Genomic DNA, 57,671 nt, shown 5'->3' with positions numbered 1-57,671 from the left:
TTTCATATGTCAACCGGTTTCACATTTTATATTAAAAAAAGATTGTATTAGGCGGAAAAGTGGGCTTTGTGGTATGTTTAAATTGTTTAATAAACCGTTTACAATCCTTATATAGATTTTTATCGCTCAAAAGAAAACGAACAATTAGAAAACTATTTGCTTGATTGCAATTTATTTTAAGCCTTTTACATGTCTGATATATACTATAAAAGCAATGTTTTGGAGAAATTAGGAGGAAACTAGATGAAAGCCAAGATTAGTGATGTAGCAAAAATTGCAGGTGTTTCACCGACTACCGTTTCTCGTGTATTAAATAACCGTGGTTACATAAGCAAAGAAACACGAGAAAATGTTTATAAAGCAATGAAAGAAATTAATTATTTCCCAAACGATATTGCACGTTCATTATTTAATAAGCGAACAAATTTAATCGGTATGATCGTCCCGCAAACGAGCAACCCTTTTTTCGGAGAGTTAGCCTTTCACATTGAAAGTATATGTGCTTCCCTTAACTACAAAGTACTTCTTTGTAACAGTCTTAATCGAATTGATAAAGAAAAAAAATATGTAGAGATGCTCATCAGAAATCAGGTAGATGGTGTTATTGCCGTTACTTATAACAGAGGTATTTTTGATTCAGAAAGTCAAAGTCTTCCTGTGGTAGCAGTGGATCATTATTTATCAACAGATATTCCTACCGTATCTTCTGATAACTATGCTGGAGGAAAACAAGCCACGGAATTGCTCATTTCAAAAGGTTGTAAGCATATTGTTCATATTAACGGCCCCCTTAAACTTGAAACTCCAGCTAACTTAAGGAGGAAAGCTTATGAAAACGTGATGAAAAAGGACGGAAAACAGCCTATCACGTATGAAATTTCAAATACCTTTGACCGCAACATTCAGCGAGAAACTATTTCTAAGGTTTTTGAAGAACATCCGGAAGTAGATGGTATTTTTGCAAGTGATGACTTACTTGCAGCTTTAGTAGTTGCGGAAGCACAAAAAAGAGGAAAAAATATCCCAAGAGATTTAAAAATCGTGGGCTATGACGGAACGGAGACCAGTCAGACTTTGTTACCTGGTCTAACTACAGTTCAACAACCCATCGAATCGATTGCTCAAACAGCCATTGATATTTTACTAAAAGAAATTGAAGGAGAATTCAGCAATATACCTCGTGAAATCTGCCTTCCCGTTAAGCTTCTAGAAGGACAAACAACGTAAAGATACGTTTTTTATAAAATAAATATCAGTTTGTTGTATATTCTTCTTCTTTTATTCACACCTTAACGTTACAGAAAGGAGTTGAATACAATGGCAAACAACAAAAGCAGCAATAATAATGAATTATTAGTATACGGAGCTGAACAAGCAATCGATCAAATGAAATATGAAATCGCTAGCGAGTTCGGAGTAAATTTAGGAGCTGACACTACTGCACGTGCAAACGGATCAGTAGGCGGCGAAATCACAAAACGTCTTGTACAATTAGCTGAGCAACAACTTGGCGGCGGACGTTTCTAAGACAATTTCATACACACCATGACTTAAGGAAGAATGGAGATCCATTCTTCCTTTTCATATATTTACTTTCCATCTTTATATAAAAATTATTATTCTTCCTCCTCTTTACTGACTGATTTTGTTTTTCCTTTCTTTAGTACAGCGCTGATTCCTAAACAACAGACAGCTGCTATCCATCCGGAGATGAGAAAATAAACGGAAGTATTTGCAAAGAGTGTGCCTATTAAAATAAACAGCCCTCCGAGAATAATAAAAAAGACGTGACCCTCACTATTTCTTTTCACCTTCATCACCTCTCCCTACCTATATAAACGAATGTTCAGATACAAAAGAAACTTCTTGATAACCAAGAAGTTTTCTTTGTGTGTTCTTTTTTAATAAAAAGTAAAGGTGTTTTCTTTTTATTTATTCAACGAAACCCCTCAATATTCTTCTCAACTACATGCTATTCAATAATTTCTGCGGTTTTATACTCTTTCATAAATACATCAATAACATCTCCTGCTTCTTCGTTCTCCTCCTCCATTTGAACGAGTATTTCGTTTTGTGCATTTACCGAAAGGATTCTGACATCCGACATTCGGTTTATATCCAGCTGCAGTTCCAAATCTCGGGCAACTTCATCAGCTTTTAGTGAATCTTTAATAATATATCTGTGGCTTCTCATAACAATCGCTCCCTTTACGTTATATGAACGACTATAGTTTATCCAAACTATCAGCGTACAATGACATTTTTCTTGTATCTTTCATTTAAACAAAACAAAAAAACGGCTTTTCTCAGCCGTTTTTTTGTTTTGCTTTTTACTTATGAAAATGCATAGTTATTTCTTTATTTGACCGTTCTCTGTATCAGGTATCATACGCTTATTTATTCCGAATGCGTAGAAACTAAAGACAACAAGAGCAAGGAAAATAATTCCTACGATAAGTGAAATACGCGTTTCATCATTAAACCACATGCCTACAAGCACCATTAGTAGAAAGGCAATAGTTACATAATTCGTTACAGGTGCAAAAGGCATTTTGAAAGGATGACTATCCATTTCAGCACCTTTAGCTTTACGGAAACGAATTTGACTGATAAGAATGATGAACCAAGGAATCATTCCCGGAAGCACGCTCGCACTGTATACATAAACAAATACATTCGGTGGAGCGATGTAGTTTAAAACAACACCAATTACCAATCCAATCATAACAGCAAGTGTGCTATAAATTGGAACGCCGTTACGAGAAATTTTTGTGAAGAATTTAGGTGCTTGGCCGTTTACGCCAAGTGTATAAAGCATGCGTCCTGCACTAAAAATTCCACTGTTACAGCCTGACATCGCTGCTGTAATAACAACAAAGTTAATGATACCTGCAGCTGCCGTAACACCAACTTTAGCAAATGTAGATACAAATGGACTTCCTAAAGAATCTAATTCATTCCACGGATATACCGTCACGATAACGAAAATAGCTCCAATATAAAAAATTAAAATGCGCCAGATGATGCTTTGAATTGCGTTTCTTAACGTTTTTTTAGGGTCCTTTGCTTCACCAGCTGTAATACCAATTAGCTCGACTCCTTGATAAGCTGCAATAACAAGAGATAGTGCAAAGAAAAAACCTGACCATCCGCCTGCAAAGAAGCCGCCATGTGCCCAAAGGTTTGATAATCCAATGGCGTCTCCCCCGTTTCCAAATCCGAAGAAAATCAACCCAAGCCCTGCAATAATCATCAAAATAATCGTTACAATCTTAATCATCGCAAACCAAAATTCAAACTCTCCAAATGATTTTACTGAAACTAAGTTTGCTGTGCCTAAAATCAACATGGCGATAATACCTGGTACCCAAGCAGGTAGATGTGGGAACCAGTAATGCATATATGCTCCTACCGCTATAATTTCAGACATCCCTACGATTACAAATTGAAACCAGTTGCTCCACGCAGCCATATAACCTGCTAATGGATGAATATATTTGTGGCCAAATGTAGCGAATGAACCTGTGCTTGGTTCCATGTACAGCATCTCGCCCATAGCACGCATAATAAAGAAAATAAACATTCCGCAGATTGCGTAAGCAAGCAATACCGATGGACCTGTCCATTGGATGGTGCTTGCTGATCCCATAAATAATCCAACGCCAATTGTTCCGCCTAGCGCGATCATTTGAATGTGACGGGATTCTAAGCCTCTTTTTAGCTCTTTGTCTGCCATTCCATTTCCTCCTCCTAAACTTGTTATAGCTCTGTTAGGAAAGATACTTTTTGTGTCTGATGGAACAGCTATCGCTTTTAAAACCTTCCATTTTTATCTAGTACCTTTACACCTAAACTATTTTTTCTATTTTTAGCTATTCGACTGTATAATTACTTATTTTATAATAATAAATTTCCCTCAGAAATACAATTGTTTTTTTCAGAAAAACACTTAACAAAACCTTTCACCTTTATTAAATCAATCATCTCAGTGAAATATTTTTTTATTTAAGTATAATTTAAATTTTATGAATATTAAAAATAAATATAGGCGTAGGATGCTGGAACACTCTATTTCTTAAGGATAACGAAATGAAACCGCTACTTGATCGAACAAATTCCTTTCTTCTCCCTTTACGTTTTCACTTTCTCTACTTAGGGAAAGTATCAATAGAAAATAGAGATGAGGAGGGATTTTTCATGTGGCAAGCTGCGATGTGGGGCGGAATTTCAGGATCAGCTGTCCTTCTTGGTGCTTTGGCAGCAGTTTTTTTGCCTATCGGCAAAAAGATAATTGGTTATATTATGGCTTTTGGGACAGGTGTATTAATTGGAGCATCTACCTATGAGCTGCTTGGAGACTCGGTTCATAACGGCGGGTTAAAAGCTACTTCTCTTGGGTTCCTTGCAGGTGCTATTGTTTTTACTTTTTTAGACTATCTAATTTCACGTCAAGGAGCGAATAAAAGAAAGAGGTCTACCAAACAAATGGCTGCGAGTAGTTCTGGAATTGCTATATTTATAGGAACCGTAATGGATGCAATCCCGGAGTCTATTATGATTGGGGCTAGCTTAATCGAAAATGCAACCGTTAGCTGGCTTCTTGTTATCGCTATTTTTATAAGTAATATTCCTGAAGGATTGTCCAGTACGACCGGTCTAGTAAAAAGCGGATTCTCTAAAAAGAAAATTTTTTTACTATGGGCAGCGGTTTTGTTCATTTCAGCTTTTAGTTCATGGACAGGCTTTGTTTTTTTAGACCATGCATCTGAGACACTTATGGCTGCTATTGCTGCTTTTGCCGGCGGCGGTATTATTGCTATGGTAGGTTCTACAATGATGCCAGAGGCCTATGAAGAAGGAGGTTCTATTACAGGATTGATTGCTGCACTTGGATTACTTGCTTCACTGATACTGGATCATTTTTCTTAATCGTCTTCATACTACTTATATTGTTTCCAAGTAGAAAACAGAAAGCCTTCTACTTGGAGACATTTATTTCAATCACATTATTATGAATATGGCTTCTTAATAAGTAAAATCGTAGTTTTCTTTTATTTCCCGAGTAAAAGCTTTCCAATCCGTAGCTTCAAATTCTGCATTGCGTGCTTTTAACTCTTTTTCCATTCCTTGAATCTCTTGAACAGCTTCTATAGTTCTTTCACTTCCTGGCCCTACTCTCCAAATTAAGTTTTTGTATTCTTTAATCTTATCCATTAGATAACCCGTCTCTAATTCTTTATATTTAGACATATTAGCTGACTCCTTTTACTTCATTCTTTCTTCTAAGATATCATATTTCTCCTTTATGGATAAGTCTCTCGTCTGACGCTTCTTTAACGCTCAAAGATAGAGAATATAACAATAAAAAAGCAAGCACAAGTGCTTGCTTTCGCTTTTATTAAGGCAATGGTTCAACCGCTACGTTCCCTACCGTTACAGCTTCTGTATATGCATTCGTACCGCTTTGGCGTAAGCGAAGATTGGCACTCCCCGCTGCATTTGGATTTAATTGGACATTCAAAACCTTTTCTCCATTTCCAAGTGCGTCCGTTGTAATTGAAAAATTGCTGCTGTATCCATACGATGACGGCCAGCTTCCATCTGCGTTTTGAACTTTAGCAATTTGAGTTCCTGATCCGTTATATGCACCTAGATTAAACGTGCTGTACGTAGTGTTAGCCGAAAGCCCGCTTACCTTTACGCGTATTTGGAATACGCCGCTCGTTGGTAAAATGGCTTGATGTTCCAATACGTAAGCACTAGCAGCTGGGGGCTGTGTGGTTCCACCTTTATAACCATATGAACCAGAGGCAAAAGTTGACGTATCGTACCATTTATAGCCTGCTGTAGGTGCTGACCATGGCTCTGGCTGAGGCTCAGTGGACTGACTTGGCGTTTCCGACGAAAGTAATGCTGTAGCCTGATCTAATTGAAGTCCTGATACTTGATTCAAAGAGGTATAGCTTTCTTGCTTCGCTAACCAATTGACCATATTTACAAGCAGTATAGAATCGTCTTGTTCCTTAAATCCGTCATATGTGGTTTTAGAAGATCCTGTATCTTCTCGTTTATATTTTGGTGTAGCATCTTCAACCGGTGAAGAATCTCCGATAAAAGCAGCTTTACCTGTCCCTACTTTTGAAACAGCAGCAAAAGGTCCCTCGGCTCTTCCTCCTCCATTATACACTCCTTGATCTACAGCATTTGACCATTTTGTCGTTGTCTTAGGAAGATACACAATTCCTTTTGCTTTGTTTGGGTCCGTAATAGCAACCGTAGAACCTGCATGCATAGCAACGGTGGAAACACCTAGCGTAATACCGAATGCCTGAGAAGGAGCTACAATATCATTGGCTGTCACATCACCAATGGCATTATAGCGAAAGCGAACACCAAAGTTACTCGCTAACCAGTCAGAGCTTGCTACGTTTTGCATTGCATCGGAGGTTGCTTCTTCCGTTGTCATGCCTTTTGCGGGGTTTGTCCATGCTCCGCGACGGTATCCGTTAAAAACTTCTGAAGAGTCCCACCGGTTTTTGTTTCGGTCTGCATTGTAATGATCAGCAATAAAAAAGACGCTTCCCCCGTTCTGAACATATTGTAAAAGGGCGGCTTGTTCAGAAGATTTATACGGAATATTCGCTTCTGGCACAACAAACACGCTATAGCCACTGAGGTCATTGTATGTAATCGGCGTAGATTTTCGCAGCTCTTTTACATCAAACCCGCTACCAGCCAATCCTTTTCCAAAATCAGAAAAACCTCCGTCAATAACCCAATCTGCTGTACCCGCAGTTTGACCATGGGTATTATCAAACAAGATTTTTTTACCGTTATTTTCATTTACGACAGAGGCTTTAATTTCTGGTGTAGGGTCAGCAGCGCTTTCTGCTGATGCTGAATGAGTAGTAAAAGGCAGTGAGATAGAGAAAGCTGTACACATTGTTAAAACGGCATAACCTACACGATTATATTTTTTTCGCATATAAAATGCTCCTCTCAAATTTTTGCAAAGCTTGTCTTTTCAAGAGGATTATAGCAGGTTCATTTATGATTTTTTTAAATTTATTGTAAATAATATATATTTTTTCAAAAAAGGTTCTTTATACCTTATATTTGTCGAAACGAACCCTTTTAAATATGCCCATGATTATATGTAAAATTTGTTAACGATAACGACTTGAATATTCGAGAATATTGCGCAGCATTTGACGTGTACTCTGTGATTCATTTGTACGTTCTTTATATTCAAGAGGACGACTATGAGTTGACTTATTTTGTTCTTTACGTTGAGAATTTTTGTTTTCTGACACGTTTTTTTCACTTCCCTATCTCTATTTTCTTCAGAGCAGCTCAATGCTGCTCTTTTGTCATTCTTTTATTTGTTATGACGGCTTACTTTTGCTTTTTGAAGCTCATCTGTATGAATATCGTTTGATAAAATACTTTTATTCACATTATCGACAGCAGCTTCACTGCTGCTGAATCCTCGGTTTTTGCTTTTATTTTGTTTACTCATTCCATCCACCTCCATGTGTAACGTCTATATTTTATGGAGTTATAAAAAGAAAATAAGAGGTAGTATTAGGAAAATGACCTTCTTTTCTTTTTGCTTGTATTCCTCCTATTTAAGTAAAAATAAAATCTCCATATTTAACAGAATGCACCAGAAATAACTGCTCATACTAAGAGTAGAAACTGTATGTGTCTATTTTGAAAATATAGGAGGAAATAAGCGTGAGTACAAATAGCAATACATTATCCATTTTTGCTTTAGGCGGCATTAATGAAATAGGAAAAAATATGTATGCCGTTCAATATGACGATGACATCATTGTGATTGACTGCGGGTCTAAATTTCCTGATGAAAGTTTATTAGGAATTGATTTGATCATACCTGATATTACATACTTACAAGAGAATCGAGAAAAAGTTCGCGCACTGGTTGTGACTCATGGTCATGAAGACCATATTGGAGGTATTCCTTATCTTTTAAAACAGTTAAATCTCCCTATTTATGCAACAAGCCTTACCCTTGGATTAATTGATATTAAACTTCAAGAGCATCAATTATCTGCTGAGACGGAGCTTATTGAAATCAACGAAGAGTCCGAAATTATATTAGGCAATATTCCGCTTTCGTTTTTTAAAACGAATCACAGCATTCCAGATTGTCTCGGCATTGTCTTTCATACCCCTGAAGGAGCTGTTGTGCATACGGGAGATTTTAAGTTTGATTTAACTCCTGTTAACGACCAATATCCAGACCTTCATAAAATGGCGAAAATCGGCAGTGAAGGTGTACTGGCTTTAATATCCGAAAGCACAAATGCTGAACGCCCTGGATTTACGCCTTCAGAAAAGCTAGTTGGCAAACATGTAGAAGAAGCTTTTCGTAAAGCAAAGCGAAAAGTGATTATTTCTACTTTCGCCTCCAACGTTAACCGCGTACAGCAAATTGTAGATGCAGCGATTAAAACGAATAGAAAGCTTGCGCTTCTTGGAAGAAGCATGGTTAACGTTGTATCAGTTGCGTTAGAGAAAGGGTATTTAACTATTCCTGAAGGGATGCTAATTGAACCTTATGAAGTACATTCACTTGCGCCTGAACAAGTCGCTATTCTCTGCACTGGAAGCCAAGGCGAGCCGATGGCCGCTCTATCTAGATTAGCCAGTGGAAATCACCGACAAGTAGAAATTCTTCCTGAAGACACGGTTATTTTATCAGCAGGGCCTATTCCTGGCAATGAACGTAATATCTCTCGTATTGTCGACAGTCTTTTCACACTCGGGGCTCATGTGATTTACGGTTCAGGAAGCGCAACAGGTATGCACGTATCAGGACATGGCTATCAAGAAGAGCTAAAATTAATGGCTACATTGATGAAGCCAAAGTATTTTATCCCCATTCACGGCGAGTTTCGAATGCTTCATCACCACAGCTTATTAGCAGAATCCGTCGGGGTGGAAAAAGAGAACATTTTTATTATAAATAACGGTGATATTGTTGACATCAAGGACGGAACAGCTTTTCAAACAAGAAAAATCCCTGCAGGCAATGTATATGTAGACGGTTTCGGCATTGGCGATGTTGGAAACGCGGTTTTACGTGACCGTAAACAGCTTTCAGAAGATGGCATGCTGGTTATTGTGATTACTTTAAATAAAACGGAAGGAAAAATTGTGTCTGGTCCAGATACAATTTCGCGAGGTTTTGTTTATACAAGAGACTCAGAGCAGCTATTAAAAGATGTTAATCGACAAGTGACTAAAATCGTAAACCAATTACAAAAAGCGCATGTTCATCAATGGAACATTATGAAAAAAGAAATTAAGACCACCCTTGGACAGTTCTTATATAACCAAACGAAGAGAAGACCTATGATTCTTCCCATCATTATTGAAGTTTAATCCCTCAAGCAAAAACTGCCTTAGTCCCCACTAAGGCAGTTTTTGCTTATAAATCCGAAGCTTAACCTAAAGTTAGAAGTTGCCTTCTGTAGTTTATGAATAGGCACTCCTTTTATATGTATGGTTAAAAGTGTTAGGTGTATTTCTTCTTTTTTACCCCATTCTATAAGAGAGATATTTCACCGCAAATATCTTGTGAAAGTATCCTATCCTTGAGGTGATTATGATGAATGATAAAAATCATGTAGATCAGCATTCAGAACTATTCCGCCACAACTGGACGAGACCAAAGCGTTCAAAGTCCCAAGTAAATGGACATACAGAGATGTCTCAAACGAACATCATCCTGCGAAGTAATGCAAAAGCTCATCGTTGGTAAGGATACACTTCAACAAAAAAAGACGCGAACGCGTCTTTTTTTGTTATTGGCCGTCTGCCCCGCTTTGAGTTATCTTGCGAATATGACCATCTTCATAATTATTTTCTCGTAGCGCTTTTGCTTTGTCATCTACTACTTGTTTTTGATCTACTTGTGAAGAAGGAGTCTGCTTGTTTTTTGGCATGATCATAACCACCTTTTATTTTTGTAATTGTACAACGTGCATAGTGTCCCTCATAAAGATTAAATATATGTTAGCTAGCGGCTTCTTCTTCTTTCCACTTATGGCGCAATTTCAAAATAACAAGACTAATAACAATTAAAAAGCCTAAGCTTGCAAAAAAGCCCGGTCTGCTTGCTGATTCCAACAGCGTGCCGCTTACTGCTAGTAAGATTAACAAGATACCAATAGCTTGTTTTATTTTATCCCACACGGTTTGTTCCATTAAACGATGAAAAGAAATTAAAATAAAGAACCAGTTATAAATCAGCATCAGTCCCGCTGCTGTTGTAATGTACTCATAAATTTTCCCGGGCAATAGCAAGGACAAAACAATAGAAATAACTAATCCCAACGTTGTTAAAAGCAAAGCCGGGAAAGGAAATTGCCGCTTTTTCTTTTTTTGTTTTGAAAATAATGCCGGAGCATCCCCATCTTCTGAAAGAGTGACAATCATTGTCGTTACGGAAAAAAAAGACGCTGACATCGTTGAAAAACCAGCGATAATCATTGCTCCATTAAAAACATGAGGAAAAAATGGAAGATGGTATGTTTCTAAAGCCGTTATAAATGGACTTTGATTTCCATGAAAATCATGAAATGGCACAATTAAAATAGCTAAACTTAGTGAAGCGATATAAATAATTCCAAGCAAAATAAGCATGCTTCTCCCTGCTTTGGGGGCATCTTCTTTGTTTTCTAAACGAACCGTCATAATTCCCATAACTTCGATGCCTCCAAAAGCATAAAAAGCATAAAGCAAAGCACCCCATAAACCCCAAAAACCGCGGGGAAATAATTCATTTATCGTTCGAGGTACTCCTTGTTGGGCACCTTCATCTAGAAATCCAAATAAAGCGAGACTAGCCAATACAATGAACATTAAAATAGCAGCCACTTTTGTGACAGCAAATACATTTTCCATTCGTTCAAAACCTTTTGTTCCGATTAATACAACAGCAATGCCTAAAACAGCATAAATAGAGGCAAAGACCCACAGTGGAATACCGTCAAACCAAAAACGTGTAAAAAGAGATAAAGCCGTGAGCTGACTCCCCATGATCAGCATCTCTGAACTCCAGTATACCCATCCGCTGCTAAAGCCTGCCCATCTTCCATAAGCTTTCTTTGCATAGGAACGAAACGAACCTTTTTGAGGATCTTGAGCACTCATTTTAGCAAGCGCATCAAACACAATAAATGTACACACTGCCGCTAATAAAAAGGCGATTAATACAGCGGGGCCGGCTGCTTTTATTGCAATACTTGATCCTAAAAAATAGCCTGTACCGATGATGCATCCTACTCCGATTAAAGACAGCTGCCACCATTTTAATTTTCCTTCAACTTGACTTCCGCAGCCTATTTTCTTTTTCAAACTATCACTCCTCACACTTCGATGTAGTGTGTGATAGTTTGAAAAATTTATGCGTAAAAAGAAGCACCTTTTCTATTATTTTTCAACGTACTGAACACACTTTAGATTCAGCACTTCTTTTAGCCTAATTGCTGTGCCGCTTGCCAACCGAAATATAGGCCAAATCCTATTAAAGATAACCCCGATACAACGGACACGGCAGTTAAAAACGTCGCTGCTAAGTATCGTCGAAACGTGCTTGCTAAAGCTGCCATCGCAATATCCCAGGCCAGAATTCCCGTAAAAATAGCGCAGCTATATAAGATAAGCTGTTCGGTTTCATATGTATTAGCTGTTTTTGCTAAAACAGAGCCATAAATGCCAAGCCAAAAAAGAATTGTAAGCGGATTCGTTAATGACAGCAAAAAACCTGAGAAAAAACACTTTAACACAGAATCACCGTTTGTTTTTCTATGTTGTGTAATCCTTCCTGCACCCATTAGCCCCTCAATACCGGTATAAATTAATACGAAGCATCCAAACGAAAAAAGAAACGTTTTCATAAAATCGCTGCTTAAAAAATGAACGGACCCAAAATAAACTACAAGCATATAAAGAGCGTCAACCGATGTTGCCCCTATCCCTAAGAACCAAGCATGTAAAAAACCATTTTTAATTCCTTTATCAAGCTGAGCGGCGTTAATTGGACCGATTGGTGCGGCTAACGATAGCCCTAATAACATATAGCTAAAAAAAACCCCCACGTACATCCCTCCCTGCTTCTGAGGTTTTATAAATTGAACTATGATAAATGTATGCAGCCTGCTTAGCTTGTACTACGTAATTTTTATTTTTTTCTAAATCCTTTTGTATAGCTGTATAGCTGCGAAAAACCAGCGCATGTTAACTGTAAATACTATACAGAAGGATGAGAAGCATGAATTCATACACTCATATTAAAGAAGCATTACAATTAGCTGAACAGGCAGTTTATCAAGGACAGATGAATTTGAATGGAGCTAATTTTCAAAATGCTCAAATGCATTTGACTATCGTTCAGCAACAAATTAATGAACAAAAAGAAGCGGCGTCTAGTGATAAAGAATTAAAACGAATGGAAGAGCACTTAAGACATTTACGAGAAGCGCAGCAGGCTATTCAACAAAATTTTTAATAAGGGTAATAACAACCTTTTTTCACTTTTATACGAAAAATTAAAAAAGCTCTACGAACTCACTGAGTTCGTAGAGCTTTTGATCTTCACCTGCAGCTTTTAGGAGCTGCGTAAAGAGTAACATTTTTTCTTTAGCCCTATACATACTTTCCGTAATCAGGACGAGCAATTTCATTGAAATTCTTCGTAAGCTTCAATAAATTAGTTGAAAGCCATTCGCCGGAAACCGGTTTTCCATGTCCGGTCACCGCCACAGACGGATGAAGTGACTGAAGCACTTCAACTGATTTTTGGGCAGATGCCCAGTCCGTAGTTAAATAACGAGGAGGACCGCTAATCTCCAATTCTTGCTCTAGTACATCCAGTAAATATTCTTGCTTAGTTGTAACAAAAGCATCTCCAGCGATAAGTGCAAGATCCTGCTTTCTAAAAAGAGAAATATGTCCTGGAGAATGACCAGGGGTGTGAATCCATTCCCATTCCGGCATATGAGGTACAGAGCCGTCGACTGGTAAAGCTTGCACATGAGAGCCTAAATCAATGGCTTCCGTTGGAAATAGTGGAGAAAGCTTTGCCACGAGCCCGCCTTCCACTGTACCATCCGGTGCAGGATAATTTTTTTCACCCGTCACATATGGAAGTTCAAGTGGATGTGCATATACCGGTATGTTCCACTTCTCCACTAGGTCAATAATAGATCCAATATGATCAAAATGTGCATGTGTAAGAATAATTGCTTTTGGTTTTTTTCCTTTTCCAAACCTTTCCTCTGCCTCTTCGATAATCATAGAAGCCGAATTAGGCATTCCCGCATCCACAAGTACAAAACTATTATCTTTATCTGGATTTCCTATAAAACATATGTTAACAATCTGTGTAGTGTAGCTGTAGATATCCGGTGCCACTTCGACTCCTTTTCCACTGGCTATAGAGCTCATGGGAATAAAGCTTTCCGTTGATGAACTTCCGTGCATCTCTCTATCCAATTATAATTCCCTCCTTTAACGTGTCACTTCATATGCGCCATACACGTTTATGCTATCCACCTTTGCTTTCGTTATTCTTTTTTTAACTAGCTCTCTTTTATGTATCCATAAAAAAAGAAAGGAGAAAAACTCCTTTCTTTTTTTTACACCAATTATACTTTTGCTGGAACTTTAACGCCCATGATCGCTTTTGGCTCTAGATATTCTTCGATACCAAATGCTCCCCATTCGCGTCCAATACCAGATTGCTTAAATCCACCGAATGGTGCAGCTCTGTCTTGCTCGGCATCGTTAACAATGATTTGACCAGCTCTAATATTTTTAGCAACATAGTCAAGTGTTTCTTGGTCTTTTCCGACCGCATAGCCTGCAAGTCCATAAATTGTATCATTTGCAATTTCAAGAGCTTGCTCTAGATCATCATACGTAATAATAGTTGTTACAGGTCCAAAGATTTCTTCTTGTGCAATAACCATATCATTTGAAACATCAGTAAAGACTGTCGGTTTAACAAAGTATCCTGTCTCTAAGCCGTCTGGTTTGCCCGTTCCGCCAGTAAGAAGTGTTGCACCTTCGTCCATTCCTTTTTTAATATAATCCTGTACGCGATCCCACTGTTTTTCCGCTACGAGCGGTCCAGTTACGTTGTCTTTATTTAATGGATCACCAACTGGGAATGATGGTAAAACCTTCTTCACTGCTTCTTCAAATTTTTCTTTCATAGAGGCAGGAATGATAATGCGCGTTGCTGCCGTACATACTTGCCCTGTATTCATTGCAATGTGTGAAACTGCTATTTTAGCCGCTTCTTCTACATCCGCATCCTCTAATACAACTAGCGGTGATTTCCCGCCTAGCTCAAGCGCTACTTTTTTGATTGTTTTAGCCGCGTTTTGCATAATTTTCTCGCCTACAGCACCTGATCCTGTAAATGATACAAAATCAATGTCCGGGTGAGAACTAATACCGTCACCGATTGTGCTTCCCGTTCCGTTTACAAGGTTAAAGGCACCTTTTGGTACACCAGCTTCATCAATGATCTCTGCTAATATCATCGCTGCATACGGTGTAAGTTCTGATGGTTTTAATACCATTGGACTTCCTGCTGCGATAGCTCCTGCAATTTTAGTAGACGTCTGATTCGTTGGGAAGTTCCATGGTGTAATAAGTCCGCTTACTCCAATAGACTCTTTCACGACCTTGTAGCTTCCATGATCTTTTTCAAATGTGTAATCTTCAAGTGCATTAGCTGCTTCTTTAAAGTGGCTAAGTCCCATTTCATAGTGAACTTCTTCTGAAATCTTTAAAGGAGCGCCAAGCTCTTCAGTCATAACTTCAATAAGCTCCTGTTTGCGCTTTTCATATCCTTTTGCAATATTGCGAAGCATTTTAATCCGCTCTTCTTTTGTTGTTCTTGAAAATGTGGGAAGAGCTGCTTTAGCTGCTGCCACGGCTTTATCTAGATCTTCTTTTGTGCCTAAGCTAATTTTACCAATTGATTTTTCAGTAGCAGGATTGATCACATCTGACGTTTCGTTTCCTGTTGATTCAATCCATTCTCCGTTAATAAAGTGTTTTAAATTTGTACGCATTGATTTGATCTCTCCTTTTAGTTTGTTAATTGTTGAACTATGTCATCTAGTTTTTATCTACCCGCCTGTCTGCTTCTCAAACACCACTTCTATTATTTTTTGTTTCTTTCACTGTCTTACCCCTTTTCCAATCGGCTTTTCGCAGCTGAAATTATTTTTCCTCATCGCTTACCCTTCTGCGTGATCTCACTAAATGAAATCTGCATTCACCATAACCACAAAAAAATCCGAACGAGTTTGATTCTCCATCAAGAATCTCGGTTCCTCGTTCGGATCTTCCTTCAACTAAAACACTTTTGTTCCCCTTCTTTTTGTATTAACGTACTTCTTGTAAACGATGTACCGCTCTGCTTTCAATTAACGGTTCTGTTTGCTGTCTGTATTGTTGATAGTGAGGTGTTTCAATGTGAGCTTCAACATCTTCTTGGCTTTTCCATTTCTCATAAAAAACAAATGTGCCTGCTTTGTCTGTATCCTGGTGGAGAGTGTATTGAATACATCCTTTTTCTTCTCTTGATGGTTTAATAACTTTTACTAACTCTGATCGAAGCTCTTCTTCTTTTCCTGGCTTGGCTTGCAAAATGGCGTTAATAATAATTTCTGACATCGTTTTTCCTCATTTCTTTAAAAATATTCTCCATAAAAAGCTTCCCTCTTTTTGAATTTATTACACTGACCATCATATTTTTTGTATGATGATTGATTTCTCTAGTTCAAGCCGGCAAAACATACATTTTATCCACAGCGATCTTTCTTGATGCTGTTCATAAAAAAGCCTGTAGGCTATAAGCCTACAGGCTTTTTACATCTTATTTCAATAAGTGTTTCACGACTGCTTTAGCTACACTGATTGTTGACTGAGGATTTTGACCTGTTATTAGGTTGCCATCTGCTTGTACATTATCTGTCCAGTTTGGAGCAGTTACTACATTTGCCCCAAGTTCACGCAGACGTGTTTCCAAAAGAAACGGCATGAAGCGGTCCAATGTTGTTTCACGTTCTTCATCATCTGTAAACGCAGCGACATCTTTTCCTTCGACCAACGGCTTTTCATCTGATAATGTAACACCTACTAAGCCTGCGGGTCCGTGGCATACAGCGGCTACTACTTTGTCTCCTTCGTATAGTTCACGAATTAAAGCGTGGAGCGTTTGATTATCTGGCAGATCAAACATTGTGCCGTGACCGCCTGGTAAGAAAACAGCATCGAATTTAGCACTGTCTGTAATGGTATCAAGTTTTAGGGTATTCTCTAGATGCTTAGCTGTATTTAAGATTTCTTGAGAAGTCTCCCCTTCAAGGCTGCGAGCATCCACCGGCGCTTTTCCTCCTAGAGGACTTGCTACAGTAATCGTAAATCCAGCTTTTTCGAACTCTACGTACGCTTCACCAAATTCTGAAAGCCAAAGGCCTGTTGGATGATTTTCTTTCATTTTGTCAGCCGTTGTTACGATCATTAATATATGTTTAGACATAGTAACGTCCTCCTGTAAATAAAGATAGTATTTTCTGTTTCCGCCTTACACACCCTATTGTAAGAGAGGAATTACTATAATACAAATTAGAAAATATCTGCTTATTCATAAATATTTTTATAGATAATGTGTCTTTGTTAATAAAGCATCTGCGAAAAAACAACCGTATATCTGAATTTATTTTTTATACACTCAAAAAAACCGCCCTTTTGAATAAGCGCGGTTTTTTCCAGAAAAGCATAGAATCTATCTTTTATTTTAAAGAGCAGATTGAGCGTTCATTTGTTTCACTTTCTTTTCTCCCGTTCTTTTAAGACTTACCATAAAAATAAACGAAATACAGTACAGCCCCGCCAAGTACGTCATCGCTACTGTCATATCATAGCTTTGCAAAAGATAGCCGACAAGAATGGGTGATAACCCTCCGAGCGCTCGCCCAAAGTTAAAAATGGTGTTCGTTGCAGTGCTGCGCACTTCTACTGAATAGTGGCTGCTGATCCATGCTCCGTATCCCGCGAACATTCCGTTTGAGAAAAATCCGACCACAGCTCCTCCTATAAGCAGCCCTGCACCTCCTTCGGCATACGAGTATAAAAATACCGCACAAGCTGAAGCAAGAAGAAAGATTCCAAAAGTACGTTTCGATCCAAAACGGTCCATAAATTGACCAAATGTTAGCATGCCTATAATCATTCCCACGGCTGTACTGATTGTCCAAAGAGCTGAACTTGAAACAGAGAGGCCTTGTGATTGCTGAAGCATAGATGGAAGCCATATCATCAGTCCGTTATAGCCTGCAATTTGGACTGTAGCCATCACTGCCAGCGAAATAGTCGTCATCGCCGTCCTAGGCGTAGCGAATAATTGACGAAGCTTACCATTATTTTTAACAACCGCTGTTTTCTCTTTTTGAGCTTGTAGCCACTCAGGAGATTCGTTTAAATTTTTTCGTACGATAAAAGCAAAAATGACGGGGATGATTCCCACAAAAAACAGCGCTCTCCATCCGAAAATCGGCAGGATTAGAGAACTTAAAAGCGCCGCAAGGATCACTCCAAATTGTGCGCCAATACTAACATAGGATGAAGCTCGTCCTTGCTTATGTTTCGGCCACGCTTCTGCTACAAGAGCCATACCGATCCCGTACTCTCCTCCAGCCCCAATTCCGGCAATAAATCGCGAAGCATACACTTGTTCAACATTTGCTGCAAAACCTGTTAATGCCGTTCCGACTGCAAATAGAAGAACCGTGTAGGTAAAAACCCGCACTCTTCCAAATTTATCTGCTAAAATTCCGAAGATGACTCCACCTATCAGCATTCCTATATTCGTAATAGAAGAAATAAGTCCACCTGTTGCTAAATCAATGTGAAATTCAGCAATAATCATTGACATAGCAAACGAGATAAACATAATGTCCATCCCTTCTAACGTCAAACCTGCTACTGATGCTACAACTGTCTTGTTACGATAATTCATGTTGTTCCACCCTCCAGTGTATTCTTTCCGTATCAACGCTCTTTCTTTTTTGAAGGAATGGATAAATAACATATCTCCATTCTCTTTTGAAGCCTCTCTGGACTTCGTTTAAAAGAGGTAAGTAACACATAAAAGCCCTTTTGTCGCAGAGGGCAAAAGGGCACAGATAGGCATAGAAGCAGTAAATGAGTGATCCGTCCTTTTCGGCCTCTCTGGACCGTCTTAAAGGCAGTTATTATATTAATTATTATGTTAACACGCCGCACAGAACCTTTCAATAAGAAAAATATCTTCTTTAAAGCAGCTATGTACATCTCTCACTTTTTACATTCGTACTATTTCGTTCATTATTTTTTAAATGTGGTTAAAACCAAAGCCTAATGTATCATGTTCAAAGCCTTTTTTAGGCGCACCTATCGTTCCATACACACAAACGCTAATCCATTCGTCGCTTGATCCTGAAAACTCAATTTTTCCGCGCACGATTGAAAATGTGAGTCCTACCGTCCGTAAAATATCACCCAGCTGCAGCGTTCCTCGACTAACTCCTTGAATAGCTTCAAGTATAGCATGATAAAGAGCGTGAACTTCCCGGTATGACTGGGCATTAATAATTTTGTTTGTCTTGGCGCTCGTTTCAATTGCCGCCACGACTTTAGACAGCTCCATCGCTCCGACTTTTCCTACTGTGTAGCTGTATCCTCTCTCATTAATTTCCTTTTCAATACCTTCAGCTAGTTCCGTATTATGTAAAAGAACGAGTAAAGATGTTAATCTTCCCATTGAAAAATCATTAACTTGTTGAAATTTATTGCTCAACTGTCATTCCCTCCCTTCTATCCCCTTATTATTTTAACAGACGGTACTTACAAAGGTGCTGATTATTCAACGAACGAGCGCTCACTTAAAGGATTAGGAGATCTATGTGTACTGTCCACCACTGTTACGAAGTAGAACTTGCATAAACAAGTAACCTACCTTTCAGTAAGCGCTTACTTTAATTTTAAGGAAGAAATCATTTTTCTCTACTTACGTTAAGACAAGCTGTAATTCAACTTTTAACTTTCCCAGCATCTCTCTCGTCATTTTTTCTAGGTTATATTCTGTTTTAAACCCCCACTCTTCTATTGCACAGCTGGAATCTATATGGTTAGGCCAGCTTTCCGCAATTGCTTGTCGAACAGGATCTACTTGATAATTCAGCACAAATTCCGGAATCGTTTTTCTGATTTCAGTCGCCATTTGTTCTGGATCAAAGCTCATGGCAGAAACGTTAAATGAATTTCGGTGCTTCAGCTTAGAACCGTCAGCTTCCATTAGTTGGATAACAGCATTTAATGCATCAGGCATATACATCATATCCATATATGTTCCTTTGTCAATGTAAGAGGTATATCGCTTATGCTTAACGGCTTCATAATAAATTTCAACAGCGTAGTCCGTTGTTCCTCCACCTGGAGGCGTTACGTATGAAATTAAGCCTGGAAAACGCAGCCCTCGTGTATCTACTCCGAATTTATGGTGGTAGTAATCGCAAAGTAATTCACCCGCTACTTTATTAACACCATACATCGTGGTAGGACGTTGAATTGTATCCTGCGGCGTCCAGTCTTTTGGAGTCGTTGGACCAAATGCACCAATTGAACTTGGAGTGAAAAATTGACACTGAAGCTCGCGTGCTACTTCGAGCGCGTTTACTAATCCGCCCATATTTAGATTCCAAGCTAGAAGCGGTTTTTGCTCGGCTGTCGCTGATAACAGCGCAGCCAAGTGAATAATCGTATCAACTTTATGCTTTTTAGCGATCGTAAATAACGCAGTCTGATCCGTTACATCTAAAATCTCGAATGGACCTGAAGTCACGACATCGCTCGTCGTTTTGCGAATATCGGTGGCAATAATATTTTCTGAACCATATATCTCTCTCATTTTCGCCGTTAACTCAGAACCGATTTGCCCTAAAGAACCCGTTATTAACACTTTTTTCATGTCAATATCCTCCTCGTGTACTGCCTAGATTCAACGTTTAGATTAATTTCATTTCCTTGCCTACTTTTTTGTAGATACGAAGTGCTTCATCTAACATTTCTTTCGTATGAGCAGCCGTCGGCATATTGCGAACGCGTCCTGTCCCTCTTGGAACGGTTGGGAAAACAATTGATTTAGCGTATACTCCTTCTTCTATTAATCTCTTACTAAAAATCTGGGTTTGGTTTTCATCTCCTATGATGCACGGAGTGATAGGTGTTTCACTTTCTCCAATGTTAAAGCCTAGTTCTTTTAATCCTTGCTTTAAATACCGACTGTTTTCCCACATTTGCTGCTGCAGCTCTGTACTTGTGCTTAGGATTTCAATTGCTTTCATACAGGCAGCAGCCGTGCCTGGTGTAATAGCAGTCGAAAACAAAAACGGACGGCTTCTTACTTTTAACCAGTCGATTAAGTCTTTTTTTCCGGCTACGTACCCACCTACAGCTCCAATCGCTTTTGATAATGTTCCAATCTGGAAGTCTACTTTTTCAGATAAGCCAAAATGTTTAACTGTGCCCATGCCGTTCCCTAATACGCCCGACCCGTGAGCATCATCTACGTATGTGATTAAGTCAAATTCCTCTGCGATTTCTACAATTTCCGGAAGCTTAGCAATGTCTCCATCCATTGAGAACACACCATCGGTAATTACCATTATTTTATTATATAAATCGGATTTTTGTGCTTCGCCTGCTTTTGCACGAAGATCTTCCATATCCGAATGCTTAAAAGGAATAATTTTTGCTTTTGATAGACGGCATCCGTCAATAATTGAAGCGTGATTCAGCTCATCTGATAAAATCGCATCATGTTTATCCATAACCGCGGAGATGGCTGCCATATTACAGTTAAACCCAGACTGATAAGCTATAGCTGCTTCTGTATGCTTAAACTCGGCTAGCTTTTCCTCTAGCTTAATATGAATATCTAGAGTTCCATTAATCGTTCGGACAGCTCCAGCCCCCACTCCGTATTTTTCAGTGGCTTCGTTGCACGCATTAATAAGCCTCTCGTCTGTAGCAAGCCCCAAATAATTGTTGGATGATAAATTAATTAATTGCTTTCCCTCAATTTGAATCACAGGTCCATTGGGCCCCTCTACCGGATTAATGACATTGTATAATCCTTTATCTTTTAAATCTTCTAAATTATTATTCAAGAATTCTTTTAAACGTCTGCTTGTCATCTTCCATACCCCCTCATTGTTGTTCAACACGTCTTATAAACTTCTCTTTTCCCCATTAAAAGATTCATCTAAGCACTTACAGTATATGAGTTAAAAATCAAGTGTATTCCTGAGAAAGACAAATGTTTCTCTTGAAAGCGCTTAAAATTCAATGCTTATAGAATTCATAATAATCAACAACTAGGTAAATGTCCATACTAAAAAAACAAAAAATAAAAAATTTTCTGCATTGATAAAAATCCTTCTTATTATGAATGAGTTTGCGGGAACGTTATCAGACAATATCTTTTTTCTTTCTTTCTTTGATATTTTTTTAAAGAAGAGACTGATATATAACGAAATCAATCCAATCAACAGCTAAAAGCAGCTAGATATGTGAAAGCTACATTCACCATACCTATAAAAAAATCCGAACGAGTTTGATTCCTAATCAAACTCGTTCGGATTGTCCTTCAACTAAAATACTTGTGTTTCAGCCTCTTTCGTTACTTTTGCACAGATATATTTTTTATTTTTTCATGTCTTGTTTTTACTAGGAAGCATGAAACAGCAAAGCTTAGTAATGCAGCTAAAAATGTTCCACTGTAAATAATGTGAACACCTGATGCAAGAATTTCATGCAGCTTTGACAGTTCTTCTGCTGGTACTCCGCCTGTCTCAAACGAAGCATTTAAATTTTCTTGCCCTAATTTCTTTGCTTGTGAAAGTGTCACTAAGTTAAAGATTGTACCAAACACCGCAGAACCTAGCGTTTGACTAAATGTATTTGTAAACGTATTAAGAGCCACCGCTACTCCTCTTTTGCTAGCCGGGACCGCTGATTGAATAACCAGCATAAAAATAGGCGTAATAATACCCATTCCTAACCCAAGGACCCCAACGGCTACATAAATTAAAAATACGGGTGAGTGGGTGGAAACTAAAAACAGCATAAAACAAGCCGTACTTACAATGGCCGTGCCCAGCGTAAGGATGGAGTGCGTTTTAAGACGCCCTACTAAATTCCCTGAAAGCAGTGAACCAATCGTCCAGCATACTGGCATAGGCATTAATACAAAACCAGCAGCGGTTGCACTTTTCCCCAGCACTCCTTGACTCCAAATTGGAAGGTAGACCGTAATACTAATAACTACTGATCCGACAAGAAGTGTTAATAAGTTTATAACAGATACACTTCGAATGGAAAACAGTTCAAGCGGGATAAGAGGTTCGGGCGATTTCTTTTCTATATAAATAAAGCCAATGAATGTCAGAACAGCTAGAACAAATAACCCCATAATGGTCGGATCTCCCCAGTTTTGATGCTGACTTCCGGTTAAAAGGGCATATAAAAACGCAATTGTTCCCACTGAAAACGTCACCGCTCCAATATAATCGATATAGCGTTTTTCTTTTACCACTTCTTCTTTATAGTTTACTAAAAGAACAAAAAAAGCCATTAGTCCAAACGGTATATTCAAAAAGAAAATATAGCGCCAAGACAGCGTATCCACTAAGAATCCCCCAAGAAGAGGTCCGAGAACTCCCGCAACTCCCCAAACTGCGCTAATCCATCCTTGCGCTTTGGCTCTTTCTTTTGCTTCTTCATACAAGTCGCCAATAATAATCATTGTAAGCGGCATAACGACCCCGGCGCCCAGCCCTTGGATAGCTCTATAGACAATTAATTGCTGCATCGAAAAGCTAAGTCCGCAAAGTATCGATCCGATTAAGAAAATAATGATTCCAACAAGCATCACTTTTTTGCGGCCGAATAGATCCGCTAACTTTCCGTATATAGGTGTAGATACAGCAGTTGTCAGCATATAAATGGCATATACCCAGCTAACTAGCTCAATGCCCGACAAATCACTTGTAATTCTTGGAACAGCCGTACTGACAATGGTTCCTTCCATTGCAGCTAAAACAGTGACAAGCAGCAGCGCTGTCATGATTCGTTTTCTCATCTTTCTCTCTCCTTGCAACTGCGGGCATACCATGGTTTTTCTTCCAAAACATAAAAGCGGTTTCAATATACGTATACCCTTTTAGCCTTTATATGTATGTGATGCCCCGCATATAGTTGCTGCCATATGCAGCCAAATAATTATTTTACTATAAATTTTTTCAAAGCGATAGATAATTTCAAAAATATGACTTTCCTCACATTGATAGAAACATGCGTACATGATGTTTTATTTCCTTTTCAAATTACAAAAAAGCACCCCGTAACACCTGGTACGGGATACTTTTTACGTATTTTGTATGATTAACTTAGTCGGGGATCTTTTAATAAACGTTCCATTTCTTCCATATGATTTGTTTCATCTGCAATCATATCTTCAAGCTTTACAACAAGCTCTGTTAACCCTAACTCTTCCGCTTGTTTTTTACGCTCTTCGTAGCGCTGGATAGTTTCTTTTTCAGCCTTGCTCGCTTCTTTAAGCATTTCCGTCACATTTGAAACGTGCTTCACCTCAGCCGGCTTTGTTGTTGGCTCACCGCCAAGGTTTTTGATTTTTTCCGATAAATAAAGGGCGTGTCCTTGCTCGTCAGGAATTTCTCCTTCAAAGAAAGGTTTTAAAATTTGATATTCTAGGCCGGTTACTGTAGACGCATAGTAAGTGTACTGAATAACCGCCGAATATTCACCCGCTAAATCGGTATTAAGTCCCTCTATTAGTTGTCTCATTTTCTCTTCCATTTGAATAAACACCCTTTCATTTGCTGTTAGTAGACATGTACCCTTTCTGCCTAGTCCTAAACCACAATAAGGCGATATTCTGCTCCTTCTTTTTAAAAGTAGGGAAATTACTGAAGAGAGCGAAGATGTTTGATTTCTATATTTTTAAAGAGAGACGTTCCTCCTTGAGAGAAAAGCGTAATTCCTTGGTCGTTTTGACGCGGAAACACCTCGCTAGAATGCACGGTTTTTCCATCATCAACAAAGACTTCAATGCTTGTTTTATCTACTAATATCTTCAAATGAACATTTTTCTTGCCTGCATCAAAGTAATCACGGCTTTCCACATACTTTTTGCTTTGATTAGGCTGATTGCTATAGCTTCTGTTCACATATGAGACGTTATCTTTTGCAAAAATACCCACATCAATGTGCCGCTTTTGATCGGCGGACTCTCGAAGTCGTAAGCCTACATTTTCTGCATCTGACCATGAAATATCTGTATCAAGCTGATAAGCTTCACCTTTTATCTTTAACTTTTTCTCTCCATTCACTTCTACTTGTTCAAGAGAGTTTGTTGAATCAGTTAGCTGATTTAATTTTTCGACAGGCTTTGATAACAGGCTGTACTGATTGTCGTCTTGTTTTGAAAGCGTAATTTCACGGGTTACTGAATCGAAGCCGTTAAACCCTTCTTTCATCGTTGGCGTCTTATCTGGATAATCCCAGTTGTTCATCCATGCAAAAGCGTAGCGTTTTTTTAAGGAACCTTTATTTTTACCGTCTTCAAACGTGACTGCTCCGTACCAATCGAAGCCATGATCGAGCCATTGCGGCTCGTCCAGATCGGGAGTGAATGTTGTTCCATCGTAATTTCCTGTCCAATAAGCATAAGTGTTTGGCTTTCCGCTTTCTTTTCCATTTGCACTTGTCCCGAGAACCCACTTAACTGTCCCGTCATCTGCCTTCATTTGAAAAAGGTCTGGACATTCGGTAATGCCAATATCTTTAGTTACAAATCCTCCCGTATATGTCCAATCCTTTAGATTAGAAGATTCATAAAATCCGATTTTTTCACCTTCTGACATGACGAGAACCCACTTGTCATGTTCATTATCCCATATGACTTTGGGATCTCTAAAATCTTTGGTGCCTGGATTAGGCATGATAGGATTTTTGCTATATGATTTAAAGGTTTTTCCTCTATCGGTACTATACCATAAATACTGTTCTTGCTTTTGTCCATCGGCAGAAGGCTGAGTCATAATCGCTACAATTGCGCCTTTACCAAAGCCTGCTGTGTTCTCTTTATCTTCTACAACCGATCCGGACCATATATCGCCATTTTTATTTGTATACTTTGGAATAGCTACTCCTTCATCTTTCCAATGAACCAAATCTTTAGACGTTGCATGTCGCCATTCCGTCCCGTTCCCTTTAGGATAATCATGATTGTATAAGTAATAGTAATGATATTTCCCGTCAAAATAAATGGGCTTTTGGGGATCATTTTTCCATTTATCAGGCGTGCTGAAGTGATACACTGGGCGATAAGTGGATTCACTTTTATTCTCTTTTTCTTTTCCTTGGTCTTTTGTATCCTCTTTTTTGGATACGGCTGCTATAATGAGTCCGGCTATTACAACTAAAAGAACGGCAAGCGCTATCCATTTATAAGCACCTTTTTTCTTCAAACAAACCCCACCTTTCTCTTTTTTGTCTACATCGAATAAAACAAAAGAAAATGGTGATTACAATCACCATTTTCTTTTGTTGCTATTGCAAAGCCCTCAGTCTTCATCTACTGTTAACTGACCTTGCTCAAGAACACTATCTTTTACAACAGATGTTTTTGAACCGTCAATGTTCACTAAGAAGCTTGGTGCAAATGTAGAGTGGTTGTCTTCATAAAAGCCTCTATTTGTCATGTAGCTTGTAATAACGACATTATCGCCTTTTGTTTGCGGTACAGCAAAGTGAGAATACGTAAATGTTTTATCATTAGGATCTAAATCCATATGAAGAACTAATCCTGTATCATTTAAAGGCTTATATTTTCCTGTTAACGTATTTGAAACATAGCCTAGCATATACACATCATCTTGTCCGATTCCATCAATCGTCATTTTAGATCCGCGAGAATCGGTGAACAAATACCATTTTCCATCTTTTTTGAAGATGTTTGCACGTTCAATTTCGTCTGTAACTGTGTTTGATGTAATAAGCGGCTTCATTACTTTTTTAAGCGTATAGTCGTCATTTAACTCAATAATGCCTAAAGCCCCGTTTGCTAAAGAAGCTTTTTCTTTATTAGATCCTTCAAGAAGCTTTTTCTTTTCAGATTGGAAGAAAAGATTGTTTCCTCCATAGTATGCTCTGTTATATAAAGAGTCTTCGCCTTGGTAGCCATCTTCTGTTCCAGTGTTCGCTTCGAAAACAAGGTACTTATGTCCGTTGTCTTCTATGTAGTGAGGATCTCTTAGCGTATGGTTATCTCCTGTGTCATACCCGCCTTCATCAATAAACTGCTGAACCGTTTGATAAATCTTTCCGTCGCCATCAAAGATTGACTTGTAATCTTCTACTCCGTCAACTTTTAACGTAGTATCGTCTGGCTGAGACATGTTCACTTGAGCTGTCGTTAACGTTTGTTTTCCGTATTGTTTACCTGAATAATCCGTATAGAATAAACGAACTTTACCATCTTTTGTTAACGTGGCAGAACCAGACCATTCTTGTGTTTGATTTTTAAGATGCGGGTCATTCGGAACGAATTTATCGCTGTCTTTAAACACTCTTCCAGCGTTTTTCCAGCTGTCAATAGATTTGTCTCCAGCTTTTTTATAGAAAAGATAAACAGACGTGTCATTCGAATCTTTTGGGTCACCTGCTAGGGCAAACACAATTTGATATCCATGATAAGTCGCCACTGTTCCATCAGCATTTTGTAATGGCCAGCTGTCCCATACATCTAAGTCAATTGTATTTCCTGATGCATCTTTTCCTTTAGCAGAAGCAATGTTTTTAATAGTTGATTCATTAAAAGCAGGAACTTTAAACTGATCACTGTTTTGCTGCTGTGGAATTTTCACCATATTATCGCGAGTAATATGCGAAATGCCGTAGCTATTATTAAAGTCTTTACTGTCATTTCCTTTAGCAAATGTTTGATATCCTCCACCTACTAGTAGGGCTGCAGCCAATGTAGCAGCAGTTGTATGCTTAGCAACTCGTTTCATTTTCATATGTTTTCTCCTTTTGTGTTAGTAAAGAATATAAATTTATTAATTCAATTAGCTATCAAAAATCCGAAAACAGAACCGGTTCCGTTCAACCAAAAGATTACTTGGATAAATGACGAAAGTCAAACATGCCAAATGTAGCTATTTCTCATTTTTATCTTTTTCATTGAGCTGTAACTAGGACCAAAGTTTACGTGTAAGAGCCCTTTTTATGTAACCGTTTTCCCAACAAAAGTGTACGGCTTTTTTTACATTTCAAACCACGATTTCCAGACGTTTCGTTTTATACTTCTACATGATTAAACACTTTATCTTTCCAGCATTGAAAACGCTATTCCGTTTTTTATACTTTCCGACCATTTTGTTTTTATTAATCTCTTGAAAAATCAGTACCTTTTTTTTATTAGCCGGACATGAAAACGTTCTATTCTTTTTCCTTTCTGAAGATTAGGCTGATAATAATAAAGGTCTAAAGTATGTTTTCAGAAAAAAATATTCCTTCTTTTTACCTACTCATTTTTATCTTTTTTAATGCATTGTACGCCCTCTCTTTTTACAAAAGAGAGGGCGTACAATGCATTTTTTAACTATTAAGAGTCTAAGCCAGTTGCTTTTCCTTCACGGCTTGAATCAGCTGCTCCAAATAAACGGCCGTTTTCTTTATCGATTTGAATCCCTTGAACATTTCCGATTGGGAATGGCTCATCTCCAAAATTAAATCCCATGGCTTCTAGCTCTCCTTTGGCATTCATATCCACTCCGGCTTCCCAACCGATAAGTGATCCTGTACTATTAAAAATTCTTGGTTCTTCAATCGCTTCTTTTATATCCATTCCATAGTCTAAGACATTCATAAGCGTTTGAAACACAGACCCTACAATCGTTGGTCCGCCTGGAGATCCTAGAGTGAGTACAGGTTCGCTATCTTTAAAAACGATGGTTGGACTTTTACAGCTAACCGGACGCTTTCCTGCATCTGCTTGATTTAATCCTCCAGGAATAGCATCAAAATCAGTAAGCTCGTTGTTGAGTAAAAACCCATGGTCTTTAACCATAATTCCTGTACCAAAAGGATGTTCCACAGTTGATGTACAAGCGACAATATTACCCCAGCGGTCAACTACGGTGAAGTGAGTTGTTTCACTAAGCTCACGTTCAGGTTCATAAGGCTGACGCACAACGTTCACTTTTTGGCCTTTCTCATAATCCCACGGGTTGCCAAAATCAACTTTCTCATTTTTATGTTTCCAATTAATTAATTTTTGACGTTCCTTTATATATTCGTCATTTAAAAGCCCTTTTAGTGGAATGTCACTGTAGGCTGGATCTCCAGAGAATGCAATTTTATCTGAAAATGCAATGCGCATAGCCTCTGCAAACAAATAATACTTTTCCCAAGATTTCACGTCGTATTGAGACACATCAAAGTCCTCTAATAGCTTTAAGATTTGCAGCACGGTGGTTCCTCCTGCACTAGGCATGTTGGAAGAAGCAATTCGGTATCCTTTATAATCTCCCCACACGGGCTCATCGATCTTAATCTGGTATTCTTTCAAATCCGACAGTTCCATAAAACCGCCGTGCTCTTTGATCGTTGAAATAATGGCTTCTGCAATTTCACCTTCATAAAAAGCCTCGATACCTTTTTCTTGAAGAATACGAAATGTTTTAGCAAGATCTTTTTTATTAATCATATCTCCTTCTTGCATAGGCTTGCCGTTTGGAGAATATAGCTGCTTAGCATGTTCTCCTAGTCGGTAAGCGTATGTTTTTAAAATATCTCCAAGAACCCAGTTTGTTTCCACGCCTGCTTCTGCTGCTTTGGCAGCCGGTTCAATCAATTCAGCAAGGGGTTTTGTTCCATACTCTTTACGAGCTGCTTCCATCGCCTTTAAAATTCCTGGAATTCCAATTGCCGTTGCATGAGTAGAACGCTTTCTAAACGGAATAACTTCTTTATTTTCATCAAGAAACATTTCAGGATAAGCTGCTTTAGGAGCCTGAGAATGCCCGTCAAAAATTTTAGTTGTTTTGCTTTCATTGTGATACACCATAAAAAAGCCGCTGCCTCCAATACCGGTCATCATTGGTTCTCCGACGTTGAGTCCAAACTGAACGGCAATTGCTGCATCAATTGCGTTGCCTCCAGCTCTTAGCACTTGTTCTCCGGCGTCTGTTGCAATTGGATGAGCACTGGCTACCATTCCTGTTTTTCCAACCGCTGTTTCTCTTCTATATGAACTCTTTCCTGAACGAGATAAGCTTTTTCCATTAATCATCTTTTACGACCTCCTAGTTACTTACTTTATCTGGGATATTGTTAAAATACCCTATTGCTTTTGAGATAAAACTGTTTAAATATGTATTGATTACCTTAGTAATCACGTTCATAGACCGATATCCCTAGAGTTATTTTTAAGCTCTCAAAAGCCATAAAATAAAAAACACCAGCCTTTTTATTCAGAGGAAAGGACTGGTGTTTTTTTGTTTCTTTTATTATATATTTTACACTTGTAACGAAGCTGCTTCATTACTTACGTTCAGCAAGTCATAAAGCTCTTGAAGTCTTCCTATTTCGTAGGTTGACACCCACTTTGTATCGTTCTTTTTTGCCTGAGGATTAAACCAGCACGTATCAATACCGGCTAGCTGCCCGCCTTGAATATCTGCACTCAAAGAATCTCCGACAATTAATGTTTTATGTACGGACAGCTCTTCTATATGTGAAAAAACATAATCAAAATATTCCTTCATAGGTTTTTGAAAACCTGTATCTTCTGAAACAAATACTTCTTTAAAATAAGGATATAGGCCTGAGTCTTGAAGGCGCTTATACTGTGTAGCCGAGACTCCGTTTGTAACAACGTACAAATCATAGTACCTGCTCAGTTTTTTAATTACCTCAATTGCTCCGTCAATTAGCTGATGGCCATTATTCAAATACGTTCGGTACTCTGCTTCAAGTAGCTTTCCGTCTTTTTCTATTCCATATTCTTTACATAGAGTAGAAAAGCGAGTATTTACAACTTGCTCACGGCTTATTTTATTCTCTTCAAAAGCTGTCCATAACCCCTGGTTGATTAAACTATAACGTTTTTTGCTTTCCTCAGTCAGCGGAATATCGTGGTTAGCAAAAAGAAGCTGTAAAGCCTGCTCTTCGGCTGCGTTAAAATCTAAAAGCGTATTATCAATGTCAAATAGCAGCGTTCGGTATGTTTTCATTCTTCTCTCTCCCCTTCAACTAATCTATTACTTTTTCTACTCGTATATATTGTCATTTGCTAGACAGCTCAGTTTTTCCTTATCTTTGAGAATAATGGAGCCTTTCTTTTTTTCAATAACTCCTTGCGCTACAAATTTTTGAAGAACACGATTTAAATGCCGGTAAGTCGTTCCGATTAAATTAGCTATATCTTTTAAGCTTTCTGTTTTTTGATTCATAACCAAATGCGATTCTTCACAAAAAATAGAGAGCAAGTAACTAGCCAGCCGCACTTCCACTGGGTACATTAAATTAAAGCTTAGCGAGTTCGATTTTGCGCAAAACTTTTTTGTGAGCATTTCCAGTAAAAACGTCAGCAGCTGTGGATCATTGCTCGCATGCTGTTTTAATCGTTTGTATGGTATGCCGATAACAACTAAAGGTGAAACGGCTTCAACCGTATTCATAATCTCAACATCTTGTACATACTCAATATCGCCTATTACTTCAAGGGGCTGTTTAAAGGAAAGAACAAGTGTCTTGCCTTCGGGCGATATGGTATAAACTTTAACCTTGCCTTTCATCAATATGTATAAACAGTGAGACGCATCTCCTTGAGAACAAAGACGTTCCCCTGCCTCGACATCATACAGTGACAAATGCGGTAGTAACTCTTTTTTGAAAACCGACTCTAATTTATAAGTATTTATATACTCCATCAGCTGTTTCTCACTCGTAATTTCCCTCATGTTTTCCTCTCCATCATAACGGTTTCTTTTATTAAACAATAACACTTCCTAAAATAAAAAGGACATATGTCTCAAATAAAGTTTTAATTTTTACGTTATGTTCATAGATCACTTTCAAGAGAAATATATACACAAAAAAGACTCTAGCTTGTTCGCTTAGAGTCTTTTTGTTAAGCGCTCTTGTTCTTTCTGGCGTATCCAACGTAAATAAAGACGCCAATCAGCATCCAGCCGATTGAATACATCCACGTTTTCATTGATAAGTTGAACATGAGAAAGATACAGCAAAGAATAGCAATAATCGGAATAAATGGTACAAAAGGTACTTTGAAACCGCGTTTTAAATTAGGCTGACTTTTTCGCAGAGCCAAAATCGAAAATGAAACGGCAGCAAACGTGACAATCGCCAGCATATTCGCTAAATCTGCCAGCTGTTTTAAATCAACAAAACCAGCTACGATCGCGCCTAACGCCCCGACAAGCCATGTGGATATGACAGGTTCACTGTTTTTTAGGTTTACTTTCGCAAAAAGAGACGGCAATAATCCATCATGGCTCATTGACATCAGTATGCGAGGCACGACAAACAAATAAGCAAATACGACGGCCATAATACCAATAACCGCTCCTATAGATACAATGAGCGCTGCCCATTCTTGTCCTACGCTATTGAGCGCATATGACAACGCATCGCCTACGTTTAGCTCTTTATAAGAAACCATTCCTGTTAATACTAATGCAATTACTACGTAAATGACTGCACAAACACTCAGTGCAATCAAAATACCTAGCGGCAAGTTTCTTTGCGGATTTTTCACTTCTTCTGCCGAAGTAGAAATGGCATCAAATCCGTTATAAGCAAAAAAGACGGAAGCTGCGCCTGCAAAAATTCCTTTCACACCAAAAGGGGTAAATGGGTGCCAGTTATTTGTATGAATAAAAAAGACGCCCACGGCTACAAATAAAAGAACAATACCTATCTTGATTAAAACCATTAAGTTATTTATTTTTTTACTTTCTTTTACCCCTCTTGTTAATAAAAACGACATGCACAGCACAATAAATACTGCAGGAAGATTGATAATACCTCCATTGCTTGGTATGGCCGTGAACGATTCAGGAAGTCTAATACCAAATTCAGTAAGCACATTATTCACATAAGATGACCATCCGCCCGCTACGGAAGCTAAAGATACCGTATAGCATCCTACGATGGACCACCCTATCAAATGCGCTACAAATTTTCCTAGTGAAACATATATGTATGTATATGCGCCTCCCGAACTTGGAACAGCTGAACCAAATTCTGCATAACACAGCGCAACAAGAATACAGGCTACTGCAGAAATAACAAAGGAAATGGAGACCGAGGGCCCTGCATCCCTGGCGGCAACTAGCCCTGCTATAACCAGAACTCCTGTCCCAATAGTTGCTCCTACTCCCATCAAAATAACATCAAATAACCCTAGTGTCTTAGTTGATTCTTTTGCTGCATTTTCCTCTAACAGCTTGTTAACATCTTTTTTTGCAAACAGATTACTCATGATGACTAACCTCTCTTCATCTCATTACGAATGACTACTTTTCAGTGGTAGATCTTTCTATATATGTAACAGTGAATTATTTTACTACATTTAATTTTCTGTGTAAAATAATTTAGTTTTTGAACTTTTTAATGATTAAAATAAATTTACTAGTGATGTTTTTTATAACACCATTATGATGTACCCGAACAGACTAAAAATATGTGTTAACAACTTTCTCAAATTTGGCTTCATTCACGATTGCTTTTGTACTATACTAAAGAAAAACTTCATAGGAGCAACGTAAAAGATGAACTTATTTTATTTTCTAAAGGGGTTAGTGATCGGTTTTTCCGTTGCTGCTCCCGTCGGTCCCATTGGTATTTTATGTATCAATCGCACGTTATCTAAAGGGCGATTACACGGATTTGTATCCGGGCTGGGAGCAGCTACAGCAGATGCTCTTTATGGATGCATCGCTGCGTTTGGCCTAACGTTCATTACAACCTTTTTACTAACCCAAAAGATTTGGCTTCAGCTGATTGGGGGATTATTTTTATGTTATTTAGGTGTACAAACTTTTCGTTCTCGACCTGCGGAGCACGCTGCCGCTGCTAAAGGAGAAGGTTTACTTCGTTCTTATACATCCGTTCTTTTTTTAACAGTTACGAATCCAATGACGATCTTATTTTTTATTGGCGTATTTTCTGGTGTAGGCATTAGTAAATCAGCATTTGATGCTGCTTCTGCTTTGACAATGGTTGCAGGCGTATTTTTAGGATCGGCCTGCTGGTGGCTTTCGCTCAGTTTTGCTATTAGTCTTGCCCGTTCGAAGTTTACGAATAACAGCTTAATTTGGGTAAATCGTATTTCGGGAGCAGTTGTACTGACTTTCGGGATATTTGCGTTATACAAATTGCTATAAAAAGTCATTCGTCTCCTTTTCTGGGCACTAATTACTTTTTTAATAGAAAAGAATAATCTTAAAAAATACCCTAAACGCTCTGTTTTCTGTATAATAGATAAATAGAAAAACAGAAAAAGTATAAAAAATGCTTGAAAACTACATACTCAATCATTAGTCTTCAAACATAATAAGGGGAAATAAAGCATGACCATTCTTCTAGTAGATGACAATCAAGTCAATCTATTTGTGATTGAAAAAATTTTAAAAGGCGCTGGCTACGATAACTGTGTGTCTCTTACGTCTGCCCATGCCCTTTTTGACTATCTTAACCTGGACGATGAGAACTCAAAAACGAATTCGGTCGATTTGATTTTACTTGATATTATGATGCCCGAAATTGATGGAATCGAAGCCTGCAGGCGAATTCAACAGGTAGAACGCTTAAAACATATTCCAATTATCTTTGTCACAGCCCTAGAAGACAGCAGCAAATTAGTAGAAGCTCTAGACGCCGGCGGAACAGATTACGTTACAAAGCCGATCAATAAAGTGGAACTGCTGGCTCGTATGCGGGTAGCCTTACGTCTTAAAGCAGAAATTGACTGGCACACGGAACATGAAAAGAAAATTCAAACTGAGTTAGATTTAGCTACGCACGTACAGCAAAACTTACTCAGTCCCCCTTTACGAGAGAAAGATATTCAAATGGAAGTTTCATATTATCCTTCTTTTAAATTAGCGGGTGATATGTACTATTGGCACAAAATTGATGAGCACCGGTACGGGATTATCCTTTTTGATATGATGGGGCACGGCATCTCTGCCTCGCTTGTTTGTATGTTTATTTCGTCTGTGCTCAGAGAAGCTATCAAGTCTCTCGTAGACCCTGAGCAGGTTATTACAGAGCTGAATCGCTACATGGAATTATTGCACAGCGAAAAAGATGAAATCCCTTACTATTTCACTGCTATTTATTTAGTGATTGATATGGAAGCTAAGACAGTAGAATATGTGAATGCCGGGCATCCAGAAGGTTATATGTTAGTGGATGAACATACGCTTGTTCCTCTTCAACGAGGAAGCTGCCCTGTAGGGTTTTTTGAAGAAATGGACGTTCAGAAATCTGTTGTCAGCTTTGAGAACGATGTGCAAATTTTGCTATTTACAGACGGAGCTCTTGAATCAATGGGCCCTTGCGAAAATGAATCTGCCCTTCGTCTTCAAAAGCTTACTGAACAAAAATGGACAAATCCGCAGACATTTATGAATGAAATTTTTTCAGAAGAACAAAAGTTAAATCAGCCTGATGATATGTGCGTGCTTATGATTCAAGCCCAAGCACAATAAAAAAAGACCTCATAAATGAGGTCTTTTTTTATTGCTTTTGATAAATGCGCTCGTTCCCTGCAAACTCGATATAAGAAGCTGCTCCTTCAGCAAAGCGAAGCGTTTCTTTATCACCAAGCCCAAGAAATCCTTTTGCACACAGGCTTTCTGAAAATAAATTATACACTTGATTTTGCAGCTGAGCTGTAAAATAAATAAGGACGTTTCGGCAAATGATGACGTGAAATTCATTAAATGACTGATCCGTGACTAAATTATGCTGAGCAAAGATAATATTTTTTAACAGCGACGGATGAAAATATGCATAGTGATGATCCGTCTGATAATATTCTGAGAAGGCGTTCTTTCCACCGGCTTGAATATAATTTTTTGTATATGACTTCATTTTACGTAAAGAAAAGGCACCTTGTTTTGCTTTTTCTAATACATCTTCGTTCATATCGGTTGCGTAAATGACCGTTTTATCCATTAACCCTTCTTCTTCTAAAAGAATCGCCATAGAAAATACCTCTTCGCCCGTTGCACAGCCAGCGTGCCAAATGCGAATTTCCGGATAATCCTTTAATACCGGAATCACTTTTGTGCGAAATGCTTTAAAAAAGCTTGGATCGCGAAACATCTCTGTTACATTTATCGAAAAATCATTTAAAAGCTGATTCATAAATTCTTCTTCGTGAATCGCTTTTTCTAGCAATCGAGACACAGTTGGAATACGTTCAATTTTCATTCGATTATAGACCCGGCGACAGATAGAAGATTTAGCGTACTGTCTGAAATCGAATCCTGTTAATCGATAAATAGCCGTCAGCAGTAAATCAATCTCCAAATCTGTTTTTTTATTCATAACTAAGTCTTCACTTAAATCTAGGTGCTTCATATCCATTTATGTTTCATACCCCGCTTAATTTACTAGCCATACACGCATAACGGAGAACAGCTGATTTAAATCTAAAGGTTTGCTGATATAATCTGATGCTCCAGCTTCCAAGCATTTTTCACGATCATTTTTCATCGCTTTAGCGGTTAATGCAATAATAGGCAAATCAACAAGCTTTAGCTCTCCTCTAATTTTCTGCATCGCTTCATATCCGTCCATTTGCGGCATCATAATATCCATTAAAATGAGATCAAATGGTTCACTATTCTTCATCATTTCAAGACACTCTATTCCGTTATGAGCTGTCATAATGGTCATACCTTGTTTAGCTAGCGCAGTTTTTAAGGCAAAGATGTTGCGCTGGTCATCATCTACGATGAGCACTCGCTTATCCTGAAATACATTTTCATCATCTTGTAATGAAGGTTCAACTGGTTGTACAGGATGATCAACTTCAGTTATTTCTGCTTCAGGTTTAGCTTCTTCTACAGCTTCTTCTACAGATACTGCTACTTCTTCATATGCAAAATTTACTTTTTCATAGTCAACAAGACCGTTAGAGAGACTAGGAAGATAGAGTGTAAACGTACTTCCTTTTCCTACTTCACTGCTTAGGGAAATCCAGCCGCCCAATAATTTTGCAAACTCACTGCAAATAGATAAGCCAAGTCCCGTTCCTCCGTACTTGCGAACCGTAGCTCCATCGGCCTGCTGAAACGCTTCAAAGATAAGCTGATGCTTTTCTTTTGGTATACCAATCCCTGTATCAGCTACAGCTATTTCTAGCCAGCAATCCGTATCGACTGTACGCATAGCTGTTGTAAGACGATGGTCAGCTACTTGTTGAATAGATACTGTGACAGATCCCGATTCCGTAAATTTAAATGCATTTGATAAAAGATTTTTCACAATTTGCTGGAATCTCTTTTCATCCGTGTGAATGATGTCCGGTACATCTTGTGCTTTATTAATTTTTAATTTTACTTCTTTCTGTTCAGCAACGTGGCTGAAATTACGTTCAATTTGATCTGGAAGCTCACTCATATTCATCTCAGCAAGCAAGACATCTAGTTTTCCAGACTCTACTTTTGATAAATCCAAGATATCGTTGATTAATGCCAACAAGTCTTTTCCTGAAGAATGGATAATACGAGCATATTCTTCTTCATCTTCAGATAGCGTTTTAGCCGCGTTTTCCTCAAGCATTTCAGACAAAATAAGAATGCTGTTAAGCGGTGTTCGAAGCTCGTGCGACATATTAGCAAGGAATTCAGATTTGTATTGAGAATTCAATTCCAGCTGATGCGCTTTTTCTTCTAAATCTTCTTTTGCAGCCTCTAATTCAAACGATTTTTCTTCTGCATCTTTCGTTCTTTCTTCTAGCTGTTCATTAATCATACGCAGCTCTTCAGACTGCATTTGCAGTTCTTCTGATTGTGTTTGAAGTTCTTCAGACTGAGCCTGGAGCTCTTCTGTCATCGCCTGAGATTCTTTTAATAGACGGGCAATTTCCATCCGTCTGATTACACCATTGATAGTGAGACCAAACGTTTCAATCACTTGACTAATAAGTTCTTGCTCTAAAACTGTAAATTCGTGCAGCGATGCCAGCTCGATAACTGCAATTACCTCATCTTCAAATAAGACGGGCACAATAAAAATACTCTTAGGTTTTACATCTCCTAATCCTGAAGCAATGAGCTGGTACGTGTCAGGTACATCGTTTATGACAAGGGTTCTTTTTTCTAAAGCAGCTTGTCCAATGAGCCCTTGGCCTATCAAAAAGCTCTCTCTTCCCGCATCGCCTTTTCTATCTGCAAAAGCAGCTTGTTTGACGAATAGATCTCCTTTATCATTTTCCTCTCGAACATAAAATGCTCCGAAAGAAGCTCCTGTCATTTCTGAAACCGTAAAGAGAAATTTTTCCGCAAGCTTGTCTACAGATGCTATGCCTTGGTACATCGTTACAGCATGAGCAATGTTCGTTTGAAGCCAGTTTCGCTCTTCAATATTTTCTAACAACGCGTTCGTGGCTATCCCTAAATCTTTAATTTCATCATTAGATCGAACTTTAATTCTTCCTTTTAACTCGCCTTTTGAAGCCGTAATTCGTTTGATCGTTTGCGTAACTTCTTTAATCGTATTCACAATGGAATTGGACAAAACAATAGCGATAGCAAGTGAAATAAGCGTAACAAATAACAGCAAACCGTAAAGTCCAATTTTTATTTTTTGATTTTTCTCGTCTAACTCTGTTGCTCTTGTTTCAGTCGATTTTTTCTCTACATTTCTAAAAGAAGTAAACTGGCTGCGTATATCATCCATATACTGGCGCCCAGGATCTTTCTCAAAAAACTGCTGAAGCTCTTTTGTATTATTTTCTTTTTTTAATGCAATGGTCGGTTCACCAGCAGCTTCAATCCAGTCTTGAATGCTTCCTTTAATCTTCTCCAGTTTCTCCTGCTGATTTGGATTATTATTTAGAAGCTGATACAGCGCATTATAATCTTTTTCCCAACTTGATGCTGCGCTGTTATAAGGTTCTAAGTAACTCGCTTCTCCTGTAATAATATAGCCCCTTTGTCCGGTTTCCATATCGAGCAGGTGTTTTTCAATTCGATTGGTCAAATCATGCACTTCAATATCATGATCAATGATAAAATTTCGTTCTTTTTGCAAAGATGAAATTTGACTGTTTAAAACAATAAATGCAATGAATAAACAGACAATAACAATTAAATATCCAATAATAATTTTGGATTTGATGCCAAACCTCATTTTCTTTTCCATAATGTTCCTACTTTCATTCTAGATATTCTTCTAGAAGCATTCGAAAAACATGTTTATTTTTGCTGCTGGACAATTTCACTTTCAGTACACACTCTCCACTCCATCTTCCTTTGCTTGATAAGGCTCTCTCTTTTTCCTATCAAGTCAACATTCCTATTATACACTCTATTTTTGTACAGAAGAATATTTATTGTACAAGAGGGAAAGATTAATTTTCCAGTTTGCAAATACCTATTTTCAAGCTGTCTATAAAAATAGGCCCATGCTGTTAAAAGCATGAGCCTATCTTACAATATTTTTGTACACAATAAGGTAATGAAAAGTAATTTATGCTTTGGGGAATCACATAAATTATGACAACATAGGTATAAATAAATACTTACATGCGAAACGTAAAGCATTCATTATTTAAATTGTACTTGGATAATAGAAAGCAATGCCACTTTTTTTAATTTAAATATATTTTTTTAATTTACATATCAGGTTAAAAAACTTTCATTTATTGAGATTTTACCGAACTTAATCCGTTAGAAAAACTGCAGATAAAAAGTTCTCCCCCAAAAAAACAGTCTCTAAGTCAATAGCTTCATTTATGAGACAGCCTTTTCTTTTCCATCTATTATTTTACCCAGCTTTCCGTCACTTTTTTATTTTTAGAAATCCAGTTTTTCACACCTTTTGTTTCGTCTTTTGCACTGTTAATTTCTGATTCTAAAGATGCTAGTTGATCGGCACTAATAGAAAAATCTTTCAGCCACTTTGCTGCTTCTGGATAATCTTCTTTAAATGCCTTTTTGCTAATCGACTGTATTTTTTCAGGTCCAGTTGGATTCATCGTATTTTTGGGATCTTTTAAGTATCTGAGATTATACTTTTCAAAAGCCCAGTGGGGGCGCCATAACGTAACAACAATGGGTTCTTTATTAGCAATGGCTTTATCTAACTCCGATAACATGGCGGCTGTGCTGCTTTCTACTAAATTCCAGTCTGTTAACCCATAGGTTGGCATCGCATGATCTTTAGTAAGGCCGTTTATTCCAGATCCTGGTTCAATACTAATAATCTTTCCGTTAAACTCATCTTTCTTATTTTTCAAATCAGCTAGTGACTGCGCGTCTACGTAGTCGGGAACGGCCAATCCGCTATCTGCTTGATCATACCAAGTACCGAGCACGTCAACTTGTTTTCCAAATCTTTTCATATAAGCACTATGGGTGGTCGGCATCCATACATCCAAAAATAAATCAATGTTTCCTTGAGCAACTCCTGAGAAAAGCGGAGCTACGTCGCTTTGAACTGCTTTAACTTTATAACCTTTTCCCTCTAATAATTCCTTCCATAGAAACGTAACAGCTACGGCTTCGTCCCATGGTATGTATCCAATTGTAATTTCTTTTTTAGTCGTCGTGCCGCTTGCTGTATTGCTATTGCCACATGCGGAGACAAGCAGCATAATGACGATTGTTAGCATAATAAAAGAAAATTTTTTTGATTGTTTCATATACTCCCACCTTTATTCATTTTATTTACTTGATTGAATACCTTTTCTTTTTTGAGTAGAAAGGTGCGTCAGACGATCTAAAATAACAGCAATAATGACAACCGCAATCCCACCGATAAATCCTAAGCCTACATCCAACATACTGATGCTTCTTAATACCTCAGCACCCAAGCCACCTGCACCGACCATTGAAGAAATAACAACCATCGAAAGAGATAGCATAATAACCTGGTTTACACCCGACATAATCATAGGCAAAGCGAGCGGCAGCTGGACTTTAATTAATTTTTGCCATTCCGTCGCTCCAAAAGCTTCTGCTGCTTCTAAAGTGGTTTGGGGAACTTGCTGAAGTCCAAGCAGCGTCAGACGAACCGCAGGCGGCATTGCGAAAATAAAAGTAGCAATAAGAGCTGTAACATTCCCTAATCCAAATAAAAGTACGGACGGAATTAAGTAAACAAAAGCAGGCATTGTTTGCATAATATCAAGAATGGGCTTTATCACTGCTCCAACTTTGTTAAAGCGATGTGATAATATGCCTAAAGGAACGCCAAATAGAAGTGAGATAATAGTAGAAGCTAAAACGAGAGATAAGGTCAGCATCGATGCTTCCCATAAATTCAAGCTAATAATAAGAAGTAAACCAAAACACGTAAACACAGCTATCTTCCAATCTGTTAACCATAGCGCTAATAGAACAAAAACAACGACCGTTACTAGTGGAGGAGAAGCCGTCAATGCCCATTCGAGACTGCTTATTAAGCTGGTCATTATCTGGTTGATTCCAGTAAATACACCTGAAAAACTATCAATCATGTAATCAACAAATGAATTTGCCCATTTATCTAAAGGGATGCGAGGAATCGTCGCGGAATTTACCATCATATTTATCGGACCTCCATTTGATATGACTTAACTTCTTGTTGCTCGGTCACTGAAGTACGTTCAGTGAGATTTGCAATAAGAGTGCTTGGGGAAATCATACCTTGTAGGCGATGATAGTTATCAACAATGACTACAGGCGAATGACTGTCTGTAAATAGAGGAATCATTTCTTGTAAAGACATATCAGGATTAACACAATGCGGCTGTGTCATTTCTTTTCCTTTTAAATCATGCTTATGAGCTTCTATCAGCTCCATCACTGTATAAATGCTCATTAAACCCAATAAGCGATCAGCGCTATCAAGAACAAAAATAGTAGATAAATGATTGGTTCTCATTCTTCTTAATACGACTTGCGGTGATTCATACTCATAGGCAGCCGTTTCTACCGGAATCACCGCGTCTTTAGCAAGGCGAATTTTGCCGTAATTAACGTCTTGAACAAGCAGCTTTACATAATCAGTTGCCGGTTGACTTAAAATATCTTCAGCGGTTCCAAGCTGTACAATTTCCCCGTCTTTCATCACGGCAGCCCGGTGGCCTAAAGTTAATGCTTCATCCAAATCATGCGTCACAAAAATAACTGTTTTTTGTACTTCTCCCTGAATATCAAGAAATAGCTTTTGCATATCTCTTCGAATAAGCGGATCTAAAGCTGAAAAAGGCTCATCCATCAGCAAAATCTCCTGTTCAGAAGCAAGAGCTCTGGCTAGTCCAACCCGCTGCTGCATACCTCCTGATAATTCATAAATTCTTTTATAAGCTTGTCCATTTAAGCCCACCATTTCAAGCGCCTTTTTCCCTCGCTTTTCTCTTTCGTTTGCTGATACACCCTGTATCTCTAGACCAAACGTAATGTTGTCAATCACAGTGCGGTTTGGAAGGAGGCCCACATTTTGAAAGACCATCCCAATTTTATTTCTCCGGACTTCCTGAAGCTGTCTTTTTGGCATATGAGAAATATCTGTGTTTTCTAGATATACCGTCCCTTCTGTCGGTTCTACAAGCCCGTTCAAGCATCGAAGTAAAGTAGATTTCCCGCTTCCTGATAATCCAATTAACACAAAGGTTTCTCCCTTTTTCACTTCGAAATGAGCATTGTAAATAGCAACGGTTGTCTTAGTAGCTTGTTCGACTTCATATTTACTTTGTCCAGCTTCTCGCAGCTTAAGAGCCTGTTCTTTTTGGCGACCAAATACTTTTGAAACATCGGTAACTCGGATAATGGGTTCTGTTAGTTTAGAGCTTGTACTCAATTTATTTCCCCCTTATTTTAAAGTAGATTGTTAGAGGTGGTCTGACACCTCAAAGTAACGTGTCAGACCACTTCTACTTACTATTCGACCTTCATACCGATTGCTTCCAATACATAATTGTAAAAATGAGAAACGTGCTGTTCGATAGGTACTAAAATACCTCCTTCTTTGTAAGATTTTGAGCTCATATTTTCTTGACACCACTCACACGCTTCAAAGTCTTGTAAATTCACGCGGTGAAATAATTCCACAGCATCTTTTGGGTCAAAATCAGGCTTAGCCATTTCCTCCGGGTCGAATAACCATTCACAAATCACTTTAGACTTTTCCTCACTAATTGGAATAATACGATGAATAATAACGTGATCCGGTGTTAAATTGATAAATACAAGCGGCAGAACGGTAATGCCAAAATACGTGCGGTCATCTTCAGGAAGCAATCCTTTTAACATAGGGCGGCTTCCTTTCCCGCTGATTGAAAAAGCTTCTAATTCTTCCCCAAACTTAGCTCCGCCTCCCACGGAACTTTGAGTGCCGACTCCCGAACGAAATTCAGGCAGCGTTGCCGTAAGTTCAGGGTGAATAGAGGAACAGTGATAACACTCTTGAAAGTTTTCTACAATAAGCTTCCAGTTTGCCTCAACTTCATATTCTTCACGGTGAGCAGATTTCAAGTTTTGAATTTCATATCTAGTAAACGTATAAAGTTCTCCAAAACGATCAAAAATTTGTGCGTCTAGCTGGTATTCAACAGACATAGGATTGTCAGATAAATTAACCCAAACCATGCCGTGCCACACTTCAATGTGAACGGATGTTAGTCCATAATTTTCATTATGCACGAGTTCCTCTCGACAGTGGCTGGTGTTAGGAACACCTACTAAATCACCATCTAAGCTATAGCTCCACGAATGATATGGACAGCGAATGACACCTGCTTTACCGGATGCCTGGCTGCACAGCTTAGCTCCTCGATGCCGACATACGTTCAAGAATCCACGCAGCACGTGATCTTTTCCTCTAGTAATTAAAATATTTTCGTCTTCAACTCTCGTCGTAATATATTGTCCTGGCTCTGCTACTTCGTATTCAAATGCAACTAAACTCCATGATTTAGAAAATATACGATCTTTTTCTAACTTAAAAATGTCCGAAGATGTATACAGCTCTCCTTTCAACGTTGGCTCAAGTCTCCCATTATCATTCACTAAACCATGTTCCATAACCATCTACTATTCCTCCTTCGCTTCTTTAGCAACATTTAAATAGAACCATTCGCAAGAGCTGACGACGATTTATACTATTTTATTCGCCGCAAATCGCTGCGGAGTAAACAAATCAATTGGGTGATTGGTTTTTCCCTCTATCACTAAATCTGCTAAAATCTCTCCTACTACGCTTGCAAACTTAAATCCATGTCCAGAAAATCCCGCTGCAATCGCTACTTGAGGATATTCAGGATGCAGTGAAATGACAAAATGCTCATCTGGTGTATTGGTATACATGCACGTTTTCCCTTGTAAAAATCGACCATTAAGCTGTGGAATACCTTGAGCTAGATAGTGCCGCATCATGTCCACTTCGTCTTCATATATATTTCGATCAATCGTTTCCGGCGTACACGCTGTTCCTTTTCGGAAAAACGCCACTTTTGCTCCTTCAGCCTTTAATCCAAACGAAGGGAACCCATACAACTGTACATAATCATCTGCTTCCCAAATATAAATCGGCTGTTTTCCCACTGAAAAAATATCTATTCCTTGTGTTGGTTCAAAAAACATTTGCACATGACGCTCTACTTGTAAGCTAACACCTAAATCCCGTAATAAATCGGGTGCCCAAGCGCCTGCAGAAATAATGATTTTTCCAGCTTCATATATTCCATTAGCTGTTACAACACGCACGCCTTCACCAGAAGGGTGAGCTTCCCACGACATCACTTCTTCAAAAAAATGAAGCTCAGCTCCGTACTTTTCTGCTTGAAGAAGGTGAGTATATACGCTCGCTTCCGGCCTGACGAATCCAGCTCTTTCTTCATATAGAGCAACCGTAGCAGGTGAAGGTGTAAACGCCGGAAACCGTTTGTAAATATCCTTTGCTTCTAGAATCTCATACGCAAGATTCCACTGTTTAGAGCTTTCGATGCTTCCAGAAACCGTCAAGCTATCAGGAGGTCCCATCATAAGTCCACCGGTAACCGTAAGAATTTCTTGACCGCTTTCTCTTTCAATTTCATTCCATAATTCATAAGCGCGAAGCAATAATGGAACGTAAGCGGGGTCTTCAAAATACGACTGTCGAATGATTCTAGAACCGCCGTGACTCGATCCTAGGTCATGAGCGGGACCGTATTGTTCTAACCCCAATACCCGCTGACCTTTTTTGGCGAGCTGATAAGCAGCCGTACTCCCCATAGCTCCTAATCCGATAATAATGACATCATAATGTGTTGACATCTGCATTCCTCCTGTCTTTGGATTGATCAATTAAACTACTGCCGGGGAGTGTCTCATCATTGTTGCTTTATAACGCCGACCAAAGTATTCAACTTCTAAAACCATTTCTTCATGTACAGCTTGAGATAATAAAGTGTGTACAATTCCTTTTCCTAAGCTGTATGAATAGCCGGCACTTGTCACAAATCCGAGGGCTGTTTTTCCATAAAAGACCGGTTCATATCCCATTACTATCGCTGAAGGATCATCTAATATGAGCGTCGCTAATACTGTATCAGAGTCTTTTCGCTGACGATCAAGCAATGCCTCTTTTCCAATAAAAAATGGTTTTGTTAAATCAACCATTTTATGAAGGTTAACTTCATATGGATGATGCTCGCTCCAAAAGTCTTTCCCGCTTTTTAACGAAAAAGATTCAATCCGAAGATTTTCAAGAGCTCGGTCTCCCGCGGCAATCAGCTGATAAGGCTGTCCTTGTTCAATTAATAAATCCCATAAATTCAGGCCTTGATCAGAAGTCGTAATCAACTCCCAGCTCTCCATTCCCCCGTAGGAATCACGCAGAGCAAGAACTAAAATATTTTCGATAAACATCGTTTTCGCTTGTCCTTCAATCCAAGTGCTGCTAAGGTCTGAGCGTTGAACCACGGACTTCATTACTCCTGTAGCTTTAGGACCAATTAATGCTATACTGCATGTCCCTGACGTTACATCTTGAAAAACAACTTGACCGTTTTGAGGCACGTGTTTTTGAATCCAGCTTGCTTCTACAGCTCCCGTACAAACAATCAAGAAAGTGGATATATTTTTGCGAATAACCGTTATTTGATCTTTTATGCCGCCTCGCTCATGCAACATACACGTACGTATGCTTTGCCCTACTGTAATGTCTATATTTCCTGTCGTTAGCTTCTGTAAAAACTGGAGAGCTCCTTCCCCTTTAATTTCCAACCTTTTCTTTGCTGCCGTTGTATCGTAAATCGCTGCGTACTGACGAGTATGCAACTGTTCAGCCTCGATAATCGGTGACCAATATTCAGCGGACCACCCCTTTCTTATTACCATCTTCTTTTCATACGTGGATATAAGCGGATAGTTAGCTTCATACCACTGCGGCTGCTCCCACCCTGCTTTTTCGTTAAAATACGCTTTTAGTTCTTGCTGACGCATATAAAATGGACTTACGCGCATGTTTCGCGATACTTTTCGCTGCATAAATGGATGATGAATGCTATAAACCTCTTCATACTCTTCAATAGACCGCTGTTTGTAATAAACAGGGCTGCATGCATACGTATCGAAACGATTAATATCGCATAGCTCCAAATCCACAGTCGGTGCACCATTCATCATCCATTCAGCCATTTGCCTAGCGACACCTGCAGAGTGCGTTACCCATATGGCTTCGGCTACCCAAAATCCCCCTACTGCTTGTGATTCGCCAAGCAGCGGCATCCCATCAGGTGTGAAAGAAAAAATGCCGTTTATTCCTTTTTTTATCCCCCCTTGTTTTAATGCCGGAATTAATTCCATTGAATCTTCCCACGGTTTTTCAAAATCTTTTGGTGTAAAAGGTTTAACAGAAGGCATTTCTTTTGTTTCTCCGTATTTTGTAATGTCACTGAGTTCGATTGGAAACGGTTCATGCTGATATGATCCAATCCCAAGCCCTTTGTCTACCTGACGAAAATAAATTGCATTATCCTGATCTCGAATAAGAGGAGTCGCCGCTTCTTCCGTTTCTCCGTTTAATTCAAGTAAATCATTTGTAAACACATATTGATGAGCCATTGGCTGAAGAGGAATCGTTACACCGACCATTTCTCCGATACGAGGTCCCCAAAATCCGGCACAGCACACGATTACATCTGCTTCAAATTTTCCAGCGCTCGTGTACACTGCTTTTACTTGACCATTTGTCACTTCAATATTCGTCACTTCTGTATGACCGTAAAATTCTACTCCGCACTCCTTAGAAAAACGAGTCATTTTATCAACGGCATGCAAAGGTTTGGCAATACCGTCTGACGGAACATAGAGACCTCCGCAAATACGCTCAGGACAAATCAGCGAATTTTTTTCTGCGCATTCTTGCGGTGAAAGAAGAAAAGCTTCGATTCCCCATGAGCTAGCAACACCAGCCTTTCTCTTTAGGTCTTCTAATCGCTCGGATGTACGGGCAACTTCTAAACTGCCGACAGGATAAAACGAGCGCTGTTCATCTGTACTCAACTCTTTAAAGGTCTCGACTGTTTGAGAAGCTAGTGTTGTAAGGATTTTTGAAAAGCTAAGCTGAAATACAAGCCCCGGAGCGTGAGAAGTAGATCCTCCCGTTTCAAACAAAGGGCCTTGCTCAATCACTGTTATGTTTCTTTGCCCCATTTTGCTTAAATAGTAGGCAATGCTGCACCCGACAATTCCAGCTCCTACCACTACTATCCTCTTATGTTCCATCACTTTATATCTCCCTCCTTTTTTGGTTTAAAGATGTTAAATATTGTCGATAGTTAATTATATTTTTAATATTCATAATTTTCAAAGTATTTTGTTAAAAAGTGTGACATAGATTTTTTTTGCACTTTCTTTTGCTAATGTTCGGATAACGCTTTCTTAACTTTAAAATCCCAGAAAAACCGTCGTCTTTTTCTTTCGAATAACGAATTTTAAAGAAACTATCTATCTATCAAAATGACTCTTATCAATGAATGGTTATACTAAAAATGACGGAAATAAGATAGCTAAAATAACTTAGCTATCTTATTTTTCAACCATTTACCGCTTAATTAATTTTGAAGGTCTAAATACTTTTGCTTATTTTTAGACCAAAGTTGCTTGTTTGACTACTTTTTTCATTTCTTCTGCAACGTTTCTTTTGTCTTTTTCACTTGTAATCCCCCCGCCTACAATCACAAGGTCCGGCTGTGACTGCACAACTTCAGGAAGTGTATTCAGTTTAATGCCCCCTGCCACCGCTGTTTTTGCATTTTTCACAACTCGTTTAATCGTTTGAAGCTGCTCGAACGGGGTTTCTCCTTCAGCTTGAAGATCATACCCTGTGTGTACACAAATATAGTCAACACCGAGTGCATCGACTTCTTTTGCACGTTGTTCAAGGTTTTTTACATTAATCATATCAACAAGAATTTGTGTTCCTTGTTTTTTGGCCTCTTCTACAGCGCCTTTTATAGTCGAATCATCAGTAGCGCCAAGAATGGTAATAATACTAGCCCCCGCTTCAGAAGCTTTCATTACTTCATAAGCACCTGCATCCATAATTTTCAAATCAGCTAATACCTTTAAAGACGGAAAGGCTTCCTTGATTTCTTTGACTGCTTTTAGCCCTTCGTTAATCACAACTGGAGTTCCAATTTCTACAATATCGATATACTCTTGAACCTCCTGCACTACTTCTTTTGCCTCTGAAATATTTACAAGATCCAATGCTAATTGAAGTTCCATACTGACTTCACTCCTTCATTAAATAGGGTTGTCTAGCATGAATTCATTGTAAAACCGTTACTTTCAAAAAAAAAGTAGGCACTTTTAAAACATATAGTCACTAAAAATATACTATGGACGCTTCAATGCAGCGTATCATTTTTATTTATAGAAAATTCTGAATAATAAGGGCAGTTTTATCCTTTTCAACCAAAGATTTTAACCCATATGGCTGGAATTATTCATTTCAGGCTCTATAACGGTTTCCATATAATTTTTTCCCCACTCATCCATGCTCTTAAGGATAGGCATCAAGCTTCTCCCGTGTTCAGTCAAGGAATATTCAACTTTTGGAGGGACAACCGGATAGACTTTTCGGTGAACGATTTGATCTTCTTCTAATTCTCGCAGCTGACTTACTAACATTCGCTGAGTAATTCCCGGCATCATGGACTTCAACTCCCCAAATCGTTTCGTCCCTTCTTTTCCTAGGTGCCACATAATCAACATTTTCCACTTTCCACCAATGATCGTTAACGTTAATTCCTTTTCACAGTTAAACGTTTTGCTAAAGAGTCTGCTCAATCCTTTTTCCTCCCTTTTTATGCGTAATAGTATAGTTTTAGACACTATATGAAAATAAAGTGTCTACTTATAAAGGAAAATTGTACCTGCTATACTGTAATCTGTAAAGGTGATAAAAGACTATATTCACTGCACTAGACCGTTAAAATAAAGGAGGAGATCAATTGGGCAGTGTAGCTCGTTCACGTGATAATTGTCTCAAGTCTCATTCACCACAAGCGTCAGAAGTGGATTCCATGACCTTTATCTTATTTGGAGCAACAGGAGATTTAGCTAAAAGAAAAATTTTTCCTGCGTTATATAATTTATTTTTAGATAAAAAGCTTCCTTCTTCCTTTTCTATTGTTGGTACGGATAGAAGCAACTGGTCTGATGATGCCTTTCAAATATATGTAGAAGAATCAGTAAAGACTTTTTCAAGGCGCTTTAGACAAGGTGAATCCAGGATAAGAGAATTTCTTAAGACAGTTCGCTATCATAAAATGGATGTTACCAATAGTGATGGATATGAACAGTTGCTGCATGCTATTCAAGAAGGCGAAGCAGAATTAAATATTCCTGAAAATCGTCTTTTCTATTTATCAGTGGCTCCTGAATTTGTAGACGTTATTGCTTCAAATATAAATAGCGGCGGATTGGGATCTACAAAAGGCTGGAAACGTCTTATTATCGAAAAGCCTTTCGGACACGATTTACAATCTGCTCAAGTGTTAAATCAAAAGCTTACTGAAACGTTCAATGAAGAAGAGATTTATCGTATCGACCACTATCTGGGAAAACCCATGATTCAAAATTTGGAGGCTCTAGCATCTGCAAACCCTATTTTACAAGCACTATGGAACCATCACTACGTTGCAAATGTTCAAATTACAGCTAGTGAAACAGTTGGTGTAGAAGAAAGAGCGCCTTACTATGATCAGTCTGGTGCAATTAGGGATATGTTCCAAAACCATATGCTTCAAATGCTTATGATGACTGCCATGCAGCTGCCAAAGACACTTAACATCGCAAAGACTCGCCAACAAAAGATAAAAATTATGAAAAGCCTTCGCCCTCTACAAAAAGAGTTTATCCATTCGAACGTCATAAGAGGTCAATACGAAGCGGGAAAAATCCAAAATCGTTCCGTTATAGGATATAAAGATGAGCGCGGCATCAATGCTGCTTCCGTTAATGACACATTTATAGCAGTGCGGGTATGGATTGATCATGAGCTTTGGAAAGGAGTACCTTTCTATCTTCGCACAGGAAAAAGAATGAGTAAAAAATGCACGCGTATCGTCATTGAATTTAAACATCCTTTAAAGGATGTTTATACAGATGAAGAAGTTATTCCCAACCTTTTGGTTGTCGAAATAAGCCCAAATGAAGGTATATCACTGCAATTAAACAGCAAAAACCCTTTGAATGACAATAAAATCGAACCTATTTTTATCAATTTCTCAACAAATCAAAAAGAAGTACCCGAAGCTTATGAACTGCTGTTAGTTGATGCTTTACAGGGAGACTCCACATTTTTTGCTCATTGGGAAGAAGTTGAATTATCTTGGAAATGGGTGCAACCTATTTTAGAAGTTTTTAATGATGAACGCTTTCCTCTTCATTTTTATCCTGCGGGTACGATGGGACCAGCAGCTTCAAATCATTTGTTAGAAGACGACGGGTTTAAGTGGTGGTGATTACTTTTAACCTCGTTAAAAAGAGGCTGGGGTAAAAGTATTTTATTTGAAGAAAGATCCGAACGATGAAGCGAGATTCTTGATGGAGAATCGACCTCGTTCGGATTTTTTCATTGTGGTCGTAAACGCAGGTTTACTGTATGTAGTTGCTTCTAGTTGTTGATTGGAGGGCAAGACGAAGACTCCTGCGGGAAAGCGGAACAGGTGAGACCCCGCAGGAGCGTATGCGACGAGGAGGCTTACCGGCCGCCCGCGGAAAGCTAAGTCTTGCACGGAAATCAACTGCGGTGTAACAAGCAGTCGATACTAGCTCATGTATTCAATTTGTTCGTCTTTAGATTGGGTTAATGTAGTTATATCTTAATCTCGTTTATCAATGTTTCAAATACCTTCAATTGGCTAAATCTATGTCACTTAAAAAATTAAGCCTTCGTATCTTCTTTATTTAATATCAGCCATTTGATTTTTCGATCTCGCTCTTTTCTTTCTTGTTCATCAACCAAATCATATTTCTTCAGCAAGTGAAACATCTCGTTTAATGTTGTTTGCGAAGGATTTCGTACGAGAAACTCATGAAATAAAGAGCGAATATCTTCTGGCAGCCATTGTGACTGCGAGTTAAACTTCTGTTGGACATCTTCTACCGAGTGGTCTAAATTACATTTACCCATCCCTTTTCCTCCCTTTTTATGTAACTGTTTTGCATTTTTAGTCTTCTTTGCGTTTAAACGTACTTGGCATAACAACTGCCACAACTTCTCCGGTCGCAACAATGATGTCGCTTGCGTATACTTCTGTTTTAACTCTCCATTTCTTCGGGTGAATTTCTTCAACCGTTCCTATTGCTTTTAGTACTTCACCCTGCGGCGTTGGTTTTTTAAAATCTAGGTGGAGAGAACCGGTAACAAATCGCGGCGGCTCTGCTGAATCTCCTATTTCGTAGCCATTTTTACGATATAGAGCAAGAGATGCAGAGCCTGTTCCATGGCAGTCAATCAGTGATGCAAGAAGTCCGCCATAAACAAATCCTGGTATGGCTGTATGTTCAGGCTTAGGTGTATAAAGGGTAATGGTTTTTTCTTCTAACCACCCTGTCCGAAAATGATAGCCTTCTTGATTTAATCGGCCGCAGCCGTAACACCGTGCAAAATCATCCGGATACTCGTCTTGAATCGCTTTTACTACTTTTTCCATGGTTCACCACTCCTTTTTCCGGAATATTTTAACACATTTTCTCCTACAATCGTTAGAACTAAACGGACTATTTTCAAGCTTAAATAACCAAAAATCATAATAGAAGAAAAGCCTCACTTAAAAAATAATCGATTAACTAGGGTTTTATTTATAAATGATGGTGACGAGAAAGCATCTTTCTAATTGAAAGGTGCTTTTTTGTTTCTTATAAAAATATAAAAAAGAGGAGAGTTTTTATGAAGAACATTTTCATGAAATCAATGACCGTTCTTACCTTATTAATGGTCGCATTATGTGGAGTAAATCAGGTGAAAACAGAAGCAGCAAGCAAGCCTACGAATCAAGATTTGATATTATTAACAAGTACTACAACAAGCTTGCCTATTTTCACAATGGCTATATTGAAATGTTTGATCCAGTAGCAACGGGAAAAACATGGGATAAAACACCTGTTGGCTTCTTTAAAGTGGTAAACAAAATTAAAAACCGTCCTTACTATACAGGACATATTCCTGGGGGCGACCCTCGCAACCCATTAGGAAAAAGGTGGTTAGGATTAAATGCAAACGGTACGTATGGTGATACATACGGTATTCACGGCAATAACAATGAAAGTAGCATTGGAAAATATGTGAGTCAAGGGTGCGTAAGAATGCATAATGCAGACATCGAAAAGCTTTATGATAAAGTCCAAGTAGGCACACCGGTTGCTATCACTTATTCCTATAAGAGCTTTGTAGAGTTGACGAGCGTGTACGGTTACGAGTTCAAAGGGTATCATTTAAAAGAAAATTAATCAAAAAGCAGTATTAACAATTTTTCTATGATGCAGGCATTAACCATGAATTAAGAAGCTGACTTTTTATACTCTACTGACATCTTGCAAATTAACCGAGCGTTTGAAAAATTAACTGTAAAGAGCTTAAAGCGTTACGCTGCTTATGCTGTTGGAGGACTTGCTTTGACAGCCGTTGTTATACTGGCCTTTACAATGGAGACAGGAACAAGTTCCAATTCAGTTACAGGTTCTGAAAAAGCTGTGGTAGTTGAAAATGTAACTCTCGAACAAAATAAGTAAACAATATGGGCGGCCTTTCTCGTTAGAGAAAGGCCACTTTTTTTGTAAGGCTGATTTTTACTTGTTCTTAAGACTCAGTCCATCCTCAAAAGCATTTCCTCTTTGGCCATTTCATCTAACCAAAATGAGACTGTGAGAGTTTTCTTTACCGATTTATTTAGTCTGTACCAGGTCCGTGATTAAATTTAGTACCTTTTCCAATAGCATAGAATTGACCGCCAGCAACATAGTGTATTGTACGCAATTCATCAGGAGCATCATCAAAAATCCAATGTCCGTTGTTGAATACTCGATCATCACTCCAAGCACCAACAATTTCACCCATGAAAAGATCATGTTCTTGTTCATTTTCAGAATTTGGAAGAACCTTGCATACTAGCCAGCCAGCGGAACCTTCAACTAGTGGTAAATCAAACTCTTCTTGGTAAAATAGTGAGATCTTATCAAGTTTATTGTCTATTTCTTTAGAGCTGTGCTCACCAACATACAAGACAGTTTCCATTTGTTTAACAGTTGGAACATGTACTACAAAATAACCACTCTTTTCAACGAGTTCACGTGTGAAAGCTTGTTTGCCGATAAACGCCATCACTTTATTATTTCCCACCAGACCGACCCAAGCGGCTGCCATTACATTTTCTATCCCATCGTGTTTAGCAGAAATCATGGTTGTTGGACCTACTTGTAATAAACGGTATGCTTTCTTTAAATCAACAGGCTTAATTGCCATTATTCATTCTCCTTTTGTTTTATATTTTGGTATTTCTAGAAATACAGATTTAAGTTCATACATTAACCGAGCGTTTGAAAAATTAGCTGTAAAGAGCTGATTTTTGCACGTAGACAAAGGGACCTTTACAATTTCTTCAGAAATGTTTTATAAAGGTGACACAACATGAATTTAACGCGCTTATAATAACGATAGATGATTTGCTTTAGCCTTTTTATCTAAAGTACTAGTAATGGATATACTCAGAATTTAGATGAGGATACCTATCAAGCAATTTAGCCATAATCCAGACAAGAAAAATCATACCTCTTAGTTCTATATTTCCTTAAGTATAGAAATATAGAACTAAGAGAAATTACTCCATTACATATGGAGCATACTTTCCAATTAACTCACGGTCTAGGCTGTAGTATATATATGTGCCTTCTTTATAAGTACTCAGAAGTCCGCAATCAGTTAATTGTTTTAAATGATGGGATAAAGTTGATCCAGCAATTGATTCAAGTTTTATCCCAATATCCGAACAACATAAATTTGCTTCATTAGCAAGCAAACGAGCAATCTTTAATCGGGTCGGTTCACCGAGTGCTTTATATATTTTTGTCGCCTGCTGTAACTTCGAGTTATCCTCCATTGTTAGTACCCCTTTTTCTGAATGAATTAGATACCCCATATGAGTACAAGCTAAAATTATAGTTGCAAGTATACTATAGAGATCTCATTTTCCTGATGGATGATTATATAGTATTGCTAAAGCCAACTGCACTTTAAAAATAAAATCCTCAAAACAGTACTATAAGCACAAATGAAAATAATTTATTACAATCGCTAATCCTAATTATCTTCGGTTAATTTCTTGAAGTTTAATTCTCTTTCATGATACATTGGATTCTAATACAAATGAAATGCATATTAATTATATAGGAGATAACAAAATTGATATGAACAAATCACAAATTGAACTTATTGTCCGGATATCAGAAACAGGAAGTTTTACAAAAGCCGGTGAAGAGCTACATATGACACAACCTGCGGTAAGTCGTACCGTTGCAACAATTGAATCGGAATTAGGAACGAAGTTAATTAAAAGAGATAAGAAGAATGGAATATCTTTTACAGATGTAGGAGAGAGAATATTAATTACTTTTAGAACAATCCTGAGTGAATTACAAAAAGTAGATGAATTAATTGTGGCTGAACAGGGGTTAGAAATTGGAAAGGTACACATTGGCGCTTACCGAACTGCTTGTACTAGGTTTATTCCTAAGATCATACGTGCAATGGAAAGTCAGTATCCTGGTATAGAAATCAAGCTTTCGGAAGGTAGTGTAGATCAAGTAAAAGAGTGGTTACGTTCCAGATGCATTGATGTAGGAATTATCATTCCTCCTGATAAAGATTTTGATACCTTACCTTTAATTAAAGATCAACTGATTGTACTTATGCACTCAAGCCATCCTTTATCTCAGAAAGAAACAATAAGTATTCCTGACCTACAAGGTGAAGATATACTAATTGGAAAATGCGGTTATGAGGTACAGATTCATGCTCTATTCAACGAGTATAACTTGACTCCTAAAGTACGGTTTGAGATGGATTATATAGAGACAGGATTAAGTATGATACAAGAAGGGTTAGGAATTACCATTACAACAAAACAAAATATTTGGTGGTTGCCAGACCAAGTTGTTGTTCGTGAGTTAAAACCAGATACGTATAGAGATATCAATATAGCAGTGCTAGATATGAAAGATATATCCAAAGCGACAGATGCTTTTATCCAAACAGCTCGTACCCTTTTTGCTCAAGAAGATGCTTAAATAGTACTTAAATAAACATGTGTTGCTATTTAGTGCATATAAAAAAGACAGCTGTTTGATTCAAAAAGTGGCTGTCTTTTTTATTTCTACTATTTATGAATGGTAGTGGCTAGGAAGAGTATTTATTGAATGCTTATAAAAAAGGTTTCTCTTTATAAGGAATATTCAGTAACACGGCTTATTGTATACCGTTATATACCTTGTTTAACAATGTCTTTAGTTGAGTATTTTCTTCATTACTTAATTGACGCGTGATGAAGAGGTGAGCGTCTTCAACTAAAGGTGAAAGAATTTTCTTTAACTCTTCCCCCTTTTCTGTAAGAAATAGATAGTGTAAGCGACGATCTCGTTTACTGTATATTCTTTTTAAGAGTCCTTTTTCCTCCATCGCATAAATCATTTCTACAATAGTTGTTTGTTTCTTATCAATTGCTTCTGCTAGTTCTGTTTGGGTGATCCCTTTTTGAGAATCTAGAACACTAATGATGCTCCATCGTACTGGAGTCATGCCATAAGGTTTGAGCTTTTTCTTGAAATAATTCATTGCTCTTACATCTGTTCGATGAATAAGATGGCCTGTTAAATCATGTAAATCCATAACGTCACCTCAGAAATGTGAAAAATATGTCTTAAGCTAATAATCGAGTAATATAAGTCTTTATTAGTAGGCGGTATCCATGTGTGATTCTATATAATCGCTACTATTTATCTGACCAAATGTATTCATGTGGCTAAACCTTCTCCTGCACACAGTAATATCATTCTATACTTTGAAAGTTGTTTAGCTTTTTTAAAAGCTAAAATAAAAACCACGATTTACTTCGTGGTTTTTATTTCACAGGTAAGCCCTCTGTTTTACCTTTAGCTGGTTTGGTGATTTTCCACCCTAATAAGATGGCAATGAATCCTATAATTATAAGAAGATATAATGTCAGAACGAAACTTCCTAAATAATCATGCAGAAATCCAATTATAAATGGGCCGACTGCACCAATCATATATCCAATTGCTTGAGTCATTGCTGACCAAGTACTTGCTTCTAGAGGGGAAGATGCCATATCTAATGGTAACAACAAAGTTAGCGACACAAGACCACCGGCACCAACTCCTAAACATATACTTGAAACAATAGGTGTTACGTTTGTAAAACATAAAAGGGATAAACCAATTATTATACTTAAGGTAAAGGTTGTAATCCAAAACCTTCTGCTCGGTAGCACTTTTAAAAGACTAGGTAATAAAAGAGTAGCTGGTAGCTGTGAAATCATAGCAATTGTACCTACAAGACCACCAAATGCTGGTGTCCACCCTTTTTCCTCTACAATGGCTGGTAGCCATGCTGCAAAACAGTAAAATAGAAGAGTTACAATCCCTACAAAAGAAGTTAATAGCCAGGCTTTTTTGTTTTTTAATGGTAAAGAAGCCTTCGTCTTTTGTGAAAAATTACTTACAGGAATACGGGATTGTTTTATTACCATAAGCCAAAGTGGAATAGCGAGTAGAGCAAGAATACTCCAAAATGCTAATCCATTTTTCCATGAATGATTGAACCAGTGTTGAAGTGGTGTTGTTAGCCCAATAGAAATAGATGCACCCACTACCATTGAAGTAGAGTATATGCCTATCATCGATGCTGCCTTGTCTGGAAAATGACTTTTAATAAAACCAGAAAGCAAAGGGCTTACAACACCAATTCCTGCACCAATTAATAAAGCCGTTATTAACAGGTAAATTGAAGAATTTGTAAAGGCCCTTAGAAATGTTGCAATACCTATGCAAGTTATAGCGAAAGTAATCATCTTCTCTGGTTGATAGCGATTTGCTAAACGACCAGCAAATAACGAACAAAAACCAAAACATAACAAAGGAATGGAAGTGAGCAAACTAGCTAAAGTAGAACTCATACCTAGATCCTTCGTTATTCCATGTAATACTGGGCTAACTGAAGTTAGACCCGGCCTAAGGTTAAATGCAGCTAGTATAAGTGCAAATAGAAACAATTTATTACGATTGACCATACTAATTACCTCCAGTTAATTTCTTGAAACTTAATCCTCTTCTATGGTACATTAGGCTTTTTTATAAATGAAATGCATATTTTTTATAACGCATATAACAAAAATGTTATGAGGTTGGGAATGGAAAACAAACATGGAATACAGCAAACTCTATTAGAAAAAATAGAGTGAATGAAACTAATGTGAAAGTGAAATAAGTATACCTTTATCATTTTAGATGAATAAAGTAGAGAAACATATAATACTTAAAGACATCTGAACAAGTAGGTTCATCTTGTGAAAAACGACCAATACAATATTGGTCGTTTTTATATTCATTATAAGTACAATACTTCATGTATATAGTTAACTTACTCTTATTAACAAAAGTTGGATTTGAGTCAATAATTTGGACACAAAAAAGTTAAGTCTTAAGCTGTTTTTTTTATTTGATCCTCAATTG

53 protein-coding genes are annotated in these 57,671 nt (G+C 38.1%); 12 read left to right on the top strand and 41 right to left on the bottom strand.

Going from position 1 to position 57,671, the window contains the following annotated elements; translation table 11 throughout:
* Positions 1–243: 243 nt before the first annotated feature.
* Both ACFX4E_RS22165 and ACFX4E_RS22160 read left to right on the top strand, forming a co-directional pair.
* A complete protein-coding gene (locus ACFX4E_RS22165) occupies positions 244–1,227 on the top strand; it encodes a LacI family DNA-binding transcriptional regulator (RefSeq protein ID WP_028408124.1) in 984 nt (327 codons plus the stop codon).
* Positions 1,228–1,317: 90 nt separating this feature from the next.
* Complete coding sequence (locus ACFX4E_RS22160; RefSeq protein WP_013058452.1) at positions 1,318–1,527, top strand: alpha/beta-type small acid-soluble spore protein; 210 nt, start codon at positions 1,318–1,320, stop codon at positions 1,525–1,527.
* An 89-nt stretch (positions 1,528–1,616) separates the two neighbouring features.
* Here the strand turns inward: ACFX4E_RS22160 and ACFX4E_RS22155 are convergent, their stop codons facing one another.
* The 3 genes from ACFX4E_RS22155 to ACFX4E_RS22145 all read right to left on the bottom strand — a co-directional run bounded on the left by ACFX4E_RS22155 (position 1,617) and on the right by ACFX4E_RS22145 (position 3,736).
* The gene (locus tag ACFX4E_RS22155; RefSeq protein WP_028408123.1) at positions 1,617–1,817 is read right to left on the bottom strand and encodes a hypothetical protein; all 201 of its coding nucleotides are present in this window, start codon (positions 1,815–1,817) and stop codon (positions 1,617–1,619) included.
* A 155-nt stretch (positions 1,818–1,972) separates the two neighbouring features.
* Positions 1,973–2,194: a hypothetical protein gene (locus ACFX4E_RS22150; protein ID WP_013056286.1), complete on the bottom strand. Its 222-nt coding sequence runs from the start codon at positions 2,192–2,194 to the stop codon at positions 1,973–1,975.
* 156 nt (positions 2,195–2,350) lie between these two features.
* Complete coding sequence (locus tag ACFX4E_RS22145) at positions 2,351–3,736, bottom strand: amino acid permease (protein ID WP_377238452.1); 1,386 nt, start codon at positions 3,734–3,736, stop codon at positions 2,351–2,353.
* Positions 3,737–4,197: 461 nt separating this feature from the next.
* Here ACFX4E_RS22145 and ACFX4E_RS22140 point away from each other — a divergent pair, with 461 nt between their 5' ends.
* The gene (locus ACFX4E_RS22140; RefSeq protein ID WP_028408121.1) at positions 4,198–4,929 is read left to right on the top strand and encodes a ZIP family metal transporter; all 732 of its coding nucleotides are present in this window, start codon (positions 4,198–4,200) and stop codon (positions 4,927–4,929) included.
* A gap of 96 nt (positions 4,930–5,025) precedes the next feature.
* Here the strand turns inward: ACFX4E_RS22140 and ACFX4E_RS22135 are convergent, their stop codons facing one another.
* From ACFX4E_RS22135 to ACFX4E_RS22125, 3 genes are all read right to left on the bottom strand, one after another.
* The gene (locus ACFX4E_RS22135) at positions 5,026–5,250 is read right to left on the bottom strand and encodes a hypothetical protein (protein ID WP_028408120.1); all 225 of its coding nucleotides are present in this window, start codon (positions 5,248–5,250) and stop codon (positions 5,026–5,028) included.
* Between the two features lie 148 nt (positions 5,251–5,398).
* On the bottom strand, positions 5,399–6,985 hold the full coding sequence (locus ACFX4E_RS22130) for a DNA-binding protein (RefSeq protein WP_377238451.1): 1,587 nt from the start codon (positions 6,983–6,985) through the stop codon (positions 5,399–5,401).
* Positions 6,986–7,378: 393 nt separating this feature from the next.
* Positions 7,379–7,519 carry a hypothetical protein gene (locus ACFX4E_RS22125; RefSeq protein ID WP_169305218.1) on the bottom strand — a complete coding sequence of 47 codons (141 nt, stop codon included), beginning with the start codon at positions 7,517–7,519 and terminating at the stop codon, positions 7,379–7,381.
* Positions 7,520–7,737: 218 nt separating this feature from the next.
* Here ACFX4E_RS22125 and ACFX4E_RS22120 point away from each other — a divergent pair, with 218 nt between their 5' ends.
* The gene (locus ACFX4E_RS22120; RefSeq protein WP_377238450.1) at positions 7,738–9,411 is read left to right on the top strand and encodes a ribonuclease J; all 1,674 of its coding nucleotides are present in this window, start codon (positions 7,738–7,740) and stop codon (positions 9,409–9,411) included.
* A gap of 226 nt (positions 9,412–9,637) precedes the next feature.
* Positions 9,638–9,790 carry a YpzG family protein gene (locus ACFX4E_RS22115; protein WP_014460817.1) on the top strand — a complete coding sequence of 51 codons (153 nt, stop codon included), beginning with the start codon at positions 9,638–9,640 and terminating at the stop codon, positions 9,788–9,790.
* A gap of 43 nt (positions 9,791–9,833) precedes the next feature.
* Here the strand turns inward: ACFX4E_RS22115 and ACFX4E_RS22110 are convergent, their stop codons facing one another.
* The 3 genes from ACFX4E_RS22110 to ACFX4E_RS22100 form a co-directional block, all read right to left on the bottom strand.
* Positions 9,834–9,974: a hypothetical protein gene (locus ACFX4E_RS22110; RefSeq protein ID WP_013082476.1), complete on the bottom strand. Its 141-nt coding sequence runs from the start codon at positions 9,972–9,974 to the stop codon at positions 9,834–9,836.
* A 70-nt stretch (positions 9,975–10,044) separates the two neighbouring features.
* A complete protein-coding gene (locus tag ACFX4E_RS22105) occupies positions 10,045–11,388 on the bottom strand; it encodes an amino acid permease (protein ID WP_098332351.1) in 1,344 nt (447 codons plus the stop codon).
* Positions 11,389–11,507: 119 nt separating this feature from the next.
* Positions 11,508–12,131 carry a LysE family transporter gene (locus ACFX4E_RS22100; protein WP_050689119.1) on the bottom strand — a complete coding sequence of 208 codons (624 nt, stop codon included), beginning with the start codon at positions 12,129–12,131 and terminating at the stop codon, positions 11,508–11,510.
* A gap of 173 nt (positions 12,132–12,304) precedes the next feature.
* Between ACFX4E_RS22100 and ACFX4E_RS22095 the strand changes: the two genes are divergently transcribed.
* Positions 12,305–12,541 (top strand): hypothetical protein, encoded by a 237-nt coding sequence (locus tag ACFX4E_RS22095; protein WP_028408115.1) that lies wholly within the window; start codon positions 12,305–12,307, stop codon positions 12,539–12,541.
* Between the two features lie 137 nt (positions 12,542–12,678).
* Here ACFX4E_RS22095 and ACFX4E_RS22090 read toward each other — a convergent pair whose 3' ends face one another.
* The 16 genes from ACFX4E_RS22090 to ACFX4E_RS22015 all read right to left on the bottom strand — a co-directional run bounded on the left by ACFX4E_RS22090 (position 12,679) and on the right by ACFX4E_RS22015 (position 32,689).
* Positions 12,679–13,527 carry an MBL fold metallo-hydrolase gene (locus tag ACFX4E_RS22090; protein ID WP_028408114.1) on the bottom strand — a complete coding sequence of 283 codons (849 nt, stop codon included), beginning with the start codon at positions 13,525–13,527 and terminating at the stop codon, positions 12,679–12,681.
* Between the two features lie 152 nt (positions 13,528–13,679).
* Complete coding sequence (locus ACFX4E_RS22085) at positions 13,680–15,119, bottom strand: aldehyde dehydrogenase family protein (protein WP_034653242.1); 1,440 nt, start codon at positions 15,117–15,119, stop codon at positions 13,680–13,682.
* Positions 15,120–15,435: 316 nt separating this feature from the next.
* Positions 15,436–15,726 (bottom strand): putative quinol monooxygenase, encoded by a 291-nt coding sequence (locus ACFX4E_RS22080; RefSeq protein WP_028408112.1) that lies wholly within the window; start codon positions 15,724–15,726, stop codon positions 15,436–15,438.
* A 202-nt stretch (positions 15,727–15,928) separates the two neighbouring features.
* The gene (locus ACFX4E_RS22075; protein ID WP_377238449.1) at positions 15,929–16,594 is read right to left on the bottom strand and encodes a type 1 glutamine amidotransferase domain-containing protein; all 666 of its coding nucleotides are present in this window, start codon (positions 16,592–16,594) and stop codon (positions 15,929–15,931) included.
* Positions 16,595–16,852: 258 nt separating this feature from the next.
* Entirely contained in the window at positions 16,853–18,073 is a 1,221-nt protein-coding gene (locus tag ACFX4E_RS22070) for an MFS transporter (RefSeq protein WP_377238448.1), read from the bottom strand.
* Positions 18,074–18,427: 354 nt separating this feature from the next.
* Positions 18,428–18,892 carry a histidine utilization transcription antiterminator HutP gene (gene hutP / locus ACFX4E_RS22065; protein ID WP_013056267.1) on the bottom strand — a complete coding sequence of 155 codons (465 nt, stop codon included), beginning with the start codon at positions 18,890–18,892 and terminating at the stop codon, positions 18,428–18,430.
* Positions 18,893–19,102: 210 nt separating this feature from the next.
* A complete protein-coding gene (locus ACFX4E_RS22060) occupies positions 19,103–20,062 on the bottom strand; it encodes an L-threonine 3-dehydrogenase (RefSeq protein ID WP_377238447.1) in 960 nt (319 codons plus the stop codon).
* Positions 20,063–20,099: 37 nt separating this feature from the next.
* A complete protein-coding gene (locus tag ACFX4E_RS22055) occupies positions 20,100–21,290 on the bottom strand; it encodes a glycine C-acetyltransferase (protein WP_028408108.1) in 1,191 nt (396 codons plus the stop codon).
* A gap of 485 nt (positions 21,291–21,775) precedes the next feature.
* Positions 21,776–23,236 carry an MDR family MFS transporter gene (locus ACFX4E_RS22050; protein WP_377238446.1) on the bottom strand — a complete coding sequence of 487 codons (1,461 nt, stop codon included), beginning with the start codon at positions 23,234–23,236 and terminating at the stop codon, positions 21,776–21,778.
* A gap of 302 nt (positions 23,237–23,538) precedes the next feature.
* Complete coding sequence (locus ACFX4E_RS22045; protein WP_013056263.1) at positions 23,539–23,973, bottom strand: ferritin-like domain-containing protein; 435 nt, start codon at positions 23,971–23,973, stop codon at positions 23,539–23,541.
* A gap of 107 nt (positions 23,974–24,080) precedes the next feature.
* On the bottom strand, positions 24,081–25,646 hold the full coding sequence (locus tag ACFX4E_RS22040) for a glycoside hydrolase family 32 protein (RefSeq protein WP_377238445.1): 1,566 nt from the start codon (positions 25,644–25,646) through the stop codon (positions 24,081–24,083).
* 96 nt (positions 25,647–25,742) lie between these two features.
* Positions 25,743–27,197: a glycoside hydrolase family 68 protein gene (locus ACFX4E_RS22035; protein WP_377238444.1), complete on the bottom strand. Its 1,455-nt coding sequence runs from the start codon at positions 27,195–27,197 to the stop codon at positions 25,743–25,745.
* 587 nt (positions 27,198–27,784) lie between these two features.
* A complete protein-coding gene (gene ggt, locus ACFX4E_RS22030; RefSeq protein ID WP_028408104.1) occupies positions 27,785–29,473 on the bottom strand; it encodes a gamma-glutamyltransferase in 1,689 nt (562 codons plus the stop codon).
* A 226-nt stretch (positions 29,474–29,699) separates the two neighbouring features.
* The gene (locus ACFX4E_RS22025; protein WP_028408103.1) at positions 29,700–30,416 is read right to left on the bottom strand and encodes a YjjG family noncanonical pyrimidine nucleotidase; all 717 of its coding nucleotides are present in this window, start codon (positions 30,414–30,416) and stop codon (positions 29,700–29,702) included.
* A gap of 36 nt (positions 30,417–30,452) precedes the next feature.
* On the bottom strand, positions 30,453–31,145 hold the full coding sequence (locus ACFX4E_RS22020; protein ID WP_028408102.1) for a Crp/Fnr family transcriptional regulator: 693 nt from the start codon (positions 31,143–31,145) through the stop codon (positions 30,453–30,455).
* A 170-nt stretch (positions 31,146–31,315) separates the two neighbouring features.
* Entirely contained in the window at positions 31,316–32,689 is a 1,374-nt protein-coding gene (locus ACFX4E_RS22015; protein WP_377238443.1) for an amino acid permease, read from the bottom strand.
* A 289-nt stretch (positions 32,690–32,978) separates the two neighbouring features.
* Here ACFX4E_RS22015 and ACFX4E_RS22010 point away from each other — a divergent pair, with 289 nt between their 5' ends.
* Positions 32,979–33,593 carry a LysE family translocator gene (locus ACFX4E_RS22010; protein ID WP_043979180.1) on the top strand — a complete coding sequence of 205 codons (615 nt, stop codon included), beginning with the start codon at positions 32,979–32,981 and terminating at the stop codon, positions 33,591–33,593.
* A gap of 186 nt (positions 33,594–33,779) precedes the next feature.
* Positions 33,780–34,922: a SpoIIE family protein phosphatase gene (locus ACFX4E_RS22005; protein ID WP_377238442.1), complete on the top strand. Its 1,143-nt coding sequence runs from the start codon at positions 33,780–33,782 to the stop codon at positions 34,920–34,922.
* Positions 34,923–34,950: 28 nt separating this feature from the next.
* Here the strand turns inward: ACFX4E_RS22005 and ACFX4E_RS22000 are convergent, their stop codons facing one another.
* The 10 genes from ACFX4E_RS22000 to hxlR form a co-directional block, all read right to left on the bottom strand.
* Positions 34,951–35,805 carry a CheR family methyltransferase gene (locus ACFX4E_RS22000; protein ID WP_013056253.1) on the bottom strand — a complete coding sequence of 285 codons (855 nt, stop codon included), beginning with the start codon at positions 35,803–35,805 and terminating at the stop codon, positions 34,951–34,953.
* Positions 35,806–35,823: 18 nt separating this feature from the next.
* Positions 35,824–38,589 carry a CHASE3 domain-containing protein gene (locus tag ACFX4E_RS21995; RefSeq protein WP_098333524.1) on the bottom strand — a complete coding sequence of 922 codons (2,766 nt, stop codon included), beginning with the start codon at positions 38,587–38,589 and terminating at the stop codon, positions 35,824–35,826.
* Between the two features lie 619 nt (positions 38,590–39,208).
* On the bottom strand, positions 39,209–40,090 hold the full coding sequence (locus ACFX4E_RS21990) for a glycine betaine ABC transporter substrate-binding protein (protein WP_377238441.1): 882 nt from the start codon (positions 40,088–40,090) through the stop codon (positions 39,209–39,211).
* A gap of 21 nt (positions 40,091–40,111) precedes the next feature.
* A complete protein-coding gene (locus ACFX4E_RS21985; RefSeq protein ID WP_028408096.1) occupies positions 40,112–40,975 on the bottom strand; it encodes an ABC transporter permease in 864 nt (287 codons plus the stop codon).
* Positions 40,976–40,977: 2 nt separating this feature from the next.
* On the bottom strand, positions 40,978–42,231 hold the full coding sequence (locus ACFX4E_RS21980) for a quaternary amine ABC transporter ATP-binding protein (RefSeq protein ID WP_252124347.1): 1,254 nt from the start codon (positions 42,229–42,231) through the stop codon (positions 40,978–40,980).
* A gap of 80 nt (positions 42,232–42,311) precedes the next feature.
* Positions 42,312–43,460 (bottom strand): aromatic ring-hydroxylating oxygenase subunit alpha, encoded by a 1,149-nt coding sequence (locus ACFX4E_RS21975; RefSeq protein WP_377238440.1) that lies wholly within the window; start codon positions 43,458–43,460, stop codon positions 42,312–42,314.
* Positions 43,461–43,526: 66 nt separating this feature from the next.
* On the bottom strand, positions 43,527–44,687 hold the full coding sequence (gene solA, locus ACFX4E_RS21970) for an N-methyl-L-tryptophan oxidase (RefSeq protein ID WP_050690700.1): 1,161 nt from the start codon (positions 44,685–44,687) through the stop codon (positions 43,527–43,529).
* A gap of 30 nt (positions 44,688–44,717) precedes the next feature.
* The gene (locus ACFX4E_RS21965; protein ID WP_377238507.1) at positions 44,718–47,141 is read right to left on the bottom strand and encodes a GcvT family protein; all 2,424 of its coding nucleotides are present in this window, start codon (positions 47,139–47,141) and stop codon (positions 44,718–44,720) included.
* 363 nt (positions 47,142–47,504) lie between these two features.
* On the bottom strand, positions 47,505–48,146 hold the full coding sequence (gene hxlA, locus ACFX4E_RS21960; protein ID WP_013056245.1) for a 3-hexulose-6-phosphate synthase: 642 nt from the start codon (positions 48,144–48,146) through the stop codon (positions 47,505–47,507).
* Positions 48,147–48,344: 198 nt separating this feature from the next.
* Positions 48,345–48,710, bottom strand: coding sequence for a transcriptional activator HxlR (gene hxlR / locus ACFX4E_RS21955; RefSeq protein WP_028408091.1), 366 nt, complete (start codon positions 48,708–48,710; stop codon positions 48,345–48,347).
* A gap of 164 nt (positions 48,711–48,874) precedes the next feature.
* On the opposite strand from hxlR, the gene zwf reads away from it, so the two are divergent.
* The gene (zwf, locus tag ACFX4E_RS21950; protein ID WP_098525815.1) at positions 48,875–50,389 is read left to right on the top strand and encodes a glucose-6-phosphate dehydrogenase; all 1,515 of its coding nucleotides are present in this window, start codon (positions 48,875–48,877) and stop codon (positions 50,387–50,389) included.
* A 146-nt stretch (positions 50,390–50,535) separates the two neighbouring features.
* Positions 50,536–50,682 carry a hypothetical protein gene (locus ACFX4E_RS21945; protein WP_155920413.1) on the top strand — a complete coding sequence of 49 codons (147 nt, stop codon included), beginning with the start codon at positions 50,536–50,538 and terminating at the stop codon, positions 50,680–50,682.
* 129 nt (positions 50,683–50,811) lie between these two features.
* Here ACFX4E_RS21945 and ACFX4E_RS21940 read toward each other — a convergent pair whose 3' ends face one another.
* Entirely contained in the window at positions 50,812–51,060 is a 249-nt protein-coding gene (locus ACFX4E_RS21940) for a hypothetical protein (protein ID WP_028408089.1), read from the bottom strand.
* 37 nt (positions 51,061–51,097) lie between these two features.
* The gene (locus ACFX4E_RS21935) at positions 51,098–51,583 is read right to left on the bottom strand and encodes a PaaI family thioesterase (RefSeq protein WP_377238439.1); all 486 of its coding nucleotides are present in this window, start codon (positions 51,581–51,583) and stop codon (positions 51,098–51,100) included.
* A gap of 292 nt (positions 51,584–51,875) precedes the next feature.
* On the opposite strand from ACFX4E_RS21935, the gene ACFX4E_RS21930 reads away from it, so the two are divergent.
* Positions 51,876–52,379, top strand: coding sequence for a L,D-transpeptidase (locus tag ACFX4E_RS21930; protein WP_051421052.1), 504 nt, complete (start codon positions 51,876–51,878; stop codon positions 52,377–52,379).
* A gap of 439 nt (positions 52,380–52,818) precedes the next feature.
* Here the strand turns inward: ACFX4E_RS21930 and ACFX4E_RS21925 are convergent, their stop codons facing one another.
* Complete coding sequence (locus ACFX4E_RS21925; RefSeq protein ID WP_025753556.1) at positions 52,819–53,391, bottom strand: flavin reductase family protein; 573 nt, start codon at positions 53,389–53,391, stop codon at positions 52,819–52,821.
* Between the two features lie 355 nt (positions 53,392–53,746).
* Positions 53,747–54,025 carry an ArsR/SmtB family transcription factor gene (locus ACFX4E_RS21920; protein WP_098622546.1) on the bottom strand — a complete coding sequence of 93 codons (279 nt, stop codon included), beginning with the start codon at positions 54,023–54,025 and terminating at the stop codon, positions 53,747–53,749.
* A 307-nt stretch (positions 54,026–54,332) separates the two neighbouring features.
* Here ACFX4E_RS21920 and ACFX4E_RS21915 point away from each other — a divergent pair, with 307 nt between their 5' ends.
* Positions 54,333–55,211 carry a LysR family transcriptional regulator gene (locus ACFX4E_RS21915; RefSeq protein WP_057241905.1) on the top strand — a complete coding sequence of 293 codons (879 nt, stop codon included), beginning with the start codon at positions 54,333–54,335 and terminating at the stop codon, positions 55,209–55,211.
* Positions 55,212–55,389: 178 nt separating this feature from the next.
* Here ACFX4E_RS21915 and ACFX4E_RS21910 read toward each other — a convergent pair whose 3' ends face one another.
* Positions 55,390–55,809, bottom strand: a complete 420-nt coding sequence (locus ACFX4E_RS21910; protein WP_028408085.1) for a MarR family winged helix-turn-helix transcriptional regulator — start codon at positions 55,807–55,809, stop codon at positions 55,390–55,392.
* Positions 55,810–56,041: 232 nt separating this feature from the next.
* Positions 56,042–57,229, bottom strand: coding sequence for an MFS transporter (locus tag ACFX4E_RS21905; RefSeq protein WP_377238438.1), 1,188 nt, complete (start codon positions 57,227–57,229; stop codon positions 56,042–56,044).
* Positions 57,230–57,671: the final 442 nt, after the last annotated feature.

The organism is Priestia sp. YIM B13491, from assembly GCF_042787605.1.
Lineage (GTDB): Bacteria > Bacillota > Bacilli > Bacillales > Bacillaceae_H > Priestia > Priestia megaterium_E.
This window is presented reverse-complemented; position numbering and strand designations above follow the sequence as displayed.

What these genes read in the sequence shown, in the direction of transcription:
- ACFX4E_RS21990 (WP_377238441.1), bottom strand. Translation starts at nt 40,090, where the DNA reads ATGAAACAATCAAAAAAATTTTCTTTTATTATGCTAACAATCGTCATT.
- ACFX4E_RS22155 (WP_028408123.1), bottom strand. Translation starts at nt 1,817, where the DNA reads ATGAAGGTGAAAAGAAATAGTGAGGGTCACGTCTTTTTTATTATTCTC.
- ACFX4E_RS22010 (WP_043979180.1), top strand. Translation starts at nt 32,979, where the DNA reads ATGAACTTATTTTATTTTCTAAAGGGGTTAGTGATCGGTTTTTCCGTT.
- ACFX4E_RS22145 (WP_377238452.1), bottom strand. Translation starts at nt 3,736, where the DNA reads ATGGCAGACAAAGAGCTAAAAAGAGGCTTAGAATCCCGTCACATTCAA.
- ACFX4E_RS22110 (WP_013082476.1), bottom strand. Translation starts at nt 9,974, where the DNA reads ATGCCAAAAAACAAGCAGACTCCTTCTTCACAAGTAGATCAAAAACAA.
- ACFX4E_RS21920 (WP_098622546.1), bottom strand. Translation starts at nt 54,025, where the DNA reads ATGGAGGATAACTCGAAGTTACAGCAGGCGACAAAAATATATAAAGCA.
- ACFX4E_RS22135 (WP_028408120.1), bottom strand. Translation starts at nt 5,250, where the DNA reads ATGTCTAAATATAAAGAATTAGAGACGGGTTATCTAATGGATAAGATT.
- ACFX4E_RS21910 (WP_028408085.1), bottom strand. Translation starts at nt 55,809, where the DNA reads ATGGATTTACATGATTTAACAGGCCATCTTATTCATCGAACAGATGTA.
- ACFX4E_RS21935 (WP_377238439.1), bottom strand. Translation starts at nt 51,583, where the DNA reads ATGGAAAAAGTAGTAAAAGCGATTCAAGACGAGTATCCGGATGATTTT.
- solA (WP_050690700.1), bottom strand. Translation starts at nt 44,687, where the DNA reads ATGTCAACACATTATGATGTCATTATTATCGGATTAGGAGCTATGGGG.
- ACFX4E_RS21985 (WP_028408096.1), bottom strand. Translation starts at nt 40,975, where the DNA reads ATGATGGTAAATTCCGCGACGATTCCTCGCATCCCTTTAGATAAATGG.
- ACFX4E_RS22020 (WP_028408102.1), bottom strand. Translation starts at nt 31,145, where the DNA reads ATGAGGGAAATTACGAGTGAGAAACAGCTGATGGAGTATATAAATACT.
- ACFX4E_RS21930 (WP_051421052.1), top strand. Translation starts at nt 51,876, where the DNA reads ATGTGGAGTAAATCAGGTGAAAACAGAAGCAGCAAGCAAGCCTACGAA.
- ACFX4E_RS21965 (WP_377238507.1), bottom strand. Translation starts at nt 47,141, where the DNA reads ATGGAACATAAGAGGATAGTAGTGGTAGGAGCTGGAATTGTCGGGTGC.
- ACFX4E_RS21975 (WP_377238440.1), bottom strand. Translation starts at nt 43,460, where the DNA reads ATGGTTATGGAACATGGTTTAGTGAATGATAATGGGAGACTTGAGCCA.
- ACFX4E_RS22165 (WP_028408124.1), top strand. Translation starts at nt 244, where the DNA reads ATGAAAGCCAAGATTAGTGATGTAGCAAAAATTGCAGGTGTTTCACCG.
- ACFX4E_RS22125 (WP_169305218.1), bottom strand. Translation starts at nt 7,519, where the DNA reads ATGAGTAAACAAAATAAAAGCAAAAACCGAGGATTCAGCAGCAGTGAA.
- ACFX4E_RS21925 (WP_025753556.1), bottom strand. Translation starts at nt 53,391, where the DNA reads ATGGCAATTAAGCCTGTTGATTTAAAGAAAGCATACCGTTTATTACAA.
- ACFX4E_RS22025 (WP_028408103.1), bottom strand. Translation starts at nt 30,416, where the DNA reads ATGAAAACATACCGAACGCTGCTATTTGACATTGATAATACGCTTTTA.
- ACFX4E_RS21905 (WP_377238438.1), bottom strand. Translation starts at nt 57,229, where the DNA reads ATGGTCAATCGTAATAAATTGTTTCTATTTGCACTTATACTAGCTGCA.
- ACFX4E_RS22055 (WP_028408108.1), bottom strand. Translation starts at nt 21,290, where the DNA reads ATGACAAGCAGACGTTTAAAAGAATTCTTGAATAATAATTTAGAAGAT.
- ACFX4E_RS22160 (WP_013058452.1), top strand. Translation starts at nt 1,318, where the DNA reads ATGGCAAACAACAAAAGCAGCAATAATAATGAATTATTAGTATACGGA.
- ACFX4E_RS22000 (WP_013056253.1), bottom strand. Translation starts at nt 35,805, where the DNA reads ATGGATATGAAGCACCTAGATTTAAGTGAAGACTTAGTTATGAATAAA.
- ggt (WP_028408104.1), bottom strand. Translation starts at nt 29,473, where the DNA reads ATGATTAATGGAAAAAGCTTATCTCGTTCAGGAAAGAGTTCATATAGA.
- ACFX4E_RS22140 (WP_028408121.1), top strand. Translation starts at nt 4,198, where the DNA reads ATGTGGCAAGCTGCGATGTGGGGCGGAATTTCAGGATCAGCTGTCCTT.
- ACFX4E_RS22015 (WP_377238443.1), bottom strand. Translation starts at nt 32,689, where the DNA reads ATGAGTAATCTGTTTGCAAAAAAAGATGTTAACAAGCTGTTAGAGGAA.
- ACFX4E_RS22035 (WP_377238444.1), bottom strand. Translation starts at nt 27,197, where the DNA reads ATGAAAATGAAACGAGTTGCTAAGCATACAACTGCTGCTACATTGGCT.
- ACFX4E_RS22050 (WP_377238446.1), bottom strand. Translation starts at nt 23,236, where the DNA reads ATGAGAAAACGAATCATGACAGCGCTGCTGCTTGTCACTGTTTTAGCT.
- ACFX4E_RS21995 (WP_098333524.1), bottom strand. Translation starts at nt 38,589, where the DNA reads ATGGAAAAGAAAATGAGGTTTGGCATCAAATCCAAAATTATTATTGGA.
- ACFX4E_RS22060 (WP_377238447.1), bottom strand. Translation starts at nt 20,062, where the DNA reads ATGAAAAAAGTGTTAATAACGGGTTCTTTAGGGCAAATCGGTTCTGAG.
- ACFX4E_RS22130 (WP_377238451.1), bottom strand. Translation starts at nt 6,985, where the DNA reads ATGCGAAAAAAATATAATCGTGTAGGTTATGCCGTTTTAACAATGTGT.
- ACFX4E_RS22080 (WP_028408112.1), bottom strand. Translation starts at nt 15,726, where the DNA reads ATGTCAGAAATTATTATTAACGCCATTTTGCAAGCCAAGCCAGGAAAA.
- ACFX4E_RS22075 (WP_377238449.1), bottom strand. Translation starts at nt 16,594, where the DNA reads ATGTCTAAACATATATTAATGATCGTAACAACGGCTGACAAAATGAAA.
- ACFX4E_RS22115 (WP_014460817.1), top strand. Translation starts at nt 9,638, where the DNA reads ATGAATGATAAAAATCATGTAGATCAGCATTCAGAACTATTCCGCCAC.
- ACFX4E_RS22095 (WP_028408115.1), top strand. Translation starts at nt 12,305, where the DNA reads ATGAATTCATACACTCATATTAAAGAAGCATTACAATTAGCTGAACAG.
- ACFX4E_RS22085 (WP_034653242.1), bottom strand. Translation starts at nt 15,119, where the DNA reads ATGCGTACAAATTTAAAACACTTTATTAACGGAGAATGGATTGAATCA.
- ACFX4E_RS22045 (WP_013056263.1), bottom strand. Translation starts at nt 23,973, where the DNA reads ATGGAAGAGAAAATGAGACAACTAATAGAGGGACTTAATACCGATTTA.
- ACFX4E_RS22005 (WP_377238442.1), top strand. Translation starts at nt 33,780, where the DNA reads ATGACCATTCTTCTAGTAGATGACAATCAAGTCAATCTATTTGTGATT.
- hxlA (WP_013056245.1), bottom strand. Translation starts at nt 48,146, where the DNA reads ATGGAACTTCAATTAGCATTGGATCTTGTAAATATTTCAGAGGCAAAA.
- ACFX4E_RS21940 (WP_028408089.1), bottom strand. Translation starts at nt 51,060, where the DNA reads ATGGGTAAATGTAATTTAGACCACTCGGTAGAAGATGTCCAACAGAAG.
- ACFX4E_RS22070 (WP_377238448.1), bottom strand. Translation starts at nt 18,073, where the DNA reads ATGAATTATCGTAACAAGACAGTTGTAGCATCAGTAGCAGGTTTGACG.
- ACFX4E_RS21915 (WP_057241905.1), top strand. Translation starts at nt 54,333, where the DNA reads ATGAACAAATCACAAATTGAACTTATTGTCCGGATATCAGAAACAGGA.
- ACFX4E_RS22150 (WP_013056286.1), bottom strand. Translation starts at nt 2,194, where the DNA reads ATGAGAAGCCACAGATATATTATTAAAGATTCACTAAAAGCTGATGAA.